Consider the following 57,671-nt stretch of genomic DNA (forward strand, 5'->3'; position numbering starts at 1 on the left):
CCGCAGCCATACCGCAATAGCGACGGCGGCTGCTACCAACAGTGCTACGCCAATCACAATGCTCAGCAGTCGCCGCGTACCCAATGCCGCGTGCCATAGGGGCGATGAAAGCAGAGCGAGTAACGTGAGTAGTGCAACCGCGACCTGACCTGACGCGCGCTCAATGACGACCGCGCGCCATGCGCTCCCTTTGGAAGCCGCTTGCCCTGCATGGCGATGGGCGCGCCCCGCATCTCCCAGCACCCCACCGGGCAGCAGCTGGTTAACCAGTAGCGCCAGATAGTACTCACGCAGGGCATAACCAAAACGCAGCGGCACCCCCACCAACCCAGCCGTAAACTTCCAGCGCCAAGCGCTCAGCATGACCTGCACCACGCTCACTATCAGCGCCAGCGCCATCCAACCAAAAGAAAAGCGCTGTACTTCGGCAATCACCGCCCCAGGCTCTACCCAAAGCACAATGGCCACCAGCAGCCCCAGGCTCATTAGCCCACGTTGTACCCAGGGGGTGCGTAAAGTGCGCCTGACCCTCATGGGCTATGCCCCATCCGCTGGCAGCGCCAGCAGATCGCGGTGGCCAACCCAAGCACCCACCCTGCCCTCATTAACCGCCTGTTGGCGACTGTCGCGCCATTGGCTGATGCGTGCTGCTGCTTCAGGTGCTTGTTCGGTGGCTGCTTCTGCCCACCCGGCAATCAGCGCGTGCATTAGCGGCCGCACGACGGGGTCGTTTGACGTAAGCTGCCACGGCGTGTCCGCCTCACTCACCCGGTAGCCCTGCTGTTTAAAGGCATCAACCAACGCACCATGGGCATCGCCACCTAAGGCAGCACCCAGCCCCTTATCGCGCTGCTGATGGGCATTGAACAGGGCAAGCACCCAGCGGTCTTCGTCGTTCTCTATGGGGGTTAGCTGTGGATCGGTAAAGCACCATGCGCCAGTGACGCTCATCGCCACGAGCACGCCTTGGCGATGCGTCACACACTGGCTAACCAGCGCTTCTATCCACTCCCGGGAGACAAGGTCTAGCAGCGCAGAGGCCGTCACCAAACGCGCCTTAGCAATGGCCGGGTGTTCAAAACTGGTGAGCGATACGCAGTAGCTCTCTATGGATACAGGCTGCCCCTTGGCATCGCGCAGCGCTACCGCTCGCTCGCGTGCCTCCTTGAGTAAGTCAGCATCGTGGTCAAACAGCATCCAGTGCTGCTTACTGGGTAACTGGGGCGCCAGAAACTGCGTATTACTGCCCCGACCACAGCCTAAGTCTGCAATGGTGGCTGCGTGTTCTTGGTCAGGGGACGCATTATTTACATCGTTGGCAAGCCAAGTAGCGGCTGCTTGGGTAAGCTTCTGACTGCGCGCATTGGCATCAACACTTTCGCGCAGCGTTAGCCAGTCCGCCTGAAACTGGCTGCCCGCTGCCAACAACGACGGCGGACACTGCAGCGCATCCGCAAAGATAGCCCCGGCGGTTTGCCAATCATTTACGTTGCCTCGCGCTTTCGCAGCGCCGGCACGTAGCTCAGTGCGAAGTGCTGCACCTTGGCAAAAATTGTGTAACGCCTCTTGCAGTGCTTCAACATCGCCAGGTGCAACGCTTAAGCCCGCCCCTTCCGGCAGCGTATCTTTTAGGGCGCCTCCGGTGGTGGTAATCACGGGTAGACCATGGGCCAGGGCTTCGGTGACGACCATGCCGTAGCCCTCATACCAGGAGGGCAATACCAACGCGTGGGCACGCTGATACGCTGCTTCCAAGTTGGCCGGATCGCACTCCCCATGGATCACTACACGACCTGCAAGCCCATTCTCATCAATAAGCTGCTGTACCCGGCGGGTAAATTCCGCATCTCGGGCGCCGCCATAGCAGTCGCATTGCCAATTAACGGCACTGACACCTGCCAGTGCTTTTACCAATATGTCCTGCCCTTTGCGTGGGGTAAGGGTTGCTACACACAGCAGTCGAATAGGCTCATCAGGCGCTGCCGCTGGGCTGATCGGCGCAGGCGCCACGCCAGGCTCTACCACGCTAATGGGCGCGCTGAGGGGCTGCCCATAGTGCTTGGCAAGTTCACCTAAGCGACGTGCAGTAAACTGGCTGGTCACAATCACTCTAGCAACGCTTGCTATACCGGCTAACTCACTAAGGTGAAAGCGCTGCTGAGCCTCGCGGCTAAGCCCCTGTTCGTCTCCTAAGGGGTGGTGCAGTAGTGCGGTAATCTCCAGCCGATGGGCGTGTTTACCCACCACCTCCGGCAATGCTCCCATCGCCAAACCATCGATAATCACCTTCGCGCCGTTGGGCTGCGCCGCTAACGCGGCGCCAAGCGCCTGGGAAGCTGTGTCATCCGCATCGGGGAAACGGCCCGGCAATCCCATCACATCAATAGTAAAACCTTGACCACGCAGCGCTGAGACTATCTGCGCGTCGTAGATGTAGCCACCCGTCAGCTGGCCCGGCTCACCGGCGACTATCAGCGCCAAACGTTGGCTCATAGCGCGCCTTCATAGCTTGCCCAAGCCACATGAGACTCGTGCAGTTTAATCTCCATGTGGGTTAGCCCCTGGGCGGTAGTGCCCATTTTGCCCGTGCTAATCGCAGCGGCCAGCTGGTCAAAAATCACTTTAGCCATAAATTCTGTGGTGGTGTTGCGCCCCTTAAATTCGCTCACCTCATCCAAATTTTGAAAGTTATAGTTCGCCAATACCTCTTTGACTGTTTCGCTGGCGAGGCCGATATCGATCACCAGCCCGTCCTGATCAAGCTCCGGGCGCTGAAACACCACATCCACCACATACGTGGCGCCATGGGTGCGCTGGGCAGGGCCAAAAATCTCACCTTTAAAGCTGTGGGCGATCATAAAGTGATCACGAACGCATAAACGGTACATAGATGCTCCTGTTATCAATAGAAAACGTGTATCAAAAGACGGCTATGGATAGCGAATACGGTGACAAAGTGCGGTACTGCCGGGGCCAAATAGCTGCGGTGCGATGGCAGGAAAGTCAGCGAAATCACTTTCACCGCTAATCAGCGCATCCAGCCGCTGATCGGTGAGTAAACTTAAGGCCAGCGTTAAGCGGCGGCGGTAATCCCAGCGGGGCTGTAAGACAGCGGGCAGCTGTCCAACCTGGCTGGCTCTTAGCGTTAGCCGCTGGGAGTGAAAAGCACCGCCCAGCGGTAACGCCACATCCCCTTTGCCGAACCAGCTCATTTCAATCACACGTCCTTCGTTGCCTACTAAGCTAAGCCCTAGACGTAGACCATCGGGATGGCCGCTGGCATGAATCACACAGTCTTGATCCGTAGGAGCATGTTCAGGCGTACAAAACGCCACGCCTAACTGAGCGGCAAGCGCCTCACGGGCTGGATTAATATCGATTAAACGCATATCGACACCAGGGATTTGCGCGCACAGGTACGCGACCAAAGCGCCAACGACCCCAGCCCCCACCACACAAACCCGCTCGCCGAGCATCGGATTTGCATCCCAAACGCCGTTAATCGCGGTTTCCATATTGGCCGCTAACACCGCGCGGTAAGCAGGCACCTGCTCTGGTAATACCAACACCGCATCCGCGGGTACCACGTAGTGGTTTTGGTGGGGGTAAAGGCAAAAAACCGTTTTATTCAGCAGTTCTTGTGGACCCTGCGCGACGCGCCCTACGCTGCAGTAGCCATACTTAACAGGCGTAGGGAAATCACCGGTTTGAAAAGGCGCACGCATACGCGCGTACTCGCTTTCAGGCACACGGGCGTTAAATACCAGGGACTCCGTGCCCCTGCTAACGCCGCTGTAAAGCGCACGAACGAGGAGCTCGCTCTCACCTGGAGACGTTAACGGTTCATGCTTTAGCTCGCCAAAGGCTTCGCGAGTAACCCAAAAGGCGGTAGCAGTATCAGGCACCGACATAACATTTCCTTATGACTGAAGCGCTTATTCCATCCTTTACCCCAGCGCTTTGAAAACTAACGCGCCGTTGCATGACTCTTCTACAGCTTAGCGCAGAAAAAAAATGGAGCGATTAATGCTAGTTAAGCATTAGGATGGCCTAAAAAGGTAAAGCCGCTCACAACGTTGATTCTTAATATGGACAGTTCTACCACCGTATACAAGAATGGTACATGGAAAAACAGTTGCATCATTTATTTTTCACTGCGGCTAAACGCGCCGCTCTGCGAGTAGCCATGCGTTTCTCCTTCAATGCCCCTTATTACTCACTGCCCAAACGGCTATACAGCGCCGCGGAATTAGTGCTCGGCGGCATTCTGCTGTTGATAGTGGGCAGTGGACTACCGGCATTGATGGCTAGCCCAGCGCACTGGGCAGTGGCCTATGGCTTCTACGCTTGTATAAGCCTATTAACGCTGGTTTTTTGGCCCCACGGCCAGCTGGGTTGGGCAAACCGCGTCACGCTAGCGAGAGCCGCCCTGGTGGCGGTTGTTGCAGGTGGGTTAGTGGGCAATGCCTTTATTGCTGGGCTGTGGCAGTGGTTGGCCATTGCGGTGATCGCGCTGGCGTTAGACGGGGTAGATGGCTGGATTGCTAGGCGCACCCAAAGTCACTCTGCTTTTGGCGCCCGCTTTGATATGGAGCTAGATGCCCTGCTGATTATGCTGCTCTGCGTGGGGTTATTAACCCTTGAGCCCACACTAGGCGCATGGGTACTCATCATAGGCGGGATGCGTTACTTGTTTGTCGCGGCTAGCGGGCCACTACCATGGCTTCGTCAGCCACTATTCGCCAGTTTCCGCCGCAAGGCCGTATGCGTTTGGCAAGTGGCCGCGCTGCTACTGGCCTTAACGCCACTTACTTCTTCTTTCGCCACCTTCTTACTTGCACTCAGCGCACTGATCACGCTGGCCTACTCATTTGGTGTTGACGTGTGGTGGCTGTATAAACAGCGCTTGGTTGATAAGGCGACAACAAGCCGTGCATCCCCGGAGGGCAAACCTACGAACTCGGACCACGTAACGCCGCCGACAACAGGAGGGCGGTAAACAAGCCCGAACAACTGCTGCCGGGCTCGCCGAGTGGACTACCGGGTGAGTTCCTGCCGCACAATCGCAGCGCCTTCACTCAACGCCTTCAGCTTGCCTTGTGCCACTTTACGCGGCAGGGGCGTCATACCGCAGTTGGTGCAAGGGTAAAGCTTGTCGGCATCGACGAATTTAAGCGCCTTGCGCAGCGTGTCGGCGACTTGCTCTGGGGTTTCGACCGTGTGGGTGGCTACGTCGATGGCTCCAACCATCACCTTTTTGCCGCGAATCAGTTCGATCAGCTCCATGGGCACATGGGAGTTCTGGCACTCCAGCGAGACGATGTCGATGTTCGACGCCTGCAGTTTGGGGAAGATTTCCTCGTATTGACGCCACTCCGAGCCCAGGGTCTTCTTCCAATCGGTGTTGGCTTTGATGCCGTAGCCATAGCAGATATGCACGCCGGTCTCGCAGGCGACCCCTTCGATGGCTTTTTCCAGAGCAGCGATACCCCAGTCGTTCACCTCATCGAAGAAGACGTTGAAGGCAGGCTCATCGAACTGGATGATATCTACCCCCGCCGCCGCTAGGTCGCGAGCTTCCTGGTTGAGAATTTTGGCAAATTCCCAGGCGAGTTTTTCACGGCTCTTGTAATGGCCATCGTAGAGCGTATCGACCATGGTCATAGGTCCCGGCAGCGCCCATTTAATGGGCTGGTCGGTTTGCTGACGCAGGAATTTAGCGTCATCAACAAACACTGGCTTCTCCCGCGACACAGGGCCGACCACCGAAGGAACGCTGGCCTCGTAGCGATCGCGTATTTTGACGGTCTTGCGCTGCTCGAAATCGACGCCGCCGAGGTGCTCGATGAAGGTCGTCACAAAGTGCTGGCGGGTCTGCTCGCCGTCGCTGACGATATCGATGCCTGCCTGCCGCTGATCGTGTAAACACACGCGCAGTGCATCCCGCTTGCCTTCGGCCAGCTCATCACCCTGCAGTTTCCAGGGAGACCAAAGCGTCTCAGGCTGGGCCAACCAGGTGGGCTTGGGTAGGCTACCGGCCGTCGATGTGGGCAATAATGTTTTCATCAATAGGTTTTCTCGATAAAAGGTTGATCAAAGGGCGTAATCTGCTGACCATCGCTCAAGCACATGGCGGAAAGGCTCGATGAAATACCGCTCGGTGAACTTACCCTGCTCGACGGCAAGTTGGCTGCGTTCTTCTCGGTCGTACTCGATACGGGTTAGCGAGTAGTCCTGGTGCTTCAAATGGGGTTGGTAGACCTTGCCTGCCACCGAATTGGCGTTGTAGATCTCGGGGCGGTAAATCTTCTGAAACGTCTCCATTGTGCTGATGGCGCTGATCAGTTCGAGGTCACTGTAGTCGGCCAGCAAATCACCGGAGAAGTAGAACGCCAGCGGCGCTACGCTATGGGGTGGCATGAAGTACCGCACCTGCAGGCCCATTTTGGCAAAGTAGAAATCCGTCAACGAGGACGCGTCGTTCACGTACTCGACACCCAATACGGGATGACGATTTTCCGTTTGGCGATACACCTTGTTGCTAGAAACACTGAGGCAGATCACCGGAGCCTTGCGTGAGAGGGCTCGATACGCCTCAGAGTCGACGAAACGCTTGAACAACTTGCCGTGAAGATCGCCAAACCCCTCGGGGATACCAAACTCCGTCCGGCCTTTGTTGTGCTCCGAAAGCCACACGCTGAAATCGTAGTCGCGAACGTAGGAGGAGAAGTTATTTCCCATCATGCCCTCGATGCGCTTGTCGAGATGCTGGTCGATGATGGTCGTCTGCAGCATCTCAATCGCAGGAAAGGCATCGCCCGCTGCCGCCACGTTCAGCTCGCCGGTGATGATATCCAGCTCGACGGTGTAACGATCCGCCTTGGGGTTATCCCAATGCGCCAGGGTATTGAAACGGTTGTTGATCATGGTCAGCGCGTTACGCAGGTTTTCTTGGCAGCGCTGCCCTCTCGCTAGGTTAGCGAAATTAGTCGTGGCACGCGTGCTCTCGGCAGGACGGTAGTTTTCGTCGAACCGGACGCTCTTGATATCGAATGTGAAGTCGTAGCTCATCGCGAACAAGCACCCTATTGATCGAGACTGGCGTAAGCGCTGCGGTGAAGCTCAGCGCTTGATGCCATGTGTGATGTTTCGATGAACAGGCGTTAACGCCACATTCATCGAAGAGGATGCGTTCTTTATGCCAGACCATGTACATGAATGAAAAGCGATATTATTTCAACTCACCATGAAATTGGTTCATGGTGAGCTGTTGCGCGGAGGATTCAGCCCTGTTGGAACGGGTATACCGGGCCGATTTTCAGCAGCTGAGTCAGCTCATCTAGCGCGGTGAGCACTTCTGTGGCGAGCTGGGGGTCAGCAAGGTCTTCACCGGTGAGGCGGTCGCGGTAGTGGCGGCTCACCCAGGCGGTGAGGTCGTCATAGAGCGCGTCGTTGAGCAGTACGCGGCCAGTCAGCGCAGCGCGCTCGGCTTCCGTTAGCACCACCCGCAGGCGCAGGCAGGCGGGGCCGCCGCCGTTGCGCATGCTCTGCTTCACGTCTTTGACGATGACTTCACAGATCGGGTTATTGCCCGCCAGGATGAAGTTCTGAATCGTGTTCCAAACGGCTTCGCGCTCTTGGCACTCGCTGGGTACCACCAGGGTCATAGTGCCGTCTGGGTTGGAGAGCAGCTGAGAGTTGAACAGGTACGATGCCACCGCGTCTTCCATGCTCACGGCTTCTACCGGCACCCGCACAGGAATCAGCGGCGTGCTAATCTTGGCGCGAAGCTCGTTCAGCGTGCGCTCTTCATCAAGAAACGCCATTTCGTGGTAGAGCAGCACCGGGCCGTTACCCACGGCAATCACATCGTTGTGGAACACCCCGGCATCGATGGCGTCCGGGTGCTGCTGGGCGAACACTGTTTGCGCCTCGCTCAGCCCGTGCTGGCGGGCCACAGCCTGGCTGGCTTCCAGGGTTTGCCGGGCGGGATAGCGCTTGGGTTCGCGCTCGCCGCTACGCACGTCGCCAAACGCCTGACGGCCATACACGAAGAGATGAACGCCGGGCTCGCCGTACTCACCGCACAGGCGAGTGTGGTTAGCCGCCCCTTCATCAGAAAACGCGGGCGTGGCAGGCAGCACCGGGTGATGGGCGAAGCGCTGCTCATCGCGGAAAATCGCCTGCAGCACCCGGCCAGTAGTTTTCGGCTCCAGGTAGCGGTGGAAACTGGACTGCAGGTTGGCCGGAGTGAAGTGCACCCGACCATCTGGTGCATCGACGCTGGGGGTAATCGTGCCTGCGTTAGCGGTCCACATGCTGGAGGCTGAACATACCGCCCGCAGCAGCTGCGGCGCTTGCTTCGCGGCTTGAGCGAGGATCTCGCTATTGCTGCCGCTAAAGCCTAAGTCTCGCAGCGCACCCAAGTCTGGGCGCTGCTGAGGAGGCAGCACACCCTGAGCGTAGCCTGCGTCCATCAGCGACTTCATCTTCGCCAGCCCCTGCAGTGCGCCCTCTTTGGGGTTAGACACCAAACCACCGTGGCTCATGGAGGCCACGTTGCCGTGGGCAAGACCCGAGTAGTTATGGGTAAGCCCTACCAAGCCGTCGAAGTTGACTTCTCGAATGCTGTTCACGCTCATAGGTTAACTCCCGGCGGCAGGGTTTCCAGCATTTCCAGGCTCTCGGCTTCCATGGAGGCGACCGGGTAGGCGCAGTAATCCGCCGCGTAGTAGGCGCTGGGGCGGTGGTTGCCGCTGTCGCCAACGCCGCCGAAGGGCGCATCGCCTGAGGCACCGGTGGTCTGGCGGTTCCAATTCACAATGCCTGCACGAATACGCAGCAGGAAGTCGTCCCAGTCGGCTTTTTCGCCGCCAATTAAACCCGCAGAGAGGCCGTAGCGGGTATCGTTGGCCAGCGTTAAGGCTTCATCCCAGTCACTGTAACGGTGGATTTTCAGCAGCGGGCCGAAGTGCTCCTCGTCGGGCACCTCAAGGCCGGTTACGTCGATCAGGGCTGGGCTTAACAGGCTGGTGTTGTCTTTCAAGCGCTGCATGCGGTTAATGACCGTGCCGCCCATGGCTTCTAGCTCGTCTTGTGCTTTGAGCAGGCCATCGGCTGCGGCAACGCTTACCAAGCCGCCATAGAACGGCGCGGGCTCTTCATCGAACTGTCCCGCCACATATAGCCTGGTAATAGCATCGGAAAGCGCGTCGATTAGACGGTCGCCCATCTCGCCCTGGGGCACCATCAGGCGGCGAGCACAAGTGCAGCGCTGCCCGCCAGAGAGAAACGCCGACTGCAGAATCGTCAGCACCGCCGCACGCTCATCTTCCACATCTTTCACCACCAGCGGGTTATTGCCGCCTAACTCCAGCGCAAGGATTTTATCCAGCTGCCCGGCGAACTGCTGCTGCAACATCCCGCCTACCTTGGCGCTGCCGGTAAACAGCAGGCCATCGATACCAGGATGAGCAGAGAGCGCCTGCCCAACCGCGACACCACCCTGCACGAGGTTGATCACCCCGGCTGGCAGCCCGGCTTCTAACCAGCACTGCAGGGTTAAATCCGCCGTAAGCGGGGTTTGGTCGCTAGGCTTGAATACCACGGTGTTACCTGCCAACAAGGCAGGCACCATATGGCCATTGGGCAGGTGGCCGGGGAAGTTATAAGGGCCAAACACCGCCATTACGCCGTGGGGGCGGTGTCGCAGTACCGCTTTGGCGCTGCCGACCTCTTTTTCGCGCTCCCCGGTGCGCTCGTGGTACGCCTTGATGGAGAGCGCGATTTTACCCACCATCGCGCCGGCTTCGGTGCGTGCTTCCCATAGCGGCTTGCCAGTTTCAGAGGCAATGGCAATGGCTAGGTCTTCCTGACGCGCCTTGAGCACGTCCACAAACCGTTCTACCAGCGCTTGGCGTTCAGCAAAGGAGGTGCGTGCCCAGCGGGGGAATGCCGCACGCGCTGCGTCAACCGCCGCGCCTACCTGGCGGCTAGAGGCCGCTGCGCCTTGCCATAGCAGCGTTCCCGCCACGGGGTCTTGCTTGGTCAAGGCGTCGGCGTCGCCGACTACCCAGGCACCGTTGATCAATTGCTGCTGCTGGGCGTGCATGTTCTGGGTGTGCATCGTGCTCTCCTTCACTGAGCCTGCGTGTCTGTTCTGTCGAGTCGTTTTGTTAGCGAGCCGGGCGTTAGGTTTCTAGTAGGCGAACGGTATCGCCGCTAGATACTCCTAGCCGTTCGGCTTCTTCGGGGGTGAGCACTATCGTGCTGGCATCGGCGGGCGCGCGACCTATCCAGCTAGCGGTAAAGCTGAGCATCTGGGTAGATGCCGCCAGCCAGCGGCTAACGCTCTCTTGCGATGCGTTGGGTGAGACTTCCACTTGATAAAGCTGCGAGTTGCGAATGGCACGCACGTCATCAATATAGGCTTCTACGGTGGGGCCTCCATCGAAGATGTCGATGTAGCCTTCCCAGCGCAGCCCCTCTTTTTTGAGCATTTCAAGCGCAGGGCGGGTGTGCCGGTGTACCTGGCCAATACACGCTCGCGCCTCTTCCGACATAAACGTGGTGTAGATCGGGAACTTGGGCATCAGCTCGCCGATAAAGCTCTTCTGGCCCAAGCCGGTTAAGCGGTCGGCTTCGTTGAAGTCCATGGGGAAGAAGTGTTTCCCCAGGCTTTCCCAAAAGGGGCTAATGTTGTTTTCATCAAACACGCCGCGCATTTCGGCCAGCACTTTCTGCGGAAAGCGGTCGCGGAACTGAGCAATAAACAGCCAGCGCGCCTTGGAGAGCAGCGCCCCGTTGCGCAGGTGTTTGTTGGCCTCGCCGCGATATTCTGGGCGCAAAAAAAGCGAACACACCTCGGCGTCGCCGGTATGATCAGAGCTTAAAAAAAGCGTGTCGATGGTGCGGTGTAGATCCAGCTGCACAGAGGAGTGCGCCAGCGTGCCGAGCCGGTAGTTATAGAACGGCACTTCGCGCCCTACTTGGCCCTCAATGGCGCAGCAGCCTGCCAGCTCGCCGTTGGTTTCATCTTCAAGAACGAAGAAATAAAGACGGTCGTCTACCGGGGTGCGCTCTTCAAAAGCGCGAGCAGCGGATTCGATTTTACCGGCCAAAAACTCGCGGTTATCCGGCAGCGAGGTAAACCCCACGCCTGCCTGCTGCGCAAGCGCCTGGAGCCCATCCAGATCATCACGGGCAATGGGTCGAATGCGCATTACATCTCTCCTTCATCGAGCGCATCGTCCGCGCTTGGCAGGGTTAGCGGTGCGGCCAGCACTGCACGGCCCTCTTCCACCCCCAAACGCGCTGCATGCTGCGGGGTGAGCATCAGCTGCCCAGTGGGCGAGAGCGCATAGCGCGCCACAATACAGCGGAAATCGCCCAGCGTCTGATTGGCAATCATAGCCGGCTCAGCATCTGGAAGCGCGTGCTCAGGGCGCACACGCACCGGGTGCCAAGCGGCATTACGAAACGTTTCCAGGCGCTCACGCTCAGCTTTGACAATGGGACCTGCATCGAAAATATCCACGTGCCGCGAACGCACGAAGCCTTCGGCGAGCATTTCGGCCAGCGCTTCTTCATGGGCCGGGTGCTCACGACCAATGGCGGCGCGGGCCTGGGGTGTTAGCAGCGGTAAGTAGAGCGGGAACTGCGGCATCACTTCGGCAATAAAGCTTTTTGAGCGCACCCCCGCAATGTGGTTCATCTCTTGGAAGCTGCGGGCAAAAAAGTGGCGTCCGACGCTCTCCCAAAAAGGTGATTCGTTATGGCTATCCAAATAGCCGGGGAAGGCGACCGCCAAAATCCGCGAGAAGCGCTCCGTGTACTGGGCGATAAACATCAGCCGCGCCCGGCGCAGCAGGCTCTCCGCACTGGTGCCTTTATAGCGCGGGTTGAGCGACAGCGCGCAGAGCAGCGTGGCATCCGACGCTTCATGAGAGAGCGCCAGCGTTTGCACCTCGCGGCGCACATTGAGCTGCTGGGAGGCGTGAATTAGCGTCTCTTGGCGGTAGGTGTAGTAAGCTTCGGCAGCCCCCGCCTGGGCGCGAATCGTCGCCGTGCCCAGCACCTCGTTGCGGCTATCATCTGCCAGGACGAACATATAATGCTCGTTGCCAGGGAACTCGATATCGCTTGAGAACGCTTCCTGGGAGCGCACAATGCGCTCCTCAAGGCGTTCGCGGTTGGCTGGCAGGTTGGTAAGCCTTGGCACCGCGTGCTCTGCCAGTTGCTCTAAGGCGGGAAGGTCAGTCAGCGTGACCGGACGGATTACCAACATGTTTAACGCCCCCTCTTTTTTATCTTGCTGCCTGCTCATGCGCTGGCAACAAGTCGCTCGATGGCACGTTCAAGGCGCGCCATGCCTTCGGCGATATCTTCCTCGGGAATCACCAGCGAGGGCGCCATGCGCAGCACGTTGGGGCCAGCAATCAGCGCCATTACGCCCTCCTCAATGGCCAGCGGCAGAATATCCTTGGCACGGCCTTCGAAGGCATCTGACATCTGCGCCCCCATCAGCATGCCCATGCCACGAATCTCTTTAAAGACGCCGTACTTGCGGTTGATGGTCTCCAGGTGCTCGCGGAACAGGTCGTGGCGATGTTTGACACCCTGCAGCACCTCCGGCGTATCAATGAACTCGACCGCAGCAAGCGCTACCGCGGATGCCAACGCGTTGCCGCCATAGGTAGAACCGTGGGTGCCGATGGCCAGCGATTTGGCGATGGCATCGGTGGTTAGCGTGGCACCAATCGGGAAGCCGCCGCCCAGCGATTTAGCGCTGGTGAGAATGTCTGGCGTGATGCCGAAGTTTTTATAGGCGTAGAGCTCGCCACTGCGGCCAACGCCGGTTTGCACTTCATCGAATATCAGCAGCGCGTTGTGCTCGTCACACAGATCGCGCAGGCCCTGCAGGAATTCCTGGGTCGCGGGCACGATGCCGCCCTCGCCCTGCATCGGCTCAACCATAATGGCGCAGGTGTCGTCGCCTACGAGCTTACGCACGCTCTCCAGGTCGTTGAAATTGGCATGCAGGATGCCGCCCGGTACCGGCCCAAAGCCTTGGGAGTACTTGGGCTGGCCGCCTACGCTCACGGTAAAGAAGGTGCGGCCATGGAACGACTGGTAGAACGAGATGATTTTATCTTTATGCTCGCCGTGGTGGTCTACCGCCCAGCGGCGGGCCAGCTTCAGTGCGGCTTCGTTAGCTTCGCCGCCGGAGGAGCATAAAAAGACTTTATCGGCGAAGGTGCGCTTGGTAAGGGTTTTAGCCAGTTTGAGCGCTGGCTCGTTGGTAAATACGTTAGAGAGGTGCCAAAGCTTTTCGCCCTGCTCTTTTAACGCATTCACCAGCACCGGATGGCAGTGACCCAGCGAGTTCACCGCGATGCCACCGGCAAAGTCGATGTACTCACGGCCCTCTTGATCCCACAAACGGCTACCCTCGCCTCGTACCGGAATAATCTGCTGCGGCGCGTAGTTGGGCGCCATGTAATGGTCGAAATCTTGACGGTTCGGGGTGTGGCTCATGGGACAGTACCTCCAGTGGAGTAAGCGATGAATTCAGTATACGGGGCACGGCGGGCGCCCTGCTTTCAGTATTGGGACGGTAAATTATGAAAAGCTGCGCTTAACCCAGCCGCTCTTCTCGCGGCGTAATGCCAAAGTGGTTGCGATAAGCGGTGGAAAAGTGCGCGCCAGAGGAGAACCCGGTCATCAGGGCGATATCCCCCACCGGGCGGTCGCTCTCTCTTAGCTGCTTGCGGGCATCCTGTAAGCGTAAATCCAGGTAGTAGCGGCTGGGCACCGCCTGAAGATATTTCTTGAACAAACGCTCTAACTGACGTCGGGAAATGCCTAGATGCTCAGCGAGTTCAAGCGTCGAGAGCGGCTCTTCGATATTGCTTTCCATTAGCGTGACCGCATCCACCAAACTTTGGGGCGCGTGGCCCAAGCGGTTGCGCAGCGGTACGTGCTGACGCTCATCGGCTAGGCGAATACGGTCGCAGACAAACTGCTCGGAGACCTGCTCCGCCAAACGCGGGCCGTGGTGCTTGCCAATCAGCGTGAGCATCATATCCATCGCGGCAGTGCCGCCTGCGCAGGTCAGGCGGTCGCGATCAATTTCAAACAGCTGCTGAGAAAGCGTGACCTGGGGGTATGCCTGGGCAAAGGCATCAAAGCGCTGCCAGGGCAGCGTCGCTCGGTAGCCCTCTAACAGTCCACAGCGGGCAAGCACCTCGGTACCGCCAGCAAGCCCACCGATAGCGACACCTCTTCCCTGATGACTGCGCAGCCACTCGTTTAGCTTAGCGGGCAACGCATAGGGTAGTGGCGTGGGCGCACACACCAGCAACATATCCAGCGGCCCAAGCGGTGCACCTAGCGCGTGCTGCGCTAGCATAGAAAGCTGCGCGCTGCTGCGCACGGGTTCATCGCTTAAACTGAGCGTGACCGTTTGATACAGCATCTGCCCGCTCAACTGGTTAGCCATTTGCAGCGGCTCAATGGCGCTTGCATGGGCCAATAGCGAGAACCCCGGCAGCAGCACAAAGGCCACCCGTTTACGTTCACTTCCAGATAGCGTCAACGTGCTTGAGAACATAGTGAGCTGTTTTGCTGCATAAAAACCGCCGTCGGCTTGAGTAGCTGTCTAATACTTGGCTAACTGTCTATTTAAAAAGCATCTTACCCAATTGTACCAATGAAGGAAGCGCCTGTTGGCCCTATATAAAAAAAGGCGTCGCACGGCTAATAAGTGAAGAGAGTGGCCGCTTGAAACGAAGCAAGACATATTGAAATGAAGTTGGCGAGATGTCAGCAATGGCCCTGAAATGCAAATTGCCGGACACAAGGTCCGGCAATCAATTTAGAAAAGGAGAAGAGTGAAGAAATTAGCCTCCACTGTTACCTGCTCCAAGAATTAAGAACCCAGCCACCACTATCCCTAGGGCTATAATCACCAGAGGAATCAGCTTATGCATCCCTCGTGGAGACTTCTTTGCCTCAGGCTGGCGCTGAGGTTCAGCGTTCTCAAAATCTTCTGGTATGCGCTGATTCAATACGTGCTCTTTTTCTTCTTCCCGAGTCTTACTTTCCCTGGTATCCATAAACGTCTCCTGTCCTCCGGTAGAAAAAGTGAGTGCGACGACCTCTAGCTAACGCAACCGCATCACCACTTATAAACTAATGACATCGAACTCAACGTTAGGGTTCACATCAGCATCGTAATCCACATCATCACGCTCAAAGCCAAATAGCTTCAAAAACTCATGCTTATAACCAGCATAGTCGGTAATTTCGAATAAGTTTTCGGTGGTGACGTCTGACCACAGATCTTGACAGGCTTGTTGCACGTCATCGCGCAGCTCCCAATCGTCCAGGCGCAAACGGCCCTTCTCATCGGTGGCCATATCGCCCGCCTGGGAATAAAGGTACTCGCCGAACAGCCGGTTAAGCTGGTCGATGGTGCCTTCGTGCAGGCCCTGCTCTTTCATTATGCGGTATACCATGGCGATATATAGCGGCATGACCGGAATGGCCGCACTGGCCTGGGTAACCACCGACTTGAGCACGGCTACATTGGCACCACCACCGCTTGTTTGCAGCTTGGCATCAATGGCGGCGGCGGCGCGATCCAAGTCTTCCTTGGCTTTGCCCAGCGCGCCATGCCAGTAGATCGGCCAGGTAATTTCAGTGCCAATGTAACTAAACGCCACGCTGCGGGCGCCTTTTGCCAGCACACCGGCATGGTCTAGGGCTTCCATCCACAGTTCCCAATCTTCGCCGCCCATCACCGTGATGGTATCGTCGATCTCTTGCTGGGTGGCAGGCTCTACTTCAGCTTCAATGATGACGTCTTTGTTGGTATCGATAGCCGTTGCACGGTAGGTATCGCCAATCGGCTTTAGGCTTGAGCGCTTAACTTCACCGGTATCCGGCAGTTTGCGCACTGGCGAGGCAAGGGAGTAGACCACTAGATCGATTTCCCCCATGTCCTGCTTAATCAACTCAATGGCTTTTTCCCGCGCCTCATGTGAGAACGCATCGCCGTTGATTGATTTACTGTAGAGCCCTTCCTGCTTAGCAAATTTGTCGAATGCAGCACTGTTGTACCAGCCTGCGGTGCCGGTTTTTTTCTCACTGCTGGGCTTTTCAAAGAACACGCCCAGCGTGTCTGCACCATAACCAAAGGCAGCGGTAATCCTAGCCGCTAAGCCGTAGCCGCTGGACGCGCCAATCACCAGTACTTTCTTAGGGCCAGCACTTTTATCTAAACCACGGGCGCGGGTCGCTTCGATCTGTTCCAGAACGTTCTGCTCGCAGCCTACAGGGTGAGTCGTCGTACAGATAAAACCACGCACTTTAGGTTTAATAATCACGTTGAACCTCTTTATCAAATTGATTTCATTATCAACATGGCAATGCCATCAGCTAGTGAGGCTATTCTAGCCGTCTCGGCGCGCTGTGTCCGCACTTGAGCTTCTCTGTCGATCGCGGCAGGATAGCGGCCTGTTAACCACTTGCCGACGAGACTCCCCATGAATGCACAGCAGCTAGTCGATGAACGCGGCGACCTGTGGCTTGCCCTGGCCCCACTTTGGCTTGACCGTGAACCCAGCGAGCGCGACTACGCCAAGATGATTGATGTGATTCAACAGCACAATATGTCACTGAAAGAACTTGAGTGGATGTTCCGCTTGGAAATGGCACCGGTTATGTCTCGACATCAGCTGTCGGTTGCCAGCGAGTGGCGCCAGTTTGATGACTATAAACTGATGAAACAGTTAGTTAGCCACAACCTGCGGCTGAAAGGCTGGCGGCGCAAGAGTTGGGCGCTATTTTCATCCTTAACCACCATGATGGTTCGCCACCGCTGGGAGGCATTAATGAGCCGTTTGATGGTGGCCCGTGGTGAGCTTTAAACGCACCGCCGAGTGACGTTCACGCTTTATCCAGCGCGGCTTCTAGTGCTAAGCGTAGCGGCAAGCCGTGGTCTTTAGGGCCAAAGCGGGCGATTACTTGGCCATCTCGCCCTACTAAAAATTTAGTGAAGTTCCATTTAATTATTTTGGTTCCCATCACACCGGGCGCCTCCCGCTTAAGAAGCACAAACAGAGGGTGGGCATTACCGCCGTTGACGTTGACCTTCTCCATCAGCGGAAAACTAACCCCAAACTGCTGCTCACCGAAGGCGCAAAAATCTTCAGCGCTCTCCGGTGACTGCCTGCCAAACTGATTACAGGGGAAGCCAAGCACCGTAAAACCACGGTCGCGGTAGCGCGTATAAAGCGTCTCCAGCTCTTTTAGCTGCGGCGTAAAGCCACATTTGCTAGCCACATTAACCACTAGCAATACTTGCCCACGCAAAGCGCGTAAATTAAACGGCTCACCCTGGTGGGTATAGCAGTCTTGATCATAAATCATCATCGCAAGGCCCCTACCTGCCTTCGCTAGCGTGTTATCACCATGCCACGGCAAATGCGGTTACGCCAGAACCGATTAACTGATTGGCCCCACTACAACACGCAGCGCTAGGGCAATCAGCAATATGCCAGTGACTCGGTTGATCCAGTGAGCGTAACGATGCAGCCAAGGCAGTACGCTTGAGTGGGAAAGGCCCACCGCCACTAGCACGTACCAGCCACCATCAATCACCATCGCTGTTGCCACAATTATTGCTTTAGCAAGAATGCTCATTTCAGGCGTTACAAACTGGCTGAGCAACGCAACAAAAAAGATAATTAACTTAGGGTTGCCCAGCGCCACTAAGACACCTTCTTTAGCGGCTTGGCGCGTGGTGGTGGTCACAGCTCCCGGTGCTAATGCCCCCGCCTTCCCTGCCCGCAGTGCTTTAATCCCTAGCCACGCCAAATACGCAGCGCCTAACCACGTAATAATTTGAAACAGCTGGGGATGGCGCACAATCAGAGCTCCCAACCCCCACACGGTTAACAGCGCATAAAACCCCACACCGAGAGCGTGGAATACAGCGGCAGTCACCCCCGGCAAGCGGCCGCCCCCCAGCGTATGACGCAACACCAGCGCCAGACTCGGCCCCGGCGACATAGCCCCCATAGCGCAGATCGCGGCCAATGATAGCCAGAGTGACAGCGGCATTCTTCTCTCCGTGGAATAAGTTATTAAGGAAGCGCTATTATACGCCAGCTTTACCTGCGTTCAGGTAATAAATGTAGGCGCTTAAATAACGCTGTTAGCATGGTACGCTGTTGGGTAAAATTTTCCCTTTTTTAATCAAGATGACGCCTGCCACGCAGGCGGTTCATGGCTAATAAGGACTTCAACATGGGTAGGGCGTTTCAAAACCGTAAGGAATCCATGGCCAAAACGGCCGCTGCGAAAACCAAGGTTTATAGCAAGTACGGGCGTGAAATCTACGTCTGCGCTAAAGCCGGCGGCACCGACCCTAACGGTAACCTAGCACTACGCGGTTTAATGGAGCGTGCCAAGAAAGATCAGGTGCCTTCCCACGTGATAGATAAAGCACTGGATAAAGCCAGCGGTGCTGGCGGCGAGGACTTTTCAACAGCGCGCTATGAGGGCTTTGGCCCAGGCAACGCCATGGTGATTGTTGACTGCCTAACCGACAACCCGAACCGTACCTTTGGCGATGTGCGTGGTTGCTTCACTAAAACCAAGAGCAAAATTGGCACGCCCGGCAGCGTGAGCCATATGTTCGACCACTGCGCTATTTTCTCGTTTTCTGGCAGCGACGAAGAAGCCGTGCTTGAAGCGCTGATGGAAGCCGATGTGGACGTTACTGATATCGAGCAGGATGAGGGCCGTATTACCGTCTTTGCTCCGCATACCGACTACGCTAAAGCCAAGCAAGCCCTGCTAGACACTTTTGGCGAGATCGACTTTGAGGTGGATGAAATTCAGTTCCTGCCACAAACCACGACACCGGTTGAGGGTGAGGATGTGGCTGTGTTTGAAAAACTGCTTGATATGCTTAACGAGCTGGACGATGTGCAGAACGTGTTCCACAGCGCAGAGCTTCCCGAAGCGAGCGCGTAGCACCCTACTGAGTTAGCGCATCGCGTGGCACAAAGATCCACCCTTCGGCCGCTGGCATCGCTGCTGGCGGCCAAGAGATGCTCTCTTTGGCATGCTCCAAACTCCAGGCAAGCAGTGCACAGAGCCAAGCATCCTGAATATCCTGCTGCTTTGGCGTTGGCTGTTGCAGCATAGCGGTATGTTCAGCGGGTAGGCTTACTCGTTGACGCAGTGCAGTAAACACCGCAGAACGCTTGGCAGGCGACGGATAGCCCTCCACCGCGCTTAGCGAACCATCCGCGCTTTGCCACTGCCCACAGGTGGCAATGTGCAGTGCAAAACGTGCCAGCAAGTGCATCCCTTTCGTGGCCTGGCTGCCAATCATATCTTTAATCGGTGAAAGGGGCGTTACGCCTCTCTGAAAGAGCCAGCGTTCGGTCTCGCGGTATAAATAAGGGTTTTCCTGAGATCGGCCAAGCGCGCTGACCGCTTCACCACGTGCAAGCGCCAGCAACGCCTGTGGAAGTGCCAGCGGGGTATCAATAGCCATCACCACACGCTCGTTGCCGCTTGCTTGATGCTGGCAAAGCGCTAGCAGGCGATGAATCAAGTCGCGACTATCGTGTGCCTCGTTAAGCGTCGTGCGCAGGTTTCCCCGCCACGGTATGCCTACTAGATTAAGCGACCTATCCAACACTACCAATGCATCGCGACTGGCAGGGTTGTTATCGCAGTTCCAACCACCGACGTCCCAGCCCATATAAAGCGTTTTAGGTGATGTCATCGACCAGTCACGTCCTGCAATTCCAATGCCGCACCAGGCGGCAACAGCGCAGGCTTAATGCCCAAGTCGCTGAGTACCTGCTTACCTCGCACGGTCATATCGGTAATAAATAAAAACTGTTGCCGTGGGTCAACGGGGTAGGCACGAATACGGTAGTGCGTGCCCCAAGGCGTCTCTTCTGCCACGACGACAACCGGCCGGTCAAACTTAAGATATGCGCTGGTAAGTGCCACATCGCGTAGCGTTTTGCGTACGCGCTCAGCCTCATGCTCTGGATGTAGGTAAAAGTGCGTAACACACTGCAAGCTGGTGCCGCCGTTATTCGCATTATGAATTGCTGAGTCCCACAGCTTGAGGTGGGGCACCGCGACCATATCATCATCAGGCGTTTGGATATCCACGGTGCGCATTCCAACGTGCTTCACCTCACCATACATCCCCTCAATACTCACCCAGTCCCCCGGCCGATAAGGCAGCTCCACTGCTGAGACCACGCCGGCTATTAGGCTACTCACGTAGTCTTTTAGGGCAAAGCCGATCGCTAAACCAAGCGCGCCTAACAGCGTTACCATATTGCGCATGGATGGCTCGATGACAACAGGCACAGCAATGGCAAGTGCAGCGATTAAAATCAGCAGTCGTGTCAGCGGCACAAGCGCAAACACGCGGAACCTCAGCTGACCATGTAGCCGATTAGCCAGCCAGTTCAAGCCATGCTGGCTCGCAATAATCAACAGCACTGTACTAACCAGCGTAACGCCGAGGATAATTAGCGCCTGGCTATCGATATCGTTAAACAGCCTGGCGTACTGCTCTTTGTCGTCCATTCCCCCTCCTAAAGCGCGTCAACTAAGTAGTTGCGGGATTCCAACAACTGTCGCACGCTGGCGTAACTGAGCGGTGAAACTTGCCAGCGCCCCTGGTGACAGCTAAGCAACCCCCGGCGTGCCAGCGATAGCCGCGCGTTTAACACTTCATGGTGAGAAAACGGGAGCACATCTCCTAGCGCCTGATCCTCCAACCCACCGTGAATTAACAGCGTATGCAGCAGCAATGTAGCCAGGTCTCCAGTCTCCGCAGGTAGCTCTGCCTCCGCCAAGGCGTCCAGCAGCCACAGCTCTTGAGACTGAGCGTCGTCTTGGGATTGTGTTGATTCGTCGCTTTCAGCAGGCTCGCGCAGTCGCTCTCGCCAATAGTGCCATGCTATACCTAAATGCCCACGGCAGTGGGCCGATAAACGCTGCAGCTCTTTATGCATCGTTTTACGCTCATTTTCGGCGTTATCGTCACTGTCGTTTGCAAGAATGGGGTTACCGGTACGGGTGCTATACACGCTGGGGCAGCTACCCTCACCCGCTAAGTTCGCGAAATAGTGAGCTAACTGTTTGCCCTCCACTGCCTGAAGAGTGAATGCTGGCGTGCCGTCCAGGCCAATCGCCTGCTGCAAATAGGCGTATGTCCAGCTGTCGCAGCCAATTACCCCACGCCCCATGCGTCCGCTTAACGCACGCTCTAGTAACTCACGCACGCCTTGTAAGCCTTGGGTATGGCGCAAAAAGTATCGCTCCAACTCTGGCAGCGCCCAATTGGGCTGGTTTTCACAACGCGCTATCCATTCAAGCTTTCCTTCAGAGAGTTCCTGGTAGGTAGGGGTAGCCAAACAGCTAACGCCCTGCTGCTTTGCCCAATAGTTAACAACGGCGCGATGCCCACCATGGGGCGGGGTAACGAAAAACACCACTGGCTCTTCTTCAAGGCCCTGCTGGTGAAGAACATGGGCAAATTCAATCGCCCCAGGCGACCAGTCCACGTTAGGCACCAGGTGGGCAAGCCGCACTTCTGGCAGGGCACGCAGTTCACTCTCTTGCTTTGCTTTATGTTCTGCGGCCTCTCTGCCCACTAGCCAACGAGTTGCCGTTTGCCAACTCCGTCGCCACTGGCTCGCCTGGGTACGCTCAGGGAGCGTAAAATCCGTTAGCTCAACTACCTTCCATAATGATGGGGCCTCATTGCTGGAGCGCTGCGCCATAAGGCTACCTTTCCGCTAGATAAGAAAATAAAGATTAGCACGCCTAACGCTGGCATGACCGCGCAACATGAACTTGTCGTCTACTATGAAGTGACTAGAAATATCTACTAAACTAATAGCTACTTAAAGTGAACGCGATGCGCAGGAGGCATATATGAGCGTGATTAACGTGACCATGGAAGAGTTACACGAGAAGCTTTCAAAGTGCATTGCCGGGGAAAGGTTGCTCATCGATCAGGATGGCAACCGCTTTAGTGCTCGCATCCAGCATGTGGGCATGACAGGCGTAAAAGTCATTCCTGAAACGGATATTAAAAATAGCACCCACGAGCCTGGAGATGTCGAGGGCACTACAGTGCCCTATGAGGATATCTGGGAGCTTGAAGTAAAAGGGGTGGTATACAGCAGGCTGTTCGACAAAGCTTAATCCGCTTAAGCCCTGAATACCTAAAAGACAGACCCATACCTAGAGGACAACACAAAGCCCGGGGCTAACGGCCCTGGGCAGTGGCTACATGCTCTAGCACCAAAGTTTCGCGGTGAATGGAAAGGCCCATGGTGGCTGGCTTGCGTGCAATAACGCTACGGTTATGACGCAGCGCTTCTTCAAGCGACACCCACCGCGCCGCCATGCCATTAGCAGTTTCGTACTCTTCCATTTTTGCTTCACCCAACGTATTGCCAATTTGGCAGGTAAACCAGTGAGATGTTTGAAACATCACATCCCACTGCTTTTTCCAGGTGGGGGTATATTCTGTTACGTAGCCAAAATGTGAGGTTACTTCGATATCCTGGGCGCCGGTCTCTTCATACAGTTCACGGTGCAGGCCCACTTCAGGGCTTTCCCCAGCGTCTATACCGCCGCCTGGAAAGCTAAAGTCATCGTAACGCTCGGTGTAGAGCAACAAAATATTGTCACCACGGGTGACGATGGCACGGGAAGCTTCACGATTTAATACCCGCACCTGCTCTAACGCAAGCGATGCGGGGAGTGCTTCGTGGACGAGATGAGCAATATGATGCATGGATCTTCCTGGCAAATAAAAGCGGCCATTCTACGCAAATGGCCGCTTTAGTTCATGCGTTCAATTAATGGCGTTAAGCGCTAATTCAAGTGCTTAAAAAGTGAGGCAGATTTTGCCAAAGTGCTTGCCAGACTCCTGATGACGGAAAGCGTCAGCAATGTCATGGAGCGCAAACTCGCGGTCAATAATCGGCCGCAGATTGGAGGCTTCAATGGCGTGAATCATCTCGATTTGGTGACGACGGCTACCGACGATAAGCCCTTGCAGCTTCGCTTGTTTAGCCATCAACTTAGCGGTTGGAATCTCACCTTCCCGGCCGGTTAACACACCAATCAGCGAAATATGCCCACCAATTTTTATGGCATCAATCGACTGCGGCAGCGTGCCGGGGCCGCCTACTTCAACCACGTGGTCTACACCTTTACCATCGGTCAACGCTTTAACCGCCTTCCCCCAGTCTGGCGTCTCTTTGTAGTTGATGGTGTGCTCAGCGCCCAGCTCCCGCAGGCGGGCCAATTTCTCATTGGAAGAGGAGGTCGCGATTACCCTTGCGCCCATCATCTTGGCAAACTGCAGCGCAAAGATGGAGACCCCCCCCGTGCCTAATACCAATACCGTATCACCCGCTTTAAGACCGCCGTCCACCACCAGCGCACGCCACGCAGTTAGTCCTGCAGTGGTGAGCGTGGCAGACTCTGCGTGGCTGTAACCCTTGGGCTGGTGGGTAAACCAGGTAGTTGGACGAATGACCTGTTCACGGGCGTAGCCGTCAACGCCATCCCCTGGTGTGGTCGTGAAATCGCCGACTCGCGCAGGGCCTTCCAGCCAGTCGGGGAAGAAGGTAGACACCACCGCATCGCCAACGGCGAACTCACTCACACCTTCACCGATTGCTTCCACAACGCCTGCCCCATCCGACATAGGAATGCGGCCATCATCAGTGGGGATCATCCCCTTCACTACAGCGTAATCGTGAAAATTTAACGAACTAGCATGCAGGCGTACTTTAATTTCGCCGGGGCCAGGTTCACCTGGAGCCGCGAGATTAACCACGTCTAATTTATCTAAACCGCCGGGGTGTTGAAGCTGAATGGCTTGCATTGCTCTCCCTCCAGTAAAACGCGCTCGATTAAAACGAGCTTTAAACGACCAGTCTACTACTAAGTGAGAGTAGTGCAATCAAGTTAAGCCCTTTCAAAACAGGCTAGTCTAGGTCGTGCCCCAAAAAACCACCGGACTGTCGCTGCCAGAGGCTCGCATAGATGCCGTTCTGCGCGAGTAGCTCCTGGTGGGTGCCGCTCTCCACCATGCGCCCTTCATCCACCACAATCAAACGGTCGAGCATAGCAATGGTAGAAAGACGGTGAGCAATGGCAATCACCGTTTTGCCTTCCATCAGCGTATCCAACTGCTCTTGAATGGCGGCTTCCACTTCTGAATCCAGCGCCGACGTGGCTTCATCCAACACCAAAATGGGCGCGTTCTTTAGCAGCACCCGGGCAATCGCAATGCGTTGACGCTGCCCACCGGAGAGCTTCACGCCGCGCTCACCAACATGGGCATCTAGACCCCGCCGGCCTGTTGGGTCGACCAAATCATTGATAAACGTATCTGCGTGGGCGCGACTTATCGCCTGCCATACATCTTCATCACTGGCATGGGGGCTGCCGTAGCGAATATTATCCCGCAGCGAGCGGTGCAGTAGCGAGGTATCCTGGGTAACCATACCAATCTGATGGCGCAACGAGGTTTGGGTGACATCGGCAATATTCTGCCCATCGATTAAAATCCGCCCGCCCTGCAGGTCGTAAAAGCGCAGCAGCAGATTTGCCAGGGTGGACTTGCCTGCCCCTGAACGGCCAATCAGGCCAATTTTCTCGCCGGGTTTGATGGTTAAACTCAGCCCGTCAAAGACGTTTTTACTCTCCCCTTTCGCCTGGGCATACTGAAAGCGCAGCGCATCAAACACGATCTCGCCGTTGGGCACGACAAGTGCTTTGGCCTTGGGGGCATCTTTGATCGTCGGCTCCTGGGCAATGGTATTCATGCCATCCTGCACCGTGCCAATGTTTTCAAAAAGCCCAGCGACTTCCCATAAAATCCAGTCGGACATAAAGCGAATGCGCATCACCAGCGCAATGGCGATGGCCAATACGCCCAGGGAAATGGCGTCCATATACCAGGCGCTAATCGCCATGCCCGCAGTGCCCACTAGCAGCAGCGTATTGAGCAGCGTTAAACAAACGCTCATCACCGTGACCAAGCGCATCTGACGGTGAACGGTGACCATGAAGCCCTCCATCGCGTCTTTCGCGTAGCCTTGTTCGCGCTCGGTATCGGCGAAGAGTTTGATGGTTTGGATATTGCTGTAGCTATCGACCACGCGCCCCGTCATCTGGGCACGGGCATCGGCTTGGGCCATAGAGACATCCCGTAGACGCGGAACGAAAAAGCGCATAATGCCTAAATAGCCCACAAGCCATAGGCCAAGGGGCAACAGCAGCCAGGGGTCGGCGCGGCCCAATAGAATCGCTGCCCCGGTAAAATAGACAACGGCGTAGACCATCAGGTCCATCACTTTGGTGACGGTTTCTCGGATCGCCAGCGCCGTTTGCATGACTTTTTGTGACACCCGCCCGGCAAACTCATCCTGATAAAACGCTAGGCTTTGGCTGAGCATGTGGCGGTGAGAAAGCCAGCGGCCAATCATGGGGTAGTTGCCGAAAATCGTCTGATGGGTCACCAGGGACTGCATTAGCACCAGCAACGGCAGGCCCACAATTACCAACAAGCCCACGCCTGCTAACCACAGGCCGTGGTGTTGCCAAAAGCTTTCTCGCTCTACGTTGCCCAGCCAGTCAACCAGCTCGCCCATATAACTGAAGAACACCACTTCTGCTGCGGAGACCAGCGCCGTCAGCAACGATACCGCCAGTAGCCACGGCCATACCGGGCGTGAGAAGTGCCAAATAAACGGCAATAACCCCTTCGGCGGCGTGGTGACCTCATCTTCCGGGTAGGGGTTTACGCGCCCCTCAAAGTAACGGAACAGCGGCGTAAGTATACGAGACAGCATGGGAGGTCCTTGCGTGAAAGGGGCAGCGGCATGCCTGCCGCCAAAAAGAGACAGCAAACACGGGCTAGCCAACCTGCGGCATTAGTCAGTAGGGCTGTGGCGGCTCGTCATCGTCGCCGTCGTCTCGCATGCGCGCCTGGCGTTCGGCCTCTTCCTCTTTAGCGTCGTCGATAACTTCCATGAGCTCATCAACATTGGCGATGTGGGTGTCAGCATCGAAGTGGCCGGTAAGCTTGCTATCCGGATGTAGCTCGCCCGACTCGTACAGCGACCACATCTCTCTGCCATATTCCGTTGTCAGCAGCTCCGGTGCGTACTGGCCAAAGTAGTTGCGCATATTATCGACATCGCGATAAAGCATGGCGGCGGCGCTGTTGTTGCCTGCGGCATCGACAGCCTGGGGCAGATCGATAATCACCGGACCGGAGGCATCTACCAGCACGTTGAATTCTGACAAGTCACCGTGGATCAAACCCGCACACAGCATACGCACGACGTCTTGAATGACTTTGGCGTAGTAGGTTTTGGCTTGCTCTGGCGTGAGCGTAACTTCGTCTAAGCGCGGCGCTACGTTACCTTCGGCGTCGCTGATCATCTCCATCAGCAATACGCCATCGACAAAACCGTGAGGCTCAGGGACACGAACGCCTGCGGAAGCAAGCCGATAGAGCGCGTCGACTTCGGCATTTAGCCACGCCTGCTCCTGCTCTTTTTGGCCATAGCGGGTTTTTTTTGCCATGGCCCTGGCCCGGCGGCTATTACGCTCTTTACGCCCTTCCTGGTACTGCACCGCCTGTTTAAAGCTACGCTGTTTGGCCTCTTTGAACACTTTGGCACAGCGTACTTCTTCGCCGCAGCGCACCACATAAACCTGCGCTTCTTTACCACTCATTAACTGCACCAGCACCTCGTCGATCATTCCATCATCGACCAGGGGCTGTAAACGTTTGGGGATTTTCATGGTTAGCTGCGTCGGCTCCTCTTTATTATCTTAACCATCTAACATTGCTATTTGAGTTCAATGTCCCGTCACTCAAAAACGGATACGGCGAACGCGGAAGGCACGCCCTTTCAGTTTGTCACGCTCAAGCTTGGCTTGGGCTTTTTGAACGACGCTATGCTCCACCGCCACATAGGCGCTGCGCGCCAAGACTTTAATTTTACCGACCTGCTCACCACTCAGCCCACCTTCGCTGGTCAATGCACCAAGAATATCCCCCGGGCGCAGCTTATCTTTTTTACCGCCTGCCAACTGTAGCGTTGCCATAGGCGGCTCAAACGGTACAGAGTGCTGTGGCTTAGGCAATGGTTCCGTGGTAATCGGCTGCTCTAGCAAGCCTTCCAGCCGCTCTAGCCGATAATGCTCTTTAGGGGTTACCAAGGTACAGGCAACACCGCTAGCGCCCGCGCGCCCGGTGCGCCCTACTCGGTGCACGTGAACATCAAGCTCACGGGCAATTTGATAGTTGAACACCGCATCTAGCTGGGCAATATCCAAACCGCGCGCCGCAACATCCGTGGCGACCAGAATAGACGCACTCTGGTTGGCAAACAGGATTAGTCGACGGTCACGATCTTTTTGCTCTAAGTCGCCGTTGAGCGCTACGGCGCTAAATCCAGCATCGGTAAGTTGCTCCGCCACCGCTTGGGTTTCGCGCTTGGTGTTGCAAAACACCACGCTGGTCGCCGGCCGATAGACCAGCAACAGCTGCTGAAGGGCGGCAAACCGCGCCTCTTCGTTCACGACTTCATAAAAGTGCTGATCAATGGTAGTGGCATCGTGAAGCTCAGCCACTTTGACAGTGACCGGATCACGCATTACGCCGCGGGTCATGGTGGCAAGGCCACCAGATGCCTGCTCATCCGGGAAGGTCGCACTGAACAGCAGCGTCTGGCGATCCGCAGGCGTGTCGGCAATGATGTCGTCAATGGTCGCCTGGAAGCCCATATCCAACATACGGTCAGCTTCATCCAGTACCAAGGTGGTCAGCGAGCCCAGCGTTAGCGAGCCTTTACGTAAATGCTCGTCAATGCGTCCGGGTGTGCCCACCACGATATGCGCGCCGTGCTCTAGCGAACCCAGCTGCGGCCCAAATGGTGCACCACCGCACAAGGTAAGCACCTTAACGTTGGGCAACCCCCTCGCCAAACGGCGCAGTTCGTCGGCTACTTGATCGGCTAGCTCCCGAGTGGGGCACAGCACCAGGCCTTGAACGACAAACGCGTCTACACGAAGCGCAGCCAGCAGCGCTAAGCCAAATGCGGCGGTCTTACCAGAGCCGGTTTTGGCTTGGGCTAGCACGTCGCGCCCCGCCAGCATCGGCGGCAGGCTTTGCGCCTGAACCGGCGTCATGTCGTGATAGCCAAGGGAGTCTAGATTCGTCAACAGCGCGGGTGAGAGCGCAAGCGATGCAAAAGAGGTGTCGGACACAAAAAATTCCTGAAGGGGCTATTCAGCCCAGCAAACCGATAATGTGAAGCACCATACCAGAAAGTGCTTTCCACTGCCTTGCTGTCTAGGTCAATGGGGAGAGCAATCGATAACGTCAACACTTACGTCGCAAGCACCGCAAAGCACCCTTGGCTCAGTGTAGCCAAGTCGTTGGGGGAAAGCTCAATCTCCAACCCACGCCGTCCAGCGCTAACGTACAACGTAGAAAACCCCTGCGCCGAGGCATCAATATAAGTAGGCAGGCGCTTTTTCTGCCCCAGAGGGCTAACGCCGCCCAGCACATAGCCAGTGGTACGCTCTACCTCCGACGGTTCCGCCATGGCCGCTTTCTTCGCCCCAGCGGCTTTAGCAATCTGCTTAAGCCCTAGCTGACAACTCACCGGCACAATGCCTACCGCCAGCTGTTTGCCATCTAGCTTTACCACCAGCGTTTTAAATACCTGCTCAACCGCTACGCCCAGTTTTTCAGCCGCTTCTTGACCGTATGACGGAGCAGCGACATCGTGTTGATACTCATGGAGCTGAAACACAATGCCTGCGCGCTTTGCACTATTAATTGCCGGAGTCATGGAGTTCTCGTCAGTTAACGTCGTTCGCCATGGCGGAAAAGCCCGTGGTGGAACAGCCCGCCTGCGAAAATAGAGGCATGATAAAACATAAACGACCGCGCCCGCTTGTTAAGCGGGCGCGGTCGTTGCGTACATAGCGGCTAACGTATTACTGGCAAGGCACCACACGACGCAACGTATCTTTCGCCCACAGGGTTTGGCCATCCGGCGTACGTCCATGCTCGTTCCAGCGCTCGGTGGTTTCAAGGCAGAAAGAACCAGCATCTTCGATACGCGGGTTAGCGCTGCTAGGGCGCTCCCCACCAATACGCATCACATCCGGATTTTCAGTCGTGTAGCGTGGGGCAACGGTAGAACTTGCGCAGCCGGCAACCAGAGCGGTTACCAGCAGCACGGGCAAACAGCGGCGCAAAGGCATGTTTTGAAACCCTCAAAATAGCGATAGTAGGCCGACACGATTTGTCGGTAGCGCTAAATATCACTGCCACTGAGTTCACGTCAACATTTATTCACACAAGCACATTATGTAACCAGGGTGATGCTGGTCACCGGACGTAAATTGCGCAGCCTGCAGTGCTGCTCAACGCTTTCGACAATCTCTTCGGCATCGTCTATTTGCTGCTTATCCAGTTGAATATCAACCATTAAGAAACTGCCTACCTGGGCCAAACGCACATCGTCATCGGCGATATCGAAGTCTGCTACTTGTTGCACCATCTCTTGGCGCACGCTGCCCACCGGCTCACCAAACATTAGCTCGCGCAGCGCACCGCGCACCATACGGATAGGCATCGGTAAAAAGTAGCTTGCAATGATCAACACCATCACGGGGTCGGCAAAGCGTGCATAGCCTGCCCAAGGGGTTAATGTCAGCCCCCAGGTAAGCGCAAACCCAAGCATCACCGCAGCACTTAGCCAGGTATCCATCTGCCACTGACGCAGCTCAGCGGCTAATAAAGACGAGCGGGCAATGCGTGCGTAGCGGCTTAACCACCACCAGGTAAGTAAACAGCCGGTTACGTTTACCACCCCAAACATCAGCGCAAGATCCAGAGTGACCAGTCGCCCACCTTGGGCAAGGCTCCATAGGGCGGACACCAGCGAAAACACGCACACCAGCGCAATCACCACGCCTTTGAGCAGTACAGCCAGCGGTTCCACCGTTAGCCGCCCAAAGGGGTAGTGATCATCCGCAGGTTTACGCGCCTGCTGAAGCGCAAACAGTGAAAGCGAGGCCAGCACTAAACTTAATAGCGAATAGCCGCTGTCGAATAAAATAGTGATCGAGCCACTGGCAAGGCCTAACACAAGCCCAGTAAAAGCAAAAAGGCTCGCAGAAATAGCGGAAAATCTAAGCGCACGGCGCTCGGCAACAAAGGGGGACACGATGTTACTCCTAAAATCTTACTTAATTTTGCGCCATCATAATGATTACACTACGGGCTAACCAATCGCTCAGTGCTAACAAAAATGGCGCTCAACAGAAGGCGTATGTCATGCGAGCAGAACAGGTACAGGCGTTTATTGATGTCACCGAGCACGGCTCCTTTGCCGCTGCGGCACGCCATACCGGCATAAAACGCAGCACTTTGAGCGCCGCGGTAAACGCACTGGAAGATAGCCTGGGGGTCGAGCTGTTTGAGCGTTCGGGCAATAGCCTACAACTCTCGGCGGTGGGCGAAAGCGTGCTGCCCGACTGTTACCGGCTGCTAACCAGCGCCAGCCGGATCAAAAAGCATTGCCAGCAGCATATGCAGGGGGTGGAAAACCAGCTGTGCATTGCCAGGGACGACGCCCTGCCCGAAGCTTTCTGGCGGCAGGTAATGCATGACTTGAAGCAGCGCTATCCGCTAACGGCCATCTCCGTCTACCTATTACCCCCACAAGAGCATCTACAGTTTGTATCGCGGCAAACGGTGGATATTGCCTTTGGCCTGTACACCGCCGAAGGCGCCTCGGTGGATGCTTCCAACCTTGCCCCTGTCAGTATGTGTTTAGTGGCCGCCCCCACTCACCCGTTAAGCCGCCTATTAAGCGTTCATCGAGACGACCTCGCCCAATATACCCAGGTGTGCCTAACCTACGACCAAGGAGACAAGCTGGTCAGCGAAGCCCTGTTCTCTACTAACTACCTGGGGCTAACCATGTTTGAGGTAATACGCGATGCGGCTATTAACGGTACGGGGTGGGCGCTACTGCCCTATCCTCTGGTGAAAGAAGCGCTGGAAGAGCACCGTCTTTGCGCGCTAAACCACGACCTCGCCCTGGAGAGCCATTACTACCGCTACGTGGAGGGAGAAAACCTGGGCGTAGTGGCCACAGCACTATTGAATAGCGTGACGCGCTTCTTAGGCACTACCCGCTAAATCGTGTTGATGGTATTTGCCAAGGGGAAACGTTGAAATTTATCAGTGGCGAAAATCGCCAATGCCTTCCACTCTGTAAAAAAGTGCTAAATAAGGAGAGCAAGGACACGCTAGAGAACCGACACAGGGGCAGTGTCATCTACGTGTAAAGTACGTCTGCCAGTGTCGATGTTGCCGTCAACTAAGGAGTAGTTTCCACGATGGTAAGACTCGATAAAAAAGCCACTAGGCTCTATGTCCTAGACACTAACGTCCTTATCCATGACCCTGCAGCGCTCTACCATTTCGATGAGCACGATGTGGTTATCCCTATGACGGTGCTTGAGGAGCTAGACAAGCACAAAAACGGGGCACGTGAGATCGCCCGCACGGCGCGGCAAATTAGCCGTACCCTCTCCGACCTTACCAACCAAGTCACCTTTGATGAGATACAAAAAGGCATACCCATTCCGCGTATCAGCGGCGAGTCCGGGCGCCTGCACTTTTTGTGTTACAGCGACCTAAAAACCTTTGATGCGTTAGACGACAGTCCAGACAACCGAATTTTGGCGGAAACTTGCCAGCTGCGGGATGAGCGCCCCGATGCCTCCGTCATACTGATCACCAAAGATATTAACCTACGCGTTAAAGCCGCCGCGCTTAAAGTGCCGGTAGAGGATTACCTTAACGACCGCGCCTTCTCCGATAGCGATGCCATGATTGAAGGCGCCCAGATATATGCATCGGCAGGCCAGAACGGCGCGTCGCTATGGGAAACGCTAAATGTGGATGTGACCGTCGAGCGGGTCGACCACCACACCTTCTACCTACTGAACGGCAATATGCCCCGCCATTGGCATGTGGGCATGCTGGTATCGGATAGCGAAAATGGCGCTGAGTTTGAAGCCATTGTGCGCGAACTTTCCCCCGTATCAGCCCGCCTGCAGCTGCTCACCAACTACCGTCACCATGCCGGGGTTTGGGGCGTCCACGCCCATGACAGCCGCCAGAATTTCACGCTTAACCTACTGATGGACCCGGATATAGACCTTGTCACCATTGCTGGCAATGCAGGTACCGGTAAAACCTTCATGACGCTGGCCGCGGCTTTCCAGCAAACCCTAGACGCCAAGCAGTTTGAGCGCATCGTGTTTACGCGGGCGCCCATTCCCATGGGCGAAGACATTGGCTTTTTACCGGGCACTGAAGAGGAGAAGATGACGCCCTGGATGGGCGCTTTCCACGACAACATGGATAACTTACTGCGCAATGAAGAAGGCGAATCCAGTTGGGATAACGGCGCCACACGGCAGCTGATTGGCTCGCGGGTGCAAATTCGCTCGCCCAGCTTTATGCGTGGGCGCACCCTCAACGACACCTTTTTGATTATCGACGAGGCCCAGAACTTCACTCCCAAGCAACTGAAATCGCTGGTCACCCGGGCCGGCCGCAATACTAAGATTGTTTGTTTAGGTAACGTTGGCCAAATCGACACCCCTTACCTTACCGCCAACACCTGCGGCATGGCCGCTGTGGTCGAGCGTTTTAGGGATTGGCCCCACGCAGGACATATCACCCTAACCAACGTAGAGCGTTCACGCTTAGCGCTTGCCGCAGAAGAGCTGTTATAGCGCCGACCTCAGAAGCCTTCACTAACCTATGTGGTTAATTAAATCGTTTCAGCCCGGCCCACTGTGCAATGTGCTTCAGAACCGCACTTCAGCACCGTGGGCTGTTTCTTGGCTGCATGTTTAGCGATCAACGGTATCCGATGGGCTCCCTTTCCAAGGGTTCTCAACGCCTACGGTATCTGCGGCAAAAGCCTTGCGCTCACCTAACGGCCGAGGCTTACCCACCGTCGTATCGTTATAGGTTTGGCGCTCCATCTCACAGTTCACTTCTGCCCCAAACAGCACAACAAAGGCTGAGAGCCAAAACCACAGCATTAACGCCACCACCGCACCAAGAGAGCCGTAGAGTTCGCTAAAGCTCGAAAAGTAGCGCACATACAGCGATAAACCACCCGAGCCCAGTAGCCACATCGTTGTGGCAAACAGCGTGCCATAGCTTAACCACTTCCACTTGGCAGCGCGGCGATAGGGGGCAAAGCGGTATAGCAGTGCGATCAAAGCACTCATAATGACAAGCAGTGCTGGCCAGCGCAGCCACTGAAGCACTTTATTCAGTGGTGGGTCCACTGCCAACATGTCTACCGCCATGGGCACCACCGCAATAAAGCCGAGTGATACGAGGGTCATCACGATCAGCCCAAACGTCAGCGATAACAATACGCCAAGGCGCAGTAGCGCGGGTCGCTTCTCCTGCTGGCCATAAACCACGTTTAGCCCCACGATTAGAGTAGAAACGCCTTTAGAAGCGATATACATGGCCGTTAATAAACCGGCCAGTGCAGTCATCACGCTCCCCGACTGCGCACTTTCGACGACATCCTGGGCCTGCTGATCGATCAGGTTCGCCGCATCCGGCGGCATAAAGCGGCTAACTTCATACAGCTGGCGCCCGGCTTCAACAGGGTCGAACATCAAGCCCCATAGCGAGATAACCGCCGCAATTGTAGGAAACAGCGCCAACAGCGCATAAAACGCGATGCCAGCCGCATACATCGTGATGCGGTCGCGCCGCGCTGCACGTAGAACGCGCCAAGCAATATCGTACCAACCCATGCGTGTTATATCGTCAGGGGTCGTGGCCTCACGACCTCTTGAATCTGTTTGTTCAGGCGACTCTAACTCAAGCTCTCGATGTTTAGCATTTTGATCGCTCATCGCAGCCCCTCCCACAGTAACAAGAGCGCCAGCACCACAGCGAACGCCATCATCAAACCGCTGCCATGGTGACGCATCCATGCTTCACTGGATAAAAGCCGCGTTAGCCGCCCCATCGCGAACTGCTCGACGGCCAGCGCTGCATTAACGCTTGCTCCTTTTACCTTTTGGCATTTGTGTGCCACGGCGCTTGCCACCTCTACAGTGTTTATGGCGACTACGCTATATAGCCACCATAAATCGCCTTCCGGCGGCCGCTTGGCACGCAGGTGCCGCAGCCAGTAAAAGCTTATTACCACCAGCAGCACACCCACCGGAAATGGCCATACAATTCCCAGCCACTCATCCATTGGCGGTAACACAACGCTGCCCTCTGGCAGCGGAAGCCATAGCGGGGTCGTCAGCGCGGCAATAACCGCGAAAAGCCATGCTCCCGGCTGGAAAGCATCGCTGCCCCCCTGGTGGCGCTGCTGCCATTGGCGCCATACACATACGCTCACTAGCGCTGCCGTGCCGATAGCGGCCCAGGTTAACAGCATAATTAAGAGCGTATGCTCCATCTCGTAAAGGGCGTGTTTAACCCCCCACTTGCTGATCATCCCCGCCGCTAGCGCACCGGTTAACGACACCCCAGGCAGCGCGACGAGCGCAAACAGCAGCGGCGTCGGCCAACGGGGCATGTGCTCGCTAATACTGGTTCCCATAAATAGCGCCCCCTTCGCCAGCGCATGATGGGCAGCAAACAGCACCACACCTGGCAGCAGCAGCGGCCACACCCCGGGCGCAACAAGTCCCATCGCTACCATGGCGGTTAACATGCCCATCTGGCTAATACTGGAGTAGGCTAACACGGCCTTAGGATGGTGCTGCCAAACCCCATAAATCGCCGCGCCAAATGCCGCGGCCAAGCCTGCCACCAGCATCCAGTTACCCAGCTGAATCAACTCAGGGGAAAGGCCATCAAACCCTAACGGCAGTACGTTAAGCCAGCCTAATAGGCCCGCTTTTATCATGGCACCACTCAACACCGCACTTGCCGGGGCTGGAGCAACCGGATGGGCCAACGGCAGCCATACATGCAGACCAATAACCCCCGCCTTTACGCCAAACCCAAGCCATAGCAAAAGCGCCATAAGAGCGCCCTGGTCGGCTTCGGCAATTCCTTCCCGAACCCCCTCAAGTGACAAGGTTTCCGCAGTGCCTGCCGCCCACAGAAAACCGCCGAGAATCAGCCCTTCGCCTATCACAGCCAATATTAAATACGCCTTGCCCCCCAGCCGCGCCTCCTGGCTGCCGCTGTGTACCACTAGGGCATAAGCAGCAAACGTCATTAACGCGAAGCCTAGGTAAAAGCTGGCAATATCCTGAGCAATAATCAGCAGTACGTTGCCCAAAAACGTCAGCGGCCAAAGCAGTGCCAAGCGCAGCAAGCGGCGTTCGGCAGCATGATCTCCCGCCTGGGCCTTCGCCTGTTCAGCGGCGAAATACCCTCGCCCATGCACCGCAGCCAAACTCCATAGTAGGGTAGTAAACACAAGCCACGGGCGAGTTAGCGCATTCAACTCCCAGAAACCACCCAGCATCCATGCCTCAATGACCCACTGCGCCTCTCCGCCATAGGCCAGCAGTAACGCAGGCCAGGAAGCCGTTAGCCACGTCAATGTAAAGTAGTGGCGCGCAGCCACCGGCGTTCGATAGGCCTGCCACACCACATTACCCGCAATGCAAAGTGGCCAAAGCAGAGCCGTAATTAAGAACAGTGTCATCATGGCAGATACTCCCCGACCGCAACCCGCGTTGCCCAGTCCAGTGGGCTAAACGGCAGCCCTGCCAATAAGCCTGCCCCAATGCTTACCACAGCGGTAAATACCGCAGGCCATAGCAACCAGCCATGGGTTTCCAGACGACCAAGGCGCCGCTCCTTTGGCCACTCCCCTTCACCATGGGCAGGCCCCTCGCGGAACCACAGGCGGTGCACAATCGGCAGGAAATAGAGCGCATTTAAGGTACTACTGACCACCAGCACAGCCACCACCCAGTGCATATTGGCCTGAACCGCCCCCACACCCAGGTACCACTTAGTGATAAAACCAGCCACGGGGGGCAGTCCAATCATCCCCAACGCCCCCACCGTAAACGCAATACTGGTGAGCGGCATACGTTTGCCAGCGCCGTCCATTTCATCTATGCGGTGAATACCTAGCTCCTCGGCGTAATTACCAGCGCAGAAGAACAGCGTTACTTTCATCAGCCCCTGGTGCAACAGATGGGCCAGTGCCCCGATGGTGCCAAACGGGCCGAAAAGGCTAACCCCCAGTACAACGTAGGAGACTTGGCTAATGGTTGAAAATGCTAGCCGGGGTTTAAGCTCATGCTGCGCAATTGCCCGCAGAGAGCCATAAATGATGGTGATGGAAGCAGCGATAGCCAGCGCGGTGGTAACGCCTAACTCGACGCTCAGCTCGATCCCGTAAAGATCATAGATAATCCGCATAATGCCAAACGCACCGGCTTTCACTACCGCAACGGCATGTAACAGCGCACTCACGGGGGCCGGGGCCACCATCGCTCTGGGCAGCCAGCCGTGAAAGGGCACCATCGCCGCTTTTACGGCAAGCCCGCCCACTAGCAGCGCAAATATTAGCGTTAGCTGCCCACGGTGATCGTTAAGATAAGGAGAAAGCCCTTGCTCCGACGCAAACGAATGGTCGCTTGTTAAGCTGTAAAGCATCACGACGCCCAACAGCAGCACTACCCCACCCGTTAGCGTGTAGCGCAAATAAACCCGCCCCGCTGCTAACGCTTTAGCGGTGCCCGCATGAACCACCAACGGGTACGTAGACAGCGTCAACATTTCGTAGAAAATTAAAAAGGTAAACAGGTTGCCCGCTAACGCGATCCCCAAGGTACTGGCCACACACAGGCTGAAGAAACCAAAAAAGCGTTTCCGATTAGCCGCGCCTTCCAAGTAGCCAATGGCGTAGATCGTGGTGCATAACCATAAAAGCGACGACAGGCCAGCAAACATTACCCCCAGCGCGTCGGCACGCAGCACAAAATCGATACCGCCGATAATCTGAAAGCTAAAGGTGTCCAGGTGGCCTTGGGACACCCGCCCAATCATTAACGCCACCAGAATAATTTTACCGACAGCAGCCACTAAGTTAACGCTGGTGCGTAGCCGTCGTGCCTCCTCGGGTACAAGAAAGATCACCACGGCTGCAATAATAGAGGTAGCCAAGGTGGCAAGGGGTAACCATGCCGCGTTCATAGGCCACCTCCATGTAATAGCGACAGCGGTAAATGGGCCAGCAATCCCAGGGCAAATGCTGCCAGGGCAAGCCCTAGCGCGACTAGATCCATGCTCGGCGCCAACGGCTGATAGTGGTGCCTGGGGGCGGTTTCATCAAAGGAGTAGCGGAACACACGAAACACGTAGGCCGCGGATAACAGCGTGCCCACCAAAAGCGCTGCGACAGCAACCCACTGCTGGGTCATCACCATCGCCTGTAGAAGCAGCCACTTCGCCGTAAAGCCTGAGCTAGGCGGTAAGCCCATAAGCGTTACGGAAGCGATACCAAACACCAGTAATGACAGCGGCAAACGACGGCTAGTGCCCGCGAGGCCCTTCAGCGAGCTTTCACCTGTGGCAAGAATCAAATTACCCGCTGCCATAAACATCGCAGCTTTCGCCAGCGCGTGCCCCATCAGCTGTAACCAAAACCCCTCCCATGCTAGCGCCTTCGGTAAAGGGGGAATGTCAGGCCCGATCAGTAGAGGAAAAGCCACCATCAAATAGCCCAGCTGGGCTACCGTTGAAGAGGCCACCAGGGTTTTAAGCGAATCTGATCGCCATGCCACCAGACCACCCCACACAATGGCCAGCATTCCCAGCCAAGCGACAAAGCGAGGGGCAAACACCGCATCAGGAAGCAGAATACTCCACAGCATAATTAAGATGAATAGCGATGCTTTAACCACCAGCGCCGCGTGTAGCGCGCTTACCGGAGTCCAAGCACTTTCATGCACCGGGGTTAACCATCCATGTAAAGGAAATAGCGCCGCCTTTAGCGCCAGACCTGCGCCTATTAGCGCTGCGGCTATCCAAGCAACCGGCCCTGGCTCCACGACCTCCGCTAACGCCTGAAGATCCAGCTCCCCCCAGTACCCAAGCACCAGAGCGACACCCAGCAGATAAGCCAGCGACCCTACCAGCGCTAGTAACAGATAGCGCATGCCCGCCAGTAGCGCAGCAGGTTTACCTGATAAAAGCAGCATGCCTACCGCCGCTAATCCCATCAACTCCAGGGCGGCATAAAGCGTTAGCAGATCCGCCGCCAGCCAGATCAGGGAAAGCGCACTGATCAACACACCCATCAAAGGCCACAGCCAGCGCGACTGTTTACCGGGGTTCGTTAAGCGTAAATGTCCCGGGGTATAGAGCGCCGCAGCGGCACCCACCCACTGAGTAACCAGCAGCATTAAAACGCTGGCGCCGCTTAAACGAAGCGACACCGTTACCCCCGCCACCTGCCACTGCCAGCGCAAAAGCCCCCCCTGCTGGTAATCCATCATGAGCAGAACGCCTGCCAACAGAATGGGCACGCAGGCAAGCCCTACAGGTAACGCTCGCCGGGGAGAGCATAGAGCGCCTAAGAGGCCAAAGAGAATCGGCAGTGCTAGCGTCGCGCCTAATGCCCAGTGGGTAAGCCAAAGGGGTTCGAACGTCGTTTCTGTAAGACCAAACCGCCAGTTCATTGGGTGTGCTCCTTGGCCTTACCGTCGTGGCCCAGGGCATCCTCGCCTTCCAGCAGAAGAAGATGACGAATCAACAGCGCCCCTAGTAACGAACCCAGCCAGGCAATCGCCAAGCCAACGCTCACTAATGCCTGCGCGCCCTCCACGGTGCCCGCCATACCGGCAAGCAGGAGAAACACGCCAGAACCAAGAATATTGAAGGCAAGCAAGCGGCGTAGTAAATGGCGATGCAGCGCAAACGCCCCCATGGCCGTTGCCGCAATCAAAACCGCTGCTAGCACAAGGGGATGTTCAGCTGGAGAGTACGCCATTTCAGGCATCACATAGCGGATCGCGCCGCCCATCATTAAGCACCATGCCAGCGCTAACAACGCCCGCGCTAAGCCGTGATGCCAAGAGCCACGTAAATTATCGTAGTAGGTTACGCGCCTACCGCGGGGAGACGTTTCTGCGTCAGAAGGAAACATTCTTAACGCATAAAAAAAGCTCGCCCCCGTTAACAGCGCCCCCAACACAAGCTCGGCTAAAGCCAACCAGGGGGCGCCTAACCACCACCACGCCAAGGTCATGAGCAGGGCAAATACCACGAACAGGCAGCTAGCCCGTAACAGATGACGATCAAACAGGCAGGCAAGCGCTACTACACATAAGCAGAGTGCTAACCCCCCTTCTAATAATATAGAGGAAGCTATCATGCGCCTTCGCTAATCCCTTGCATCGGCTGTAGGGGTAATTACTTTGCCTGCCTTTTAGTCACTTGTCGACGCAGCCCTAGGCTAAACGCCCGCTAAGCCAGCGGCCAATATCGCCTACCTGCTGGGGACAAAGTGCGTGAGCCATTGGGTACTGGCGATAATTCACCTCATACCCCAATGTTTTTAAACGCTCAACCCCACTGCGGCCAAGGGTTTCCGGCACGATGGGGTCAAAATTGCCGTGGTGAGCTTCAATAGGAATGTGCCGGTTGGCGTCGGCTAGCTCGATACTATCGGCGGTCGCAAAGTAGGTCGACATGGCTAACAAGCCGCCTAAAGGCTGAGGGAAAGAGAGCGCGGCCTGGTAAGCAACGGCCCCACCCTGGGAGAAGCCAGCCACAATAATGCGCTGGCTATCAATGCCTTGGTCGATCTGCTCTTGAATCAGCGCCTGAATCCGCTCGGCAGATTTCATCAGCTGGCCTTCGTCTACGCGGCGCCCCAGGTCCATCGCGAGAATGTCATACCAAGCGGGCATCACCATGCCGCCATTGATGGTCACTGGCAGGCGCGGCGCATGGGGCATAATAAAGCGCACATGCGCATCGTCAGGTAGCGTAAGCGCGGGAACCAGCGGCTCAAAATCGTGCCCATCGGCACCTAAGCCATGAATGATAAACACACACGCATCGGCGGGTTGACCATTTTTCGGTTCAATAATCAGTTCGCCTGGGGCTGTCATGAGGTTAATTCCTTGCTGAATTTAAAAGCGCCACCCTAGCGCAAAGTAACGTTAACAGCGAGACATTGTCCGCTTAAAACGGCCAAACCAGCGGAATAAGCGTCAACGAAATGGCACCGGTAAGTAAGTTTAAACCACCGCCCACACGTAAAAAATCGCTTATTCGATAACCACCAGGGCCGTGCACCATTAAGTTTGTTTGATAGCCAATCGGGGTTAGAAAGCTCGCCGAAGCAGCAAACATCACCGCTACCACATAGGGCATCGGATTAACCCCTAGGCTTTCAGCGGCGGCTATCACCACCGGGAAAATAATCACCGCGGCGGCATTATTGGTGACTAACTCAGTGAGCAGCGCTACAACGCAGTAAGTACCAATGAGCAAAAGCAATGGATTACCCGCCACCAGGGAAAGAGCGCCTCCCGCGATAACATCGGCGGCACCGGAGCTTTGCAGCGCTGCCCCCACGCCAAAAGAGGCAGCGATGGTCAGTAGTACTTGGGTATCTAAACCTCGCTTGGCGGCCCCGACTGTGCAGCAACCCGTGAGCAGCGCCAGCGCAGCCCCAAGCATCGCGGCATTGAGCATACTCAACACCCCAAAGGCAGCAAGCAGCACAGCACCCAGCAAAATCGCCCAGGCCAGCGGAGCTTTTTCATGAACCGGGCGCGCTGCGCCGTTCAGCTCGCTGATTAGTAGGAAGTCTTTCGACTGACGGTGGCGCTCAATAAACGGTGGGCGCGCCTCTAATAGCAGCACATCAGCAGGCTGCAAGCGCACTTGCCCTAGGTTACCCGTTACCCGCTCACCGCTCCGGCAAACGGCCAGCACCGCAGCACCGTATAGCGTTCTAAAACGTCCATCGCGGATGCGCTGGCCAATAAACTGACACTGATTAGAAACTACCGCCTCTACCAGCCGGCGCTCCTTAAACTCTTTCTCCAAGCTGGAAGCGCCATCGTGAGAAGGAATTAAACCACGTATCTGCTGCAGCTCAACGGCCGCATCGGAGGTGCCTACAAACACTAACCGATCCCCACCCTTTAGCTGCTCCCCGGGTCCCACGACGCTCACTACGTTACCAGCACGCTCTATTTCGACCAGAAACAACTCCTGCAAATGGCGCAGTCCAGCCTCTTCCACCGTGCGGTCAACCAAAATACCGGCAGGATCAACCTCCATCTCAATGGTGAACTCGCGGGGGTTAGCAAAGGCTTTTGCCATACCCTCTCGGGAAGGCAGAAGACGCGGCCCCAGTAGAATCAGATAAGTAAGCCCAACCACCGCCACAGGAATGCCAACCCAGGCCAAATCAAACAGCCCCATGGCAAAATCAGGGTAACGCTCGACCAGTAGCCCATGCACCACCAGATTAGTACTGGTACCAAATAGGGTAATAGTCCCGCCCAGTATTGAAGCGAAGCTCAGCGGCATTAAAAGCCGCTGCGGGGAGAGACGCAGCCGACGACTCCAGCTCATCACGGCAGGAATATAGGTGGCAACGACGGGGGTGTTATTAAGAAAACCACTCAGTGATGCCACCGGCAGCAGCAACCGCACAAGCGCGCCTCGCTCACTGTTAGGGCGGCCTAGAACATAGCGAATAATGAGGTCGATACCGCCGGTTTCACGAATACTGGCAACCAGTACGTACATAAACGCCACGGTAAACAGGCCGCTGTTGGAAAAACCGCCCAGCGCTTGCTGCGGGTCAATTACCCCCAGCGTCATTAACACCACTACCGCACCCAACAGAATAATATCGGGGCCAAGGCGCGATAGCGCCATCAGTGGAAAGATAGTCAGCACTACCCCAACAGCGATCCAAGCATCCAGCGACATAACCCCACGTCCTTAACAGAAAGCTTTATAAAAAGGCTTAACAAAAAAGCATGGGAGCATTGTGACGCCAATCGCATATTCTAAAAAGTTATTTTTAGAAACAGGTTAAGACCAAAAAAGAATATATGAATGTGAGGTGTGAGGTGTGAGGTGTGAGGTGTGAGGTGTGAGGTGTGAGGTGTGAGGTGTGAGGTGTGAGGTGTGAGGTGTGAAACAGAGTAGATTGGAGTAGAAATAAAAAACCCCGCTCAGGGCGGGGTTTTTCAGCAAGCTAGCATAATGCGCTAGCTGCGAACATCAAGGGTTCTAATTATAGAACTTTGATGTTGGAAGCCTGAAGGCCTTTTTTACCCTGGGTGACGTCGAAGGAAACCTTCTGGCCGTCTTGCAGAGTTTTGAAGCCGTCAGCTTGAATTTCGGAGAAGTGCGCGAACAGGTCGTCGCCATTGTCGTCCGGAGAAATGAAGCCGAAGCCTTTAGTGTCGTTAAACCACTTAACGGTACCAGTTGCCATGATCGAAATCCTCGATAAAGCGAATTATAAAGCCGGGGTAATACCCGAGTTGCAGTGGGTAGAACAAGAAACTTTCACCAGACTCACGCTTGGGCGTTCGATACTGCTGACAACGTTCGACTTGCTAACCAACTGCATTTAGCATGCGCTTAACTTAGCCGCACGTCAACACTATGATGGAAAAAAATGACATTGCAATTACTTTTTTTCCAACATCCAATTTGCCGCTTTTTCAGCGATCATCAGCGTCGGTGAATTAGTATTTCCGCTAGTGATTGTGGGCATTACGCCTGCGTCAGCCACGCGTAAACCCGTTATGCCGCGTACTCTAAGCCGTGCATCAACCACCGCCATCGGGTCGTCTGCTCGCCCCATGCGCGTTGTGCCTACCGGGTGGAAAATTGTCGTCCCAATGTCCCCCGCAAGGCGCGCTAATTCATCGTCGGTTTGGTATTCAACTCCGGGCTTTACTTCCTCCGGTGCGTATTTAGCGAACGCAGGCTGCTCAGCAATGCGCCGTGTCACGCGCAGTGAATCTGCCGCCACCTTGCGGTCTTCCTCAGTGCTTAGGTAGTTAGGTTCAATGGCCGGTGCCGTTTGTGGGTCGCGGTTTTTGATCCGAACCGTGCCACGGCTGGTGGGATTCAGGTTGCATACGCTGGCAGTAATTGCCGGGAAGTTATGCAGCGGCTGACCAAACGCATCCAAACTTAAGGGCTGTACGTGGTACTCAATGTTGGCGTGTTGGTACTCGTCAGAACTGCGGGTAAAAATGCACAGCTGAGACGGTGCCATGCTCATCGGGCCAGAGCGTTTCAACAAATATTCAAGCCCAATCTTGGCTTTACCCACCAAGGAGTTGGCCATGGTGTTCAAGGTTTTAGCGCCATTAACCCTATATACCGAGCGGATCTGTAGGTGATCCTGCAGGTTCTCACCCACCCCAGGAAGCGCTGCCACCACATCAATGCCATGGCGTTGCAGTAGCTCAGGCGCACCAATACCGGAAAGCTGCAGAATCTGCGGCGATCCGATGGCCCCCGCACTCAGTACCACTTCCTTACTCGCCGCAACCTCCATCACGCTGCCCTCGCGTAGAAGTTCTGCGCCTACGCAGCGTGGCTGACCATCTTGCTGCTCAAACAGCAGACGGTTGACGTGGGTAGAGTGCCAGAGCGTCAGATTGGTGCGCTTCTTTATTGGCCGCAAAAACGCCTTAGAGGTATTCCAGCGCCAGCCTTTACGCTGGTTAACCTCAAAGTAGTTAACGCCTTCGTTATCGCCGCGATTGAAATCATCGGTGCGTGGAATACCCGCTTGCACCGCTGCTTCGGCGAAGTCATCCAGCACTTCCCAACTCAAACGTTGCTTTTCGATTCGCCATTCGCCACCGTGGCCGTGGTAACGACGGTGCTCAGCATCGCCATCACCACCGTCATCCAGCCGGTGATGGTCTTCGTGCTTCATGAAATCCGGCAGGCAGTTTTCCCAGCGCCACTCGTCGCTGCCGGTCAGTTCAGCCCAGTGGTCGTAATCCCTTGCCTGACCACGCAGGTAGAGCATGCCGTTAATACTGGAACAGCCACCCAGGGTTTTGCCGCGTGGATAGATCAGCGAACGACCGTTGAGGCCTTTATCAGGCTCAGTGCGAAACAGCCAATCCGTGCGAGGGTTGTTAATGCAATAAAGGTAGCCCACCGGAATATGAATCCAGTGGTAGTTATCCGGCCCGCCCGCTTCAACCAGCAGCACCCGATTATTCGGGTTGGCGCTTAGTCGATTGGCCAACAGGCACCCTGCGGTGCCTGCGCCGATTACGATGTAATCAAAGTTATTAGTAGCAGCGTGTGCCATGAACTGGCTCCCGTAACGTAGCGGCGTTACTTAGCCGTAGGCATTACAAATTCAGCACCCGCGTCGATAGAGTCCGACCAACGCTGCATGATGGATTTCTGCTTGGTGTAAAAGCGCACGCCCTCTTCTCCGTAGGCATGGGTATCGCCAAATAGCGAACGCTTCCAACCACCAAATCCATGCCATGCCATCGGCACTGGAATAGGCACGTTAATCCCCACCATCCCCACTTGGATACGGCGGCCAAATTCACGGGCGACGCTGCCACTTTCAGTGAAGCAGCTCACGCCGTTACCGAATTCATGGTCGTTGATCAGTTGAATCGCCGTGGCAACATCGGGAACGCGCACACACACCAGCACCGGGCCAAAGATCTCTTCTTTATAAATAGTCATCTCAGGCGAAACGTGGTCAAACAGCGTGCCACCCATCCAGAAGCCTTCACCGCAGCCTTCGCCGGTATGGCCGGTGTCAAAATCACGGCCATCAACCACGAGCTCAGCGCCTTCGGCCACGCCTTTTTCGATATACCCAGTAATACGCTGATGCGCCTGCCGGGTCACAATCGGGCCCATTTCCGCATCTAACTGCATACCGTCTTTAACCTTCAGTGCTTTGGCACGCTCGGTGAGCATAGGCACAACTTTATCCCCCACGTCACCCACCAGCACGGCCACGCTAATCGCCATGCAACGTTCACCAGCGGAACCGTAGGCCGCCCCAATCAGCGCATCCACCGCTTTATCCAAGTTCGCATCGGGCATTACCACCATGTGATTCTTTGCCCCGCCCAACGCCTGTACGCGCTTACCGTGTTTGGCACCGCGCTCATAAATCAGGTTAGCAATAGGAGTAGAGCCGACAAACGAAAGCGCTTTAATGTCGGGGTGTTCAATCAGCGCTTCCACCGAATCTTTATCACCCTGCACCACGTTAAACACGCCATCCGGTAGACCTGCCTGCTTAAGGAGGTCGGCCATCATCAGCGATGCGCTGGGATCCAAGGGGCTGGGCTTGAGAACAAAGGTGTTGCCCGCCGCAATGGCAATCGGGAACATCCACATCGGCACCATAACGGGGAAGTTAAACGGCGTAATGCCTGCGACGACACCCAAAGGCTGACGCATAGTCCAGTTATCAATCCCGGTACTGACCTGCTCGGTGTAATCGCCTTTTAGCAGTTGAGGAATACCGCAGGCGAATTCAACAATATCGATCCCCCTGGCCACTTCACCCTGGGCATCGGTAAATACTTTGCCATGCTCTTTGGTAATCGCTTCCGCCAGCTCATCTTTATGAGCGTTTAGCAGCTCCAAAAATTTAAACAACACTCGTGCGCGGCGAATCGGTGGGGTATCCGCCCAAGTGGGAAAAGCAGCCTGGGCAGCCTGAACAGCGGTGTCCACATCCGTTTGCGAGGCCAGTGCTACCCGTCCCGTCACTTTTCCTGTGGCGGGGTTAAATACGTCTTGAGCATTAGCCGAGTCGCCTGCGCTTACTTGGCCGTTAATAAAATGCTGAATAGCGGTTATTGTCATGGGGCTACCTTTATAACGAGTGCTTAAGTAATCAATGATAGCCCAACAGGCTACCCCCCTTTTCACGGCAATCAATTGAGTAATTTTTAACCCAGGTATAAGATTTACTAATAACACACCACTATGGGGAGCCTATTTATGCAGGAGTACGCAGCGCTACGCGCCTTTGTTGCCGTCGCACGCACCGGCAGCGTGTCGCGAGCTGCCGAACAGCTGCACCTTACCCAGCCCGCTGTCAGCCTAAAGTTGAAGCAGTTGCAGCAACACTTAGGCCTTACGCTGTTTACTCGCCGTCCCCAAGGGTTAACGCTAACCGCCGATGGCTATGCGCTACTCCCTGCTGCTGAAAACGCTTTAGCCAGCGCTCTTGCCTTTGAGCAGAGCGCCAGCGCCTTACACAGCACGCTGCGGGGAAAATTAAAAATTGGCACCATTGTCGATCCAGAATTTATCCGCCTAGGCGATTTTCTTAGCCGATTAATGGCTCGGGCACCGCAGCTGGAAACCGAACTACATCACGGCATGAGCGGCAGCGTGTTGGCGGATGTAGAGCAGGGCGAATTAGACGTGGGCTTTTTTCTCGCTCCGCCCGGCGAAGGTACCGCCAATACAGGTATGGGCAGTGACACCCTTGCCTGGCGTGAACTCACCCACTTTCATTACCACGTGGTAGCCCCGGCAGGCTGGGAAGCCAAGCTAGCGGATACCCGCTGGGAAGTGTTGGCCCGGCTGCCCTGGATTGTGACACCCCCCGTTTCAGCCCATTACCGGCTACTAAACCGTGCATTAGCCGAAAGTGGCGCTACGCCAAACCGCGTCGCCCAGGTAGACCAAGAAGCCTGCATGCTGGATTTAGTGCGCGCGGGCGTAGGGCTTAGCTTGGCCCGGGATGCGTTGGCCATGGCCGAACGCCAGGAGAGCGGCTTGGCTGTCGCCGATAACGTCCGCCTGCCTTGCGCTCTTAGTTTGATATGGCGTAATGACCGCGCAACAGAACCCACTATTAAAGCAGCGCTTGATACGCTGAATACCGTGTGGCCCCATCGCCCAGGTTAGACAGTTAATGTACATCTCCGGCGCTTTATATATAAGCAGTGGGAACCTAGCGTCGTTCACCGACTCCTAGAGCGATGACTTATTACGTACACTGGAGCGCCCCATGTCTCGTTTTGCCCACCTTCGCCCCTTAACGCTTGGCGTACTGGCAGCCGCCAGCTTTACCAGCGCCTCACTTCAGGCTCAGGAACAACCTAATGCCGTGGCCACATTTGCGGGCGGCTGCTTTTGGTGCATGGAGCCGCCTTACGACCGCCAAGCAGGGGTTATTTCCACCCTCTCTGGCTATACCGGCGGGGAGCACGAGAACCCTACCTATCAAGAGATTGGCCGAGGCGATACGGGGCACGCCCAATCTGTTGAGGTTACCTATAACCCCGAGGAGATCAGCTACGAGCAGCTTCTGGAAATTTTTTGGTACAACGTTGACCCCTTTGCGGTTGATAAACAGTTCTGCGATGTAGGCTCACAGTACCGTTCAGCGATTTTTTATCACGACGATGAGCAGCGTGAGCTCGCCGAAGCCACCAAGGCTGAGATAGAGCAGCGCTTTGACCGTGAAGTTGCCACGCAAATTATGCCCGCTAGCGAGTTCTGGGAAGCTGAAGAGTACCACCAAGCGTACTATCAAAAAAATCCGCTGCGCTACCGCTTTTACCGCCATAACTGTGGCCGAGATAACCGCTTAGAAGAGGTGTGGGGGGAAGACGCTGGCGGCCCAACCTACGATTAGCCGCTAACAATTCATTTGGGCAAAACCACACTTTCTCAACTATAGTGAACAGCATCATCAATAGACCAGTCGGCTTTGGACTGGTCTAGGTTCTAACGCACCGTTGATCTAAAGATAGGAGATCTTATGAGCAACAGCATCACGACAGTTAACCCCAGCACTGGCGAAACACTAGCCACTTATACGCTCATGGATGCCAGTCAGGCTAAGCAAGTGGTTGAAGCAAGTTATCAAGCGTTCCTGGACTGGCGACTCAAACCCCTTGAGCACCGCGCCAGCGTGGTTAAAGCCATTGGCGAAGCGCTGAGTGCCCATAAAGAAGAGCTTGCTGAGCTAATCGTTCAAGAGATGGGCAAGCCACCAGAGGAAGCCCGTCAGGAAATTGATCTGTGCGCTGGCATCTGTGATTACACCGCTGAACACGGCCCCACGGAACTCGCCGATGAAGAGCGCAAGCCGGGTAACGGTAAGCGCGGTATTATTACCTACTCGCCCATGGGTGTGATTTACGGCATTCAGCCATGGAATTTCCCTGCCTACCAAGTAGTGCGTTACTCCATCGCCAATATCATGGCGGGTAACAGCGTCTTGCTAAAACACGCTGAAAACGTGACGGGCAGCGGCTTGCTGCTTGAGAAAATTTACCGTGACGCTGGCCTACCTGAAAATGTCTTCCGCACGCTGGTTATTTCCCACGATGTTTCCGATGAAGTGATTGCCCATGACGCAGTAAGGGGCGTTACCCTCACCGGCAGCGATGGTGCGGGGCGTCAAGTAGCGGCAAAAGCGGCCGAGAATCTGAAGAAAACCGTACTGGAACTAGGCTCTAACGATGCGTACTTGGTACTCGATGATGCAGATCTCGATGTGGCGGTAGATACCTGTGTCACAGGCCGGGTTTTCAATGGCGGGCAAACATGCGTCGCCGCAAAACGCTTTGTGGTCACAGACGCTAACTACGATGCCTTCAAAGAGCGCTTTGTTGAGAAAATGAAAGCGGTGAAGGTGGGTGATCCCAAAGCAAGCGATACAGACGTTGGCCCGATGGCCCGGGTCGACCTACGCGATAAGCTCCACGCGCAGGTGGAAGAGAGTGTTAGCAAAGGTGCCAAGATACTTTGTGGCGGTGAAAAGCCAGAAGGTAAAGGCGCCTTCTACCCAGTCACCGTGCTGGACAACGTAACGCCCGGCCAGCCCGCTTATGACGACGAGCTATTTGGTCCGGTTGCCGCGCTAATTCGCGCCAAAGATGATGAAGATGCCATGCGCATTGCCAATGACAGCCGCTATGGCTTAGGTGGCGGCATTATTTCTAAAGACGTCAAACGCGCCACCGAGCTAGCCAGCAAGTACTTTGATACGGGCATGGTATTTATTAACGGCTTTGGTGTAGCCACGCCGGAAATGCCCTTTGGCGGGGTTAAAAACTCTGGTTACGGTCGTGAGCACGGCGGCTTTGGAATGCACGAATTCGTCAATGTTAAATCAGTAATTGTCGTTCAAGAGTAATGCTTTAAACACCCAGTAGCATGGGGCGTGAAAAAGAGAGCGCCGCTAGCCTAATAAAGGCTGGCGGCGTTGTTATTCCTCACTGCCAAGTCACTTAAACAAACTAAGCCACTTAAACAAGCTGAGTCGCTTTAACAGGCTGAGATGCTCTCCGTTGCCATAGCTTCAGCACCAACACCACGACCACCCAGGTCGCCAATGCCGCGACAACATCATCTAATACACTCCCTACTCCGCCCTGCACGTACTCTGCCAGATGAATAGGCGGTGGTTTTAACGCATCAAAGAAGCGAAACAGTGAACCAAACGGCTCTAGCGCAATCGGCGCTAGTTTCAGCCCAAAATCAGTCGCTAGCCATAAAAGTCCGCATTTCACACATTCAGTTGACTGGTGTGCTTGTCGTGCCCAACTGCCGAGCCAAACCGCGCCAGGCCCTCCGTATACCTCAAAACCAACGCTCTGCTTTAAAAAGGCGGCTAAATTCATCAACGCTATGTAACAGAGCGCCACTTCATACGGCTAGGCACTGCGTAATGCGCCTTTTACTTCTACCAAGCTCCCGTGTCGGCTGGCGCGTACTTCGACACGGACTGGCATTTGTTCTTTGAGTTCGCTGACATGGGAGATAACCCCAATCATACGACCGCCCATTTGCAGCTCGCTGAGCATGGCAATGGCTTGATCTAGTGCATCCTGGTCCAGGCTGCCAAAGCCTTCATCAATAAATAGCGCATCCAGCTGAATACCACCCGCGTAGGCCTGCACCACGTCGGAAAGCCCCAGTGCTAGCGAAAGCGCTGCCATAAAAGACTCACCGCCGGAGAGCGTCGCTACCGAACGACTCTTGCCGGTGTAGGTGTCGGCTACGTCCAGCTCCAATCCTGACGCTTTATTGCCTTTTGAAGGGTCTTCGCGGCGCACCAACTGATAGCGCCCTCGGCTCATACGCACCAGCCGTTCAGACGCCTGAATCAGTACGTCGTCCAACAGCACGCCCAGCACAAACCGCTGCAAGCTAATGCGATGACCAGTTCGACCGTTGGCTACCTCGCTGAGCGTTCCCCACACCCGATACTGGGCTTCAAGCTCGGCCTGGGCCGCGTGGGCGGCGGTGAGCTTTTGACGAATCCCCTGCAGGGTCTTTAACCGCCCATCCAACGCCCGCCACGTCTCTAGCTGGGTATGCTCCTCAGCTTGGGCAGCTTCCGTGAGCGTGGTAAGTGTGGCGAGATCTGGCGGCGTTTTTTCCGCAAGCTGGGCATGGTAGTTGTGTAGCGCGCCCTCAAGCTCGGCTAGACGCCGCTGATACGCCTCTACTTGGCGCGTTAGCTCTTGCCGTTGACTATCCTCTAACTGAGCCGCCTGAAAGGCAGCTTCACTTTCAAACGAACTGCCCTGTAGTGCCGTTTGCCACTCAGCCTGCGCCTGTTCAAGGGCTTGCTGGCAGTGCGCTACCCGCTGATTCGCGCCTCGCAGTTGCTCTTCTGCCCGCGCCTGCTGGGTTTGGCTAGCCGAAAGCGTCTGCTGAGCAGCCTCCCAGGCTTTTTCGAACGCAGCAATCTGGCTATCCAGCTCCGTGAGCGTTTGGCGCATAGCTAACGGGTTACGGGCATCTTCAGGCAGCGATTGACTTAATTGATCGCGCTGGCTCTCTAGCCGTAACGCCTCTTCTTTGGCCTTTTCAACCATAGGCCGCTGAGCTTTGAGCTGTTTATCCAGCGCGCCCCAGTCACGGCGTAACGCTTCTCGAGCACTGCTTAGCTGGGTAATCTCATCCTCGACACAGGTGCGACGCTCAACTTCGCGGCGTAATTGTTCGCAGGCCTGCTGTAACGCAGCCTGGGGCTGGCTGGCCCACTCGCCTAGCTGTTGACTAAGGCGCTGCGTCTGCTCAGCGTTGTAACTTATCTGTTGTGCTAACTGCTGGACCTGACGCCCGGCGGTTTCTGATGCGTGACGGGCTTGCTCCTGGGATGAGCGGGCGGTTTCCACCTGGGCTTGGGTAACGATGTCCGCATGTTTAACCGCCGGGGCCGGGTGCTCAAGACTGCCGCACACCGGGCAAGGTGCGTCCTCCTCAAGGGAAAGCGCTAGCAGTGCGGCTTGCCCCTGATGCCAGTGCATCTCTTGCTCCGTCGCGTGCCGCTTGGCCTGCTCTGCGTCGCTGCGTCGGCGGTTGAGCGCCTCTGTTGCCTGCTGTTGGTGAGCAGTGAGTTCACGCCCCTGCCGAATAAGATCATCCAACGCTTGTCGCTGAGTTAGCAGGTTCTCATGGCGGCTTAACTCCGCGGGGGCGCTGGCCAACTGCTGACCCTCCGCTTGCAGGCTCTCAAGAGTGAGGCTAATGGCCTCACCTTGCTGGCGAATGCTGTCTAACCGCGCTTCATCGCGCTTTAGGTGGTCATCGGCTTGCTGCCAAGCGGCCTGGGCCGTTTGGCAGCGTGCTTCAAGCTCGCTTAACTGCTGGCCTTTTTGGATAAACTCGCCCAACTGTCGATGGCGCTCACGTAGCGCGGGCAGTTCCGTTTGGTGCTGGCGCGCTGTCTCAAAGGTGTGCTTGGCTTGCTCAGTGCTGGCAAGCTGAGTGGTGAGTGCGGCATCGGCCTGCTGCTGTTCTGTTTGGGCGGTACTCAGCGCCTGTTGCGCTTGGGCTAACGCAGTGCTGTGGGGCCGCAGCGCTTGGGCGTGGTCGCTTTGGGTCAAGCGGCTTTGGAAATCCGTTATTTGCGCTTGCTGCTCAAGGTGGCGTGCTTTATCCGCGGCGAGGCTGTCGCGGGCGTCAAATTGACGCTGCAGCGTTAGGGCCTCGTCTCGCCGCTGCTCAGCGCTGCGCCGCTGCCGCTGAGCAGTTTCAAAGCACTGGCGCGCCTGCCCTACTTGCGGGGTTAGCGCCGATAACTCTTGCGCTAACGCCGCCTCGCTTTCCAGCTCGCCACCGGCCAAAATGCCGCTAATATGCTGGCGATGGTCACTCACCGCCCGCTCAATTTGGTTTGCCTGGGTACGCAGGCGCTCTTCAATGCGCTGAAAAATGTGTGTTTGAAACAGCTGCGAAAAGATTTTCTCGCGGTCTTTTGATTCTGCCAACAACAGCTCGCGGAACTTACCCTGGGGCAGCACCATCACTTGCCGAAATTGATTAGCATCCAGGCCAATTAAAGCGTGCAACTGGCTGTTGGCATCGGTGACCTTACGCGCCACCAAACATTCATTTTCTTCGCCTTCCGGAGTCAGCCGCCACAGCTGGGCTTCAGCGCTTTGCGTGGTCGTGCCTTCGCCAGTGGCCTTGGGGCGCTCTTGCTGGGGCACCCGGCGCACTCGGTAAGCCCCATCACGCAGGCGAAAATCCAAGCTGACCTCCGTCAACAACGCATCAGCAGCCTGGTCGCAACGCATCTGCCCGGCATCGCGGTCATTACCGGTGGTTTGGCCGTAAAGCGCAAAGCAGATGGCATCTAATATCGAGCTTTTCCCGGCACCCGTGGGGCCGTTAATCAAAAACAGCGGGCTTTTGCCCAGCGCCGTGAAGTCAATCGTTTCGCTGCCTGCAAAGGGGCCAAACGCCTGCATGGTGAGCGTTAACGGCGTCATGGCTTCTCCTCCTGCTCGCGGCTTAACGTGGTGATGAGTTCACGCATGGCGCTGGCCTGCTCCTCGCTCATTTTTTCACCGCTGGTTTGGCTGAAGAAATCGCTAAACATATCCAGGGCACTAAACTGCAGCCGCTCACGGTCTAATTGCTGACGCCCTTGGGCTTCCAACATGCCGGGCTTTTCTAAATGCAGCACGTTGGGGTAGACCTCGCGTAGCTTGCCCATGGGGTCAAGAATCGCGTGGCGGTCGGTCAGCCGCACTAACAGGTAGTCATCGGCTTGGGCGTCGGTTCTCCCCTGTGCTAACAGCGCGTCCAGTTCACCTTCCAACACACGTACTTCTCGGCGTGGTGTCAGCGGGCGGTGTTCAATCTGGCTCACGCCCTCGGTGCCAATATCCACCAGGGTAACGCCCTTGCGCTGATTAGCTTCAGAAAAGCTGTATTTAAGCAGCGAGCCGCTGTAGCGAATATGTTCACCGCCGCGATATTGCGGCCCGTGAAGGTGGCCTAAGGCGACATAGTCAAACGCTTGCATTGGCTCCCACGCCACGCTCTCTGCGCCGCCTAGGGTCAACGGCCGCTCGGAATCACTGGCGCTACCACCATCCACAAAGCAGTGGCTCATCAGTACGGCGGGGCGGCCTGCTTGACGCTTTGCCTCAATACGCTCTATCAAGTAGCGGTGAGCGCTATCAAAGTCACGTACATCGGCTGAAAACTGGCTGCGCACATACTCTGGATCAGCGTAGGGAATACCGAACACATCCACGTCTACCCCGTTAATCGACAGTGTTACGGGGCGATCACAGGCAGCTAAATCAGACAAAATATGTAGGCCAGCCTGGCGCAGGTGGCGCGCGCCGAAGCCCAGGCGCTCCGCGCCGTCGTGGTTGCCGGAGATCATAATTACCGGCAAACCGCGCTTTTCACACAGTTCGCCAAGGATGTCATCTAATAGCGTGACGGCGGCGGCGGGTGGCACAGAGCGGTCGTAGATATCACCGGCAATCAGCACAGCGTCCACCGCATCGCGGTCGATAATCTCAATGAGCTGATTCAGCACATGACGTTGGTCTTCCAGTAGCGAGAGGTTGTGAAACAGCCGCCCCAGGTGCCAATCGGCGGTATGAAGTAGTCGCATGGCAGGCTCAACGCAAAAAATATGGCCCATCATATCAATGCCGCCTTCTCTCTACCCATAAAAAACCCCGCACGGCGGCGGGGTAATTTCTACAACATATACGAACAATTAGTTTCGGAAAGCATCCGGATACGTGGTTATGTCGACTCCCCACAGTATGGGCATTAGGAAATAAACCGCGGCCACAATCAGCAGTAGCGCAATAATGTTGAGCCAGAAGCCGTTGCGCACCATTTCGATAATTTTAATCTTGCCGGTGGCAAAAATAATCGCATTGGGCGGTGTACCTACCGGCAGCATAAAGGCGCAGTTGGCTGCCATGGCTGCGGGTACCATCAGTACGAAGGGGTGAATATTCAGCGCCAACGCAAGCGAAGCCAAGACCGGCAAAATCATTGTAGCCGTTGCGGTGTTAGAGGTGATCTCGGTTAAGAACAGCACCATGCCCGCAGCTAGCAGTATCACTAGCAGGAAGTTAACCCCTTCTAGCACGCTCATTTGCCCGCCAATCCAGATAGCCAGCCCGGAGGAGCTAAAGCCAGCGGCAATCGCCAAGCCGCCACCGAACAACAACAAAATGCCCCAAGGTACATCCTTGGCAACATCCCACCCCAGCAAGCAACCCCCTTTATTAGGCGAAGGGATTAAGAACAGCAGGATAGCCGCAAAAATAGCAATCATGGTGTCGTTAATGCCGGGAATCGCTAGTATCTGCCCCTGCCATAGGAACGAACGGGTAATCCAGAAAAACGCCGCGAACAGGAAGACCCCCAACACTGCTTTCTCTTCGAAGGTGATCTTACCCAGCGCGGCCTTTTCCTTAGCAATGAGCGCTTTGCCACCCGGGAGGTTGCTGAATTTAATCGGATAAATAAAGCGGGTCAGCATAACCCAGCCAATAAACAGCAGCACCACCACGACGGGAAAGGCAAACATCATCCAGCTGGCAAAGGTGATCTCAACGCCAAACAGCTCATTAACGATGGCTGCCAGAATAATATTGGGCGGTGTTCCAATCAGGGTGCCCAAGCCCCCGATGGTGCCGCCGTAGCCAACACCAAAAATCAGCGCTTTACTGAATTTATCGATGTCTTCGCTGTGGTCACCCTCGCCCTTATTCAGCTCTAGCGTAACCTGATAAACAATGGCAGTGCCGATAGGCAGCATCATCATCACCGCTGCCGTATTGGAGACCCACATCGACAGAAAGCCGGTGGCGGCCATAAAGCCGAACACGATGCTATTAATACTGGTGCCTAACACCGAAATAATATTCAGCGCTATACGCTTGTGCAGATCCCACTTCTCCATGGCTAGCGCAATCATAAAACCGCCAAGGAATAAGAAGATAATCGGGTTGCCGTAGGCAGCCGTGACGGCACTGCTCTCCAGCGCACCGGTGATGGGCAGCAATACAATCGGCAGTAGCGAGGTAACGGGGATTGGAATGGCTTCGGTAATCCACCAAACGGCTACCCACAGCGTGGTGGCAAGCACCATGCGGCCTTCCAAGCTCAAATCTGCCGGGTGAAAAAATAGCAGCACAAAGGCAAATAGCATCGGCCCTAACACTAAGCCAATTTTTTGGGCCGTCGTATAGGCAGGTGGGCGAGGCGGCTTGGAGCCACTACCCTGTTGCGTATTTGATGAACCTGGCGAGGCGCTACCCGTACCCGTTGTTGGCAACGCGCACATGAGTAGATTTTTGACCTGGTCGTGGGAATGCCAAAGCTGATCCCAGAGCGTCATCGTAGCAGTTCTGCGCATTAGAAAAGTATCGCTTGCAGTCAGGTGAAAAAAGAGGGGGTTATAAAACAGCGTAGCCCCATGACCTAGTTAAACCAGTCAGGCTGGTTTTTGTGGCGCCCTTTATTCACTGCGACAAGCCATTAGTCCAGTAAATTGGCTGAACATACAACCAAAGTCTAACTACCTTGGTCTTAAAAACTTTAGTCTTAAAAGCTTCGGTCTTAAAAGCGTTGGTCTTAAAAACCTTGGTCTGGAAAAACTTGGCCTGGAAAACCTTAACCTGAAAATTAGCAATCGCCGGAGATATTAACGTGCTAGATCGTTTTACTATGCCGCTCACCCATCGTCCGCTGGCAATAATGGCGCGATACCTTCATCGCCTGAGCATCGCTCCCGACCACGTCACGCTCAGCGCTTTTTTAGTCGGTATCACCGCCCTGCCGCTGCTTGCCTTTGAGCAGTACGGGCTAGCACTAATCGCCATTGTGCTAAACCGCGTGGGCGATGGCCTGGATGGCGCTCTTGCTAGGCTAAGCGGCCAACAAAGCGATGCCGGTGGATTTATTGATATTGGGTTGGATTTTGTGTTTTACGCAGCGGTTGTGCTTGGGTTTGCGCTTGCTAACCCGGCGCAAAACGCATTAGCCGCCGCGGTGTTGCTTTTTGCATTTATCGGCACAGGAACGTCGTTTCTCGCCTTTGCCATTGCTGCCAAAGCGCGCAACGTTGAGCGGCCCAACTTCCCGCAAAAAGCTTTCTACTATTTAGAAGGGCTAACCGAAGGCACCGAAACCGTGGCTGCGCTGGTGCTCTTCTGCCTCTTTCCTCAGCACTTTCCATGGCTGGCGGGGCTATTTGCCGCTGCTTGCATCATCACTACGGCTACCCGCCTGTGGGGTGGTTACTGGACGCTGCGAGCGTCTAGCCACAAGCAACCTGATTAAACCTCACGTGGTAAGTAGTAAGTATTTATGTAACAGGTCTCATCGTCACGCTCTTTAGTGTTAAAAATTTGTAACATTTTTAATTTGGAATTGATTCTCGCTAAACGCTGTATTAGCCTCGGTGTGCGCAAGAGGGGCATAAACAAATTGCCTAGTGCGTGTAGAACGTAATCGTTAGCAATCACAAGGAGTGGTGGCATGCAACATAACCAACTGGCAGATATTTCCCAAGCGGGTCTCCAACTGGCTATTCAAGAAATCAAGGAAGAGATGTTTGATACCCCCGAGTGTGATTACACCATTGCCAAGCTGCTCAGCCACTGCGGTCAGTTTGAGGCAGCCGAGCGGCGTCTAGATGATATGCTGCTGAAATGGGGTTCTTCGCCGGATGTGCTCGAACTTACCAAAAAAGGCCACGCCAACCTTACAGCGTTAAGCGCTATCGCCGATATTTCCCGCTCTCCTTCTCAGGTTGAACATGGCGTTTTAGCGTCCACTCAGACATCCACCATTGCTTGACTAGCAGTGCACTGATTAAAAAAACGGCGTGCTACCGGGGTAGCACGCCGTTTTTATTGGGTACTCGGGCGCCGGGCGCTGCTTGATGTAGCGCCCCCACGCTTAAGCATTATCTCGTTGCTGGTATTAACCCTTTGCTGGCTTAAAAAGCCCCACCAGCCGCTGACGCTCCTCCTCTTCGTAAAAGCTTGGGTCGTCAAAGAGATCACGCTGCGTATCATCAAAGATCATTTCAAATGCCTCTGCACTACTTTGTACCATTGGCTCAAAGTGGGCGGTATGCGTCACCAGGGCCGACACATGGCGGCGACGGTAAAGCTCGTAAATACCCAATACGGTAAACACGCTGGCGATATAAATGGGTAAGCCGTGACTTCCTACAATCGTCATT

General features: G+C 55.7%; 52 protein-coding genes and 1 pseudogene (2 of these 53 running past the window's edge). 11 read left to right on the forward strand and 42 right to left on the reverse strand.

Annotated elements, in window-relative coordinates:
• The 4 genes and pseudogenes from MOY_RS17605 to MOY_RS14400 all read right to left on the reverse strand — a co-directional run.
• Positions 1-534 (reverse strand): annotated as a pseudogene (locus MOY_RS17605) (lysylphosphatidylglycerol synthase transmembrane domain-containing protein) (its annotated part extends 339 nt beyond the left edge of the window); the annotation flags it as partial.
• 3 nt (positions 535-537) lie between these two features.
• Positions 538-2,493 (reverse strand): glycosyltransferase, encoded by a 1,956-nt coding sequence (locus tag MOY_RS14390; protein ID WP_009101093.1) that lies wholly within the window; start codon positions 2,491-2,493, stop codon positions 538-540.
• Entirely contained in the window at positions 2,490-2,888 is a 399-nt protein-coding gene (locus MOY_RS14395; RefSeq protein ID WP_009101096.1) for a 6-pyruvoyl trahydropterin synthase family protein, read from the reverse strand. The genes MOY_RS14390 and MOY_RS14395 overlap by 4 nt, the downstream gene beginning before the upstream one ends.
• A 42-nt stretch (positions 2,889-2,930) precedes the next feature.
• Positions 2,931-3,911 carry a zinc-dependent alcohol dehydrogenase gene (locus tag MOY_RS14400; protein WP_009101099.1) on the reverse strand — a complete coding sequence of 327 codons (981 nt, stop codon included), beginning with the start codon at positions 3,909-3,911 and terminating at the stop codon, positions 2,931-2,933.
• A 212-nt stretch (positions 3,912-4,123) separates the two neighbouring features.
• On the opposite strand from MOY_RS14400, the gene MOY_RS14405 reads away from it, so the two are divergent.
• Positions 4,124-4,999 carry a CDP-alcohol phosphatidyltransferase family protein gene (locus tag MOY_RS14405; protein ID WP_009101100.1) on the forward strand — a complete coding sequence of 292 codons (876 nt, stop codon included), beginning with the start codon at positions 4,124-4,126 and terminating at the stop codon, positions 4,997-4,999.
• Between the two features lie 38 nt (positions 5,000-5,037).
• Here the strand turns inward: MOY_RS14405 and MOY_RS14410 are convergent, their stop codons facing one another.
• The 10 genes from MOY_RS14410 to fabV form a co-directional block, all read right to left on the reverse strand.
• Entirely contained in the window at positions 5,038-6,066 is a 1,029-nt protein-coding gene (locus MOY_RS14410; protein WP_009101103.1) for a methionine synthase, read from the reverse strand.
• A 27-nt stretch (positions 6,067-6,093) separates the two neighbouring features.
• Positions 6,094-7,071, reverse strand: a complete 978-nt coding sequence (locus MOY_RS14415; protein ID WP_009101104.1) for a DUF1852 domain-containing protein — start codon at positions 7,069-7,071, stop codon at positions 6,094-6,096.
• Between the two features lie 212 nt (positions 7,072-7,283).
• Positions 7,284-8,642, reverse strand: a complete 1,359-nt coding sequence (gene astB, locus MOY_RS14420; protein WP_009101106.1) for an N-succinylarginine dihydrolase — start codon at positions 8,640-8,642, stop codon at positions 7,284-7,286.
• Entirely contained in the window at positions 8,639-10,111 is a 1,473-nt protein-coding gene (astD, locus tag MOY_RS14425) for a succinylglutamate-semialdehyde dehydrogenase (RefSeq protein ID WP_035540823.1), read from the reverse strand. The genes astB and astD overlap by 4 nt, the downstream gene beginning before the upstream one ends.
• Positions 10,112-10,190: 79 nt before the next feature.
• Positions 10,191-11,222, reverse strand: a complete 1,032-nt coding sequence (gene astA, locus MOY_RS14430) for an arginine N-succinyltransferase (protein WP_009101110.1) — start codon at positions 11,220-11,222, stop codon at positions 10,191-10,193.
• On the reverse strand, positions 11,222-12,286 hold the full coding sequence (locus tag MOY_RS14435; protein WP_035540824.1) for an arginine N-succinyltransferase: 1,065 nt from the start codon (positions 12,284-12,286) through the stop codon (positions 11,222-11,224). Before MOY_RS14435 ends, astA begins: the two co-directional genes overlap by 1 nt.
• 35 nt (positions 12,287-12,321) lie before the next feature.
• Entirely contained in the window at positions 12,322-13,536 is a 1,215-nt protein-coding gene (locus MOY_RS14440; RefSeq protein WP_009101114.1) for an aspartate aminotransferase family protein, read from the reverse strand.
• A gap of 100 nt (positions 13,537-13,636) precedes the next feature.
• A complete protein-coding gene (locus MOY_RS14445) occupies positions 13,637-14,611 on the reverse strand; it encodes a GlxA family transcriptional regulator (protein WP_009101116.1) in 975 nt (324 codons plus the stop codon).
• Between the two features lie 289 nt (positions 14,612-14,900).
• Positions 14,901-15,116, reverse strand: coding sequence for a hypothetical protein (locus MOY_RS14450; protein ID WP_009101127.1), 216 nt, complete (start codon positions 15,114-15,116; stop codon positions 14,901-14,903).
• 69 nt (positions 15,117-15,185) lie between these two features.
• On the reverse strand, positions 15,186-16,388 hold the full coding sequence (gene fabV, locus MOY_RS14455) for an enoyl-ACP reductase FabV (RefSeq protein ID WP_009101129.1): 1,203 nt from the start codon (positions 16,386-16,388) through the stop codon (positions 15,186-15,188).
• A gap of 159 nt (positions 16,389-16,547) precedes the next feature.
• On the opposite strand from fabV, the gene MOY_RS14460 reads away from it, so the two are divergent.
• Positions 16,548-16,931 (forward strand): DUF7079 family protein, encoded by a 384-nt coding sequence (locus MOY_RS14460; protein WP_009101131.1) that lies wholly within the window; start codon positions 16,548-16,550, stop codon positions 16,929-16,931.
• Between the two features lie 19 nt (positions 16,932-16,950).
• Here the strand turns inward: MOY_RS14460 and MOY_RS14465 are convergent, their stop codons facing one another.
• Together MOY_RS14465 and MOY_RS14470 are read right to left on the reverse strand one after the other, a co-directional pair.
• Positions 16,951-17,436: a glutathione peroxidase gene (locus tag MOY_RS14465; RefSeq protein WP_009101133.1), complete on the reverse strand. Its 486-nt coding sequence runs from the start codon at positions 17,434-17,436 to the stop codon at positions 16,951-16,953.
• A gap of 72 nt (positions 17,437-17,508) precedes the next feature.
• Positions 17,509-18,126, reverse strand: a complete 618-nt coding sequence (locus MOY_RS14470; protein WP_009101135.1) for a LysE family translocator — start codon at positions 18,124-18,126, stop codon at positions 17,509-17,511.
• A gap of 186 nt (positions 18,127-18,312) precedes the next feature.
• Here MOY_RS14470 and MOY_RS14475 point away from each other — a divergent pair, with 186 nt between their 5' ends.
• The gene (locus tag MOY_RS14475; RefSeq protein WP_009101137.1) at positions 18,313-19,044 is read left to right on the forward strand and encodes a YebC/PmpR family DNA-binding transcriptional regulator; all 732 of its coding nucleotides are present in this window, start codon (positions 18,313-18,315) and stop codon (positions 19,042-19,044) included.
• A gap of 4 nt (positions 19,045-19,048) precedes the next feature.
• On the opposite strand, the gene MOY_RS14480 is transcribed toward MOY_RS14475, so the two are convergent.
• From MOY_RS14480 to MOY_RS14490, 3 genes are read right to left on the reverse strand one after another with little or no spacing between them, the layout of a single operon-like run.
• Entirely contained in the window at positions 19,049-19,807 is a 759-nt protein-coding gene (locus tag MOY_RS14480; protein WP_009101139.1) for a DUF429 domain-containing protein, read from the reverse strand.
• Positions 19,804-20,634 (reverse strand): mechanosensitive ion channel family protein, encoded by an 831-nt coding sequence (locus MOY_RS14485; RefSeq protein ID WP_009101142.1) that lies wholly within the window; start codon positions 20,632-20,634, stop codon positions 19,804-19,806. The genes MOY_RS14480 and MOY_RS14485 overlap by 4 nt, the downstream gene beginning before the upstream one ends.
• An 8-nt stretch (positions 20,635-20,642) precedes the next feature.
• Complete coding sequence (locus MOY_RS14490) at positions 20,643-21,836, reverse strand: hypothetical protein (protein ID WP_009101144.1); 1,194 nt, start codon at positions 21,834-21,836, stop codon at positions 20,643-20,645.
• Positions 21,837-21,990: 154 nt separating this feature from the next.
• On the opposite strand from MOY_RS14490, the gene MOY_RS14495 reads away from it, so the two are divergent.
• Positions 21,991-22,263, forward strand: a complete 273-nt coding sequence (locus MOY_RS14495) for a hypothetical protein (RefSeq protein WP_009101146.1) — start codon at positions 21,991-21,993, stop codon at positions 22,261-22,263.
• Positions 22,264-22,327: 64 nt separating this feature from the next.
• Here the strand turns inward: MOY_RS14495 and MOY_RS14500 are convergent, their stop codons facing one another.
• The 8 genes from MOY_RS14500 to MOY_RS14535 form a co-directional block, all read right to left on the reverse strand.
• On the reverse strand, positions 22,328-22,861 hold the full coding sequence (locus MOY_RS14500; RefSeq protein ID WP_009101148.1) for an NUDIX hydrolase: 534 nt from the start codon (positions 22,859-22,861) through the stop codon (positions 22,328-22,330).
• Between the two features lie 93 nt (positions 22,862-22,954).
• Positions 22,955-23,962, reverse strand: coding sequence for a zinc-dependent alcohol dehydrogenase family protein (locus MOY_RS14505; protein WP_009101150.1), 1,008 nt, complete (start codon positions 23,960-23,962; stop codon positions 22,955-22,957).
• A 103-nt stretch (positions 23,963-24,065) separates the two neighbouring features.
• A complete protein-coding gene (locus tag MOY_RS14510) occupies positions 24,066-25,937 on the reverse strand; it encodes an ABC transporter ATP-binding protein (RefSeq protein ID WP_009101152.1) in 1,872 nt (623 codons plus the stop codon).
• An 85-nt stretch (positions 25,938-26,022) separates the two neighbouring features.
• On the reverse strand, positions 26,023-26,898 hold the full coding sequence (locus tag MOY_RS14515) for a PA4780 family RIO1-like protein kinase (protein WP_009101154.1): 876 nt from the start codon (positions 26,896-26,898) through the stop codon (positions 26,023-26,025).
• 72 nt (positions 26,899-26,970) lie between these two features.
• On the reverse strand, positions 26,971-28,368 hold the full coding sequence (gene dbpA, locus MOY_RS14520) for an ATP-dependent RNA helicase DbpA (protein WP_009101156.1): 1,398 nt from the start codon (positions 28,366-28,368) through the stop codon (positions 26,971-26,973).
• 122 nt (positions 28,369-28,490) lie between these two features.
• On the reverse strand, positions 28,491-28,958 hold the full coding sequence (ybaK, locus tag MOY_RS14525; protein WP_009101158.1) for a Cys-tRNA(Pro) deacylase: 468 nt from the start codon (positions 28,956-28,958) through the stop codon (positions 28,491-28,493).
• 148 nt (positions 28,959-29,106) lie between these two features.
• Positions 29,107-29,376: a hypothetical protein gene (locus MOY_RS14530; protein ID WP_009101161.1), complete on the reverse strand. Its 270-nt coding sequence runs from the start codon at positions 29,374-29,376 to the stop codon at positions 29,107-29,109.
• A 104-nt stretch (positions 29,377-29,480) separates the two neighbouring features.
• Complete coding sequence (locus MOY_RS14535) at positions 29,481-30,344, reverse strand: cation diffusion facilitator family transporter (RefSeq protein ID WP_009101163.1); 864 nt, start codon at positions 30,342-30,344, stop codon at positions 29,481-29,483.
• A gap of 110 nt (positions 30,345-30,454) precedes the next feature.
• Between MOY_RS14535 and MOY_RS14540 the strand changes: the two genes are divergently transcribed.
• Together MOY_RS14540 and MOY_RS14545 are read left to right on the forward strand one after the other, a co-directional pair.
• The gene (locus MOY_RS14540) at positions 30,455-31,324 is read left to right on the forward strand and encodes a LysR family transcriptional regulator (protein ID WP_009101165.1); all 870 of its coding nucleotides are present in this window, start codon (positions 30,455-30,457) and stop codon (positions 31,322-31,324) included.
• Positions 31,325-31,524: 200 nt separating this feature from the next.
• Positions 31,525-32,934, forward strand: coding sequence for a PhoH family protein (locus tag MOY_RS14545; RefSeq protein ID WP_009101167.1), 1,410 nt, complete (start codon positions 31,525-31,527; stop codon positions 32,932-32,934).
• A gap of 120 nt (positions 32,935-33,054) precedes the next feature.
• Here MOY_RS14545 and MOY_RS14550 read toward each other — a convergent pair whose 3' ends face one another.
• The 10 genes from MOY_RS14550 to MOY_RS14595 form a co-directional block, all read right to left on the reverse strand.
• Complete coding sequence (locus MOY_RS14550) at positions 33,055-34,089, reverse strand: YihY/virulence factor BrkB family protein (RefSeq protein ID WP_009101169.1); 1,035 nt, start codon at positions 34,087-34,089, stop codon at positions 33,055-33,057.
• Positions 34,086-35,858 carry a complex I subunit 5 family protein gene (locus MOY_RS14555; protein WP_009101171.1) on the reverse strand — a complete coding sequence of 591 codons (1,773 nt, stop codon included), beginning with the start codon at positions 35,856-35,858 and terminating at the stop codon, positions 34,086-34,088. The genes MOY_RS14550 and MOY_RS14555 overlap by 4 nt, the downstream gene beginning before the upstream one ends.
• Positions 35,855-37,360, reverse strand: a complete 1,506-nt coding sequence (locus tag MOY_RS14560; RefSeq protein ID WP_009101173.1) for a proton-conducting transporter transmembrane domain-containing protein — start codon at positions 37,358-37,360, stop codon at positions 35,855-35,857. Before MOY_RS14560 ends, MOY_RS14555 begins: the two co-directional genes overlap by 4 nt.
• Positions 37,357-38,847, reverse strand: a complete 1,491-nt coding sequence (locus tag MOY_RS14565; RefSeq protein WP_009101175.1) for a complex I subunit 5 family protein — start codon at positions 38,845-38,847, stop codon at positions 37,357-37,359. The genes MOY_RS14560 and MOY_RS14565 overlap by 4 nt, the downstream gene beginning before the upstream one ends.
• Positions 38,844-39,542 carry a DUF4040 domain-containing protein gene (locus MOY_RS14570; protein ID WP_009101177.1) on the reverse strand — a complete coding sequence of 233 codons (699 nt, stop codon included), beginning with the start codon at positions 39,540-39,542 and terminating at the stop codon, positions 38,844-38,846. Before MOY_RS14570 ends, MOY_RS14565 begins: the two co-directional genes overlap by 4 nt.
• 76 nt (positions 39,543-39,618) lie before the next feature.
• A complete protein-coding gene (locus MOY_RS14575) occupies positions 39,619-40,284 on the reverse strand; it encodes an alpha/beta hydrolase (protein ID WP_009101179.1) in 666 nt (221 codons plus the stop codon).
• 73 nt (positions 40,285-40,357) lie between these two features.
• Entirely contained in the window at positions 40,358-42,127 is a 1,770-nt protein-coding gene (locus tag MOY_RS14580) for an SLC13 family permease (RefSeq protein WP_009101181.1), read from the reverse strand.
• A 310-nt stretch (positions 42,128-42,437) separates the two neighbouring features.
• Positions 42,438-42,641, reverse strand: coding sequence for a cold-shock protein (locus tag MOY_RS14585; RefSeq protein ID WP_009101184.1), 204 nt, complete (start codon positions 42,639-42,641; stop codon positions 42,438-42,440).
• 198 nt (positions 42,642-42,839) lie between these two features.
• Entirely contained in the window at positions 42,840-44,495 is a 1,656-nt protein-coding gene (locus tag MOY_RS14590; protein WP_009101186.1) for a GMC family oxidoreductase, read from the reverse strand.
• A gap of 26 nt (positions 44,496-44,521) precedes the next feature.
• A complete protein-coding gene (locus MOY_RS14595) occupies positions 44,522-46,033 on the reverse strand; it encodes a CoA-acylating methylmalonate-semialdehyde dehydrogenase (RefSeq protein ID WP_009101188.1) in 1,512 nt (503 codons plus the stop codon).
• 138 nt (positions 46,034-46,171) lie between these two features.
• Here MOY_RS14595 and MOY_RS14600 point away from each other — a divergent pair, with 138 nt between their 5' ends.
• The 3 genes from MOY_RS14600 (at position 46,172) to MOY_RS14610 (ending at position 49,331) form a co-directional block, all read left to right on the forward strand.
• Positions 46,172-47,089, forward strand: a complete 918-nt coding sequence (locus MOY_RS14600; RefSeq protein WP_009101190.1) for a LysR family transcriptional regulator — start codon at positions 46,172-46,174, stop codon at positions 47,087-47,089.
• A 103-nt stretch (positions 47,090-47,192) separates the two neighbouring features.
• Complete coding sequence (gene msrA / locus MOY_RS14605; protein ID WP_009101192.1) at positions 47,193-47,822, forward strand: peptide-methionine (S)-S-oxide reductase MsrA; 630 nt, start codon at positions 47,193-47,195, stop codon at positions 47,820-47,822.
• A gap of 126 nt (positions 47,823-47,948) precedes the next feature.
• Entirely contained in the window at positions 47,949-49,331 is a 1,383-nt protein-coding gene (locus tag MOY_RS14610; RefSeq protein ID WP_009101194.1) for an NAD-dependent succinate-semialdehyde dehydrogenase, read from the forward strand.
• Between the two features lie 112 nt (positions 49,332-49,443).
• Here MOY_RS14610 and MOY_RS16750 read toward each other — a convergent pair whose 3' ends face one another.
• From MOY_RS16750 to MOY_RS14630, 4 genes are all read right to left on the reverse strand, one after another.
• Positions 49,444-49,818, reverse strand: a complete 375-nt coding sequence (locus MOY_RS16750; protein ID WP_009101197.1) for a phosphatidylglycerophosphatase A family protein — start codon at positions 49,816-49,818, stop codon at positions 49,444-49,446.
• Positions 49,819-49,851: 33 nt separating this feature from the next.
• Positions 49,852-52,923 (reverse strand): AAA family ATPase, encoded by a 3,072-nt coding sequence (locus MOY_RS14620; protein WP_009101199.1) that lies wholly within the window; start codon positions 52,921-52,923, stop codon positions 49,852-49,854.
• Positions 52,920-54,068 (reverse strand): exonuclease SbcCD subunit D, encoded by a 1,149-nt coding sequence (locus MOY_RS14625; protein WP_035540833.1) that lies wholly within the window; start codon positions 54,066-54,068, stop codon positions 52,920-52,922. The genes MOY_RS14620 and MOY_RS14625 overlap by 4 nt, the downstream gene beginning before the upstream one ends.
• A 108-nt stretch (positions 54,069-54,176) precedes the next feature.
• Positions 54,177-55,817, reverse strand: a complete 1,641-nt coding sequence (locus MOY_RS14630; RefSeq protein WP_009101203.1) for an SLC13 family permease — start codon at positions 55,815-55,817, stop codon at positions 54,177-54,179.
• 311 nt (positions 55,818-56,128) lie between these two features.
• On the opposite strand from MOY_RS14630, the gene MOY_RS14635 reads away from it, so the two are divergent.
• Both MOY_RS14635 and MOY_RS14640 read left to right on the forward strand, forming a co-directional pair.
• Entirely contained in the window at positions 56,129-56,761 is a 633-nt protein-coding gene (locus MOY_RS14635; protein ID WP_009101205.1) for a CDP-alcohol phosphatidyltransferase family protein, read from the forward strand.
• A 198-nt stretch (positions 56,762-56,959) separates the two neighbouring features.
• Positions 56,960-57,280 (forward strand): hypothetical protein, encoded by a 321-nt coding sequence (locus tag MOY_RS14640; RefSeq protein ID WP_009101208.1) that lies wholly within the window; start codon positions 56,960-56,962, stop codon positions 57,278-57,280.
• A gap of 126 nt (positions 57,281-57,406) precedes the next feature.
• On the opposite strand, the gene MOY_RS14645 is transcribed toward MOY_RS14640, so the two are convergent.
• Positions 57,407-57,671 carry the end of an MFS transporter gene (locus tag MOY_RS14645; protein ID WP_009101209.1) on the reverse strand. The gene runs 728 nt beyond the window's last position, so only the last 265 of its 993 coding nucleotides appear in the window; the start codon falls outside the window, past its right edge; it ends in the stop codon at positions 57,407-57,409.

The sequence above is a fragment of the Halomonas sp. GFAJ-1 genome, from assembly GCF_000236625.2.
In the GTDB taxonomy this organism is placed as follows: domain Bacteria; phylum Pseudomonadota; class Gammaproteobacteria; order Pseudomonadales; family Halomonadaceae; genus Vreelandella.

Coding starts and splice junctions, on each gene's coding strand:
- MOY_RS14390 (WP_009101093.1), bottom strand. CDS start 2,493: ATGAGCCAACGTTTGGCGCTGATAGTCGCCGGTGAGCCGGGCCAGCTG.
- MOY_RS14395 (WP_009101096.1), bottom strand. CDS start 2,888: ATGTACCGTTTATGCGTTCGTGATCACTTTATGATCGCCCACAGCTTT.
- MOY_RS14400 (WP_009101099.1), bottom strand. CDS start 3,911: ATGTCGGTGCCTGATACTGCTACCGCCTTTTGGGTTACTCGCGAAGCC.
- MOY_RS14405 (WP_009101100.1), top strand. CDS start 4,124: ATGGAAAAACAGTTGCATCATTTATTTTTCACTGCGGCTAAACGCGCC.
- MOY_RS14410 (WP_009101103.1), bottom strand. CDS start 6,066: ATGAAAACATTATTGCCCACATCGACGGCCGGTAGCCTACCCAAGCCC.
- MOY_RS14415 (WP_009101104.1), bottom strand. CDS start 7,071: ATGAGCTACGACTTCACATTCGATATCAAGAGCGTCCGGTTCGACGAA.
- astB (WP_009101106.1), bottom strand. CDS start 8,642: ATGAGCGTGAACAGCATTCGAGAAGTCAACTTCGACGGCTTGGTAGGG.
- astD (WP_035540823.1), bottom strand. CDS start 10,111: ATGCACGCCCAGCAGCAGCAATTGATCAACGGTGCCTGGGTAGTCGGC.
- astA (WP_009101110.1), bottom strand. CDS start 11,222: ATGCGCATTCGACCCATTGCCCGTGATGATCTGGATGGGCTCCAGGCG.
- MOY_RS14435 (WP_035540824.1), bottom strand. CDS start 12,286: ATGTTGGTAATCCGTCCGGTCACGCTGACTGACCTTCCCGCCTTAGAG.
- MOY_RS14440 (WP_009101114.1), bottom strand. CDS start 13,536: ATGAGCCACACCCCGAACCGTCAAGATTTCGACCATTACATGGCGCCC.
- MOY_RS14445 (WP_009101116.1), bottom strand. CDS start 14,611: ATGTTCTCAAGCACGTTGACGCTATCTGGAAGTGAACGTAAACGGGTG.
- MOY_RS14450 (WP_009101127.1), bottom strand. CDS start 15,116: ATGGATACCAGGGAAAGTAAGACTCGGGAAGAAGAAAAAGAGCACGTA.
- MOY_RS14460 (WP_009101131.1), top strand. CDS start 16,548: ATGAATGCACAGCAGCTAGTCGATGAACGCGGCGACCTGTGGCTTGCC.
- MOY_RS14465 (WP_009101133.1), bottom strand. CDS start 17,436: ATGATGATTTATGATCAAGACTGCTATACCCACCAGGGTGAGCCGTTT.
- MOY_RS14470 (WP_009101135.1), bottom strand. CDS start 18,126: ATGCCGCTGTCACTCTGGCTATCATTGGCCGCGATCTGCGCTATGGGG.
- MOY_RS14475 (WP_009101137.1), top strand. CDS start 18,313: ATGGGTAGGGCGTTTCAAAACCGTAAGGAATCCATGGCCAAAACGGCC.
- MOY_RS14480 (WP_009101139.1), bottom strand. CDS start 19,807: ATGACATCACCTAAAACGCTTTATATGGGCTGGGACGTCGGTGGTTGG.
- MOY_RS14485 (WP_009101142.1), bottom strand. CDS start 20,634: ATGGACGACAAAGAGCAGTACGCCAGGCTGTTTAACGATATCGATAGC.
- MOY_RS14490 (WP_009101144.1), bottom strand. CDS start 21,836: ATGGCGCAGCGCTCCAGCAATGAGGCCCCATCATTATGGAAGGTAGTT.
- MOY_RS14495 (WP_009101146.1), top strand. CDS start 21,991: ATGAGCGTGATTAACGTGACCATGGAAGAGTTACACGAGAAGCTTTCA.
- MOY_RS14500 (WP_009101148.1), bottom strand. CDS start 22,861: ATGCATCATATTGCTCATCTCGTCCACGAAGCACTCCCCGCATCGCTT.
- MOY_RS14505 (WP_009101150.1), bottom strand. CDS start 23,962: ATGCAAGCCATTCAGCTTCAACACCCCGGCGGTTTAGATAAATTAGAC.
- MOY_RS14510 (WP_009101152.1), bottom strand. CDS start 25,937: ATGCTGTCTCGTATACTTACGCCGCTGTTCCGTTACTTTGAGGGGCGC.
- MOY_RS14515 (WP_009101154.1), bottom strand. CDS start 26,898: ATGAAAATCCCCAAACGTTTACAGCCCCTGGTCGATGATGGAATGATC.
- ybaK (WP_009101158.1), bottom strand. CDS start 28,958: ATGACTCCGGCAATTAATAGTGCAAAGCGCGCAGGCATTGTGTTTCAG.
- MOY_RS14530 (WP_009101161.1), bottom strand. CDS start 29,376: ATGCCTTTGCGCCGCTGTTTGCCCGTGCTGCTGGTAACCGCTCTGGTT.
- MOY_RS14540 (WP_009101165.1), top strand. CDS start 30,455: ATGCGAGCAGAACAGGTACAGGCGTTTATTGATGTCACCGAGCACGGC.
- MOY_RS14545 (WP_009101167.1), top strand. CDS start 31,525: ATGGTAAGACTCGATAAAAAAGCCACTAGGCTCTATGTCCTAGACACT.
- MOY_RS14550 (WP_009101169.1), bottom strand. CDS start 34,089: ATGAGCGATCAAAATGCTAAACATCGAGAGCTTGAGTTAGAGTCGCCT.
- MOY_RS14555 (WP_009101171.1), bottom strand. CDS start 35,858: ATGATGACACTGTTCTTAATTACGGCTCTGCTTTGGCCACTTTGCATT.
- MOY_RS14560 (WP_009101173.1), bottom strand. CDS start 37,360: ATGAACGCGGCATGGTTACCCCTTGCCACCTTGGCTACCTCTATTATT.
- MOY_RS14565 (WP_009101175.1), bottom strand. CDS start 38,847: ATGAACTGGCGGTTTGGTCTTACAGAAACGACGTTCGAACCCCTTTGG.
- MOY_RS14570 (WP_009101177.1), bottom strand. CDS start 39,542: ATGATAGCTTCCTCTATATTATTAGAAGGGGGGTTAGCACTCTGCTTA.
- MOY_RS14575 (WP_009101179.1), bottom strand. CDS start 40,284: ATGACAGCCCCAGGCGAACTGATTATTGAACCGAAAAATGGTCAACCC.
- MOY_RS14580 (WP_009101181.1), bottom strand. CDS start 42,127: ATGTCGCTGGATGCTTGGATCGCTGTTGGGGTAGTGCTGACTATCTTT.
- MOY_RS14585 (WP_009101184.1), bottom strand. CDS start 42,641: ATGGCAACTGGTACCGTTAAGTGGTTTAACGACACTAAAGGCTTCGGC.
- MOY_RS14590 (WP_009101186.1), bottom strand. CDS start 44,495: ATGGCACACGCTGCTACTAATAACTTTGATTACATCGTAATCGGCGCA.
- MOY_RS14595 (WP_009101188.1), bottom strand. CDS start 46,033: ATGACAATAACCGCTATTCAGCATTTTATTAACGGCCAAGTAAGCGCA.
- MOY_RS14600 (WP_009101190.1), top strand. CDS start 46,172: ATGCAGGAGTACGCAGCGCTACGCGCCTTTGTTGCCGTCGCACGCACC.
- msrA (WP_009101192.1), top strand. CDS start 47,193: ATGTCTCGTTTTGCCCACCTTCGCCCCTTAACGCTTGGCGTACTGGCA.
- MOY_RS14610 (WP_009101194.1), top strand. CDS start 47,949: ATGAGCAACAGCATCACGACAGTTAACCCCAGCACTGGCGAAACACTA.
- MOY_RS16750 (WP_009101197.1), bottom strand. CDS start 49,818: ATGAATTTAGCCGCCTTTTTAAAGCAGAGCGTTGGTTTTGAGGTATAC.
- MOY_RS14620 (WP_009101199.1), bottom strand. CDS start 52,923: ATGACGCCGTTAACGCTCACCATGCAGGCGTTTGGCCCCTTTGCAGGC.
- MOY_RS14625 (WP_035540833.1), bottom strand. CDS start 54,068: ATGCGACTACTTCATACCGCCGATTGGCACCTGGGGCGGCTGTTTCAC.
- MOY_RS14630 (WP_009101203.1), bottom strand. CDS start 55,817: ATGACGCTCTGGGATCAGCTTTGGCATTCCCACGACCAGGTCAAAAAT.
- MOY_RS14640 (WP_009101208.1), top strand. CDS start 56,960: ATGCAACATAACCAACTGGCAGATATTTCCCAAGCGGGTCTCCAACTG.